This window comes from Dyella telluris (genome assembly GCF_014297575.1).
Taxonomy (GTDB): domain Bacteria; phylum Pseudomonadota; class Gammaproteobacteria; order Xanthomonadales; family Rhodanobacteraceae; genus Dyella; species Dyella telluris.
Genome location: NZ_CP060412.1, coordinates 2,914,345 through 2,971,647 on the forward strand (window position 1 = coordinate 2,914,345; position 57,303 = coordinate 2,971,647).

Annotated in this window: 50 protein-coding genes, 1 tRNA gene, 1 other RNA gene and 1 riboswitch (2 of these 53 cut by a window edge); of the genes, 36 read left to right on the plus strand and 16 right to left on the minus strand. The window is 65.7% G+C overall.

The window, feature by feature from the left end; genetic code table 11:
- Positions 1–412, minus strand: the start of a protein-coding gene (locus H8F01_RS12900; RefSeq protein ID WP_187055513.1) for a FecR family protein. Its footprint begins 1,922 nt before the window's first position; 412 of the gene's 2,334 nt are visible here — the first part of the coding sequence; its start codon is at positions 410–412; its stop codon lies off the left edge, out of view.
- Positions 413–673: 261 nt separating this feature from the next.
- Here H8F01_RS12900 and H8F01_RS12905 point away from each other — a divergent pair.
- From H8F01_RS12905 to H8F01_RS12930, 6 genes are all read left to right on the plus strand, one after another.
- Positions 674–747, plus strand: a tRNA-Gly gene (locus H8F01_RS12905).
- A 43-nt stretch (positions 748–790) separates the two neighbouring features.
- Entirely contained in the window at positions 791–1,246 is a 456-nt protein-coding gene (locus H8F01_RS12910) for an ATP-dependent zinc protease family protein (RefSeq protein WP_187055514.1), read from the plus strand.
- Positions 1,243–2,160, plus strand: coding sequence for a 30S ribosomal protein S6--L-glutamate ligase (gene rimK, locus H8F01_RS12915; protein WP_187055515.1), 918 nt, complete (start codon positions 1,243–1,245; stop codon positions 2,158–2,160). The genes H8F01_RS12910 and rimK overlap by 4 nt, the downstream gene beginning before the upstream one ends.
- A 106-nt stretch (positions 2,161–2,266) precedes the next feature.
- A complete protein-coding gene (locus H8F01_RS12920) occupies positions 2,267–2,752 on the plus strand; it encodes a hypothetical protein (protein ID WP_187055516.1) in 486 nt (161 codons plus the stop codon).
- A 292-nt stretch (positions 2,753–3,044) separates the two neighbouring features.
- On the plus strand, positions 3,045–3,731 hold the full coding sequence (locus tag H8F01_RS12925; protein ID WP_019466282.1) for a response regulator transcription factor: 687 nt from the start codon (positions 3,045–3,047) through the stop codon (positions 3,729–3,731).
- The gene (locus H8F01_RS12930; RefSeq protein ID WP_187055517.1) at positions 3,715–4,998 is read left to right on the plus strand and encodes a sensor histidine kinase; all 1,284 of its coding nucleotides are present in this window, start codon (positions 3,715–3,717) and stop codon (positions 4,996–4,998) included. Before H8F01_RS12925 ends, H8F01_RS12930 begins: the two co-directional genes overlap by 17 nt.
- 189 nt (positions 4,999–5,187) lie before the next feature.
- Here H8F01_RS12930 and H8F01_RS12935 read toward each other — a convergent pair whose 3' ends face one another.
- The 3 genes from H8F01_RS12935 to metF form a co-directional block, all read right to left on the minus strand.
- Positions 5,188–6,105, minus strand: coding sequence for a branched-chain amino acid transaminase (locus H8F01_RS12935; protein ID WP_187055518.1), 918 nt, complete (start codon positions 6,103–6,105; stop codon positions 5,188–5,190).
- A gap of 82 nt (positions 6,106–6,187) precedes the next feature.
- A complete protein-coding gene (locus H8F01_RS12940) occupies positions 6,188–6,787 on the minus strand; it encodes a DUF4124 domain-containing protein (RefSeq protein WP_187055519.1) in 600 nt (199 codons plus the stop codon).
- 28 nt (positions 6,788–6,815) lie between these two features.
- Positions 6,816–7,643: a methylenetetrahydrofolate reductase [NAD(P)H] gene (metF, locus tag H8F01_RS12945; protein ID WP_187055520.1), complete on the minus strand. Its 828-nt coding sequence runs from the start codon at positions 7,641–7,643 to the stop codon at positions 6,816–6,818.
- A gap of 215 nt (positions 7,644–7,858) precedes the next feature.
- Between metF and ccoN the strand changes: the two genes are divergently transcribed.
- The 10 genes from ccoN to H8F01_RS12995 are packed head-to-tail and all read left to right on the plus strand — an operon-like array spanning position 7,859 to position 16,687.
- Positions 7,859–9,304 (plus strand): cytochrome-c oxidase, cbb3-type subunit I, encoded by a 1,446-nt coding sequence (ccoN, locus tag H8F01_RS12950; RefSeq protein ID WP_187055521.1) that lies wholly within the window; start codon positions 7,859–7,861, stop codon positions 9,302–9,304.
- A 10-nt stretch (positions 9,305–9,314) separates the two neighbouring features.
- Positions 9,315–9,956: a cytochrome-c oxidase, cbb3-type subunit II gene (gene ccoO, locus H8F01_RS12955; protein ID WP_187055522.1), complete on the plus strand. Its 642-nt coding sequence runs from the start codon at positions 9,315–9,317 to the stop codon at positions 9,954–9,956.
- Position 9,957: 1 nt separating this feature from the next.
- Positions 9,958–10,098, plus strand: a complete 141-nt coding sequence (locus H8F01_RS12960) for a cbb3-type cytochrome c oxidase subunit 3 (RefSeq protein ID WP_187055523.1) — start codon at positions 9,958–9,960, stop codon at positions 10,096–10,098.
- Positions 10,095–11,030 carry a cytochrome-c oxidase, cbb3-type subunit III gene (ccoP, locus tag H8F01_RS12965; RefSeq protein WP_187055524.1) on the plus strand — a complete coding sequence of 312 codons (936 nt, stop codon included), beginning with the start codon at positions 10,095–10,097 and terminating at the stop codon, positions 11,028–11,030. The genes H8F01_RS12960 and ccoP overlap by 4 nt, the downstream gene beginning before the upstream one ends.
- 38 nt (positions 11,031–11,068) lie before the next feature.
- Positions 11,069–11,335, plus strand: a complete 267-nt coding sequence (locus tag H8F01_RS12970) for a hypothetical protein (protein WP_238480973.1) — start codon at positions 11,069–11,071, stop codon at positions 11,333–11,335.
- On the plus strand, positions 11,332–12,885 hold the full coding sequence (locus tag H8F01_RS12975) for a 4Fe-4S dicluster domain-containing protein (RefSeq protein WP_187055526.1): 1,554 nt from the start codon (positions 11,332–11,334) through the stop codon (positions 12,883–12,885). The genes H8F01_RS12970 and H8F01_RS12975 overlap by 4 nt, the downstream gene beginning before the upstream one ends.
- Positions 12,882–13,367: a hypothetical protein gene (locus H8F01_RS12980; protein ID WP_187055527.1), complete on the plus strand. Its 486-nt coding sequence runs from the start codon at positions 12,882–12,884 to the stop codon at positions 13,365–13,367. The genes H8F01_RS12975 and H8F01_RS12980 overlap by 4 nt, the downstream gene beginning before the upstream one ends.
- Positions 13,368–13,369: 2 nt before the next feature.
- Positions 13,370–15,775 (plus strand): heavy metal translocating P-type ATPase, encoded by a 2,406-nt coding sequence (locus tag H8F01_RS12985; protein ID WP_238480974.1) that lies wholly within the window; start codon positions 13,370–13,372, stop codon positions 15,773–15,775.
- Positions 15,772–15,972, plus strand: coding sequence for a cbb3-type cytochrome oxidase assembly protein CcoS (gene ccoS, locus H8F01_RS12990; protein WP_187055528.1), 201 nt, complete (start codon positions 15,772–15,774; stop codon positions 15,970–15,972). The genes H8F01_RS12985 and ccoS overlap by 4 nt, the downstream gene beginning before the upstream one ends.
- The gene (locus tag H8F01_RS12995; RefSeq protein WP_238480975.1) at positions 15,956–16,687 is read left to right on the plus strand and encodes a sulfite exporter TauE/SafE family protein; all 732 of its coding nucleotides are present in this window, start codon (positions 15,956–15,958) and stop codon (positions 16,685–16,687) included. Before ccoS ends, H8F01_RS12995 begins: the two co-directional genes overlap by 17 nt.
- Before the next feature lie 131 nt (positions 16,688–16,818).
- Here the strand turns inward: H8F01_RS12995 and ahcY are convergent, their stop codons facing one another.
- Entirely contained in the window at positions 16,819–18,252 is a 1,434-nt protein-coding gene (gene ahcY, locus H8F01_RS13000; RefSeq protein ID WP_187055529.1) for an adenosylhomocysteinase, read from the minus strand.
- A 41-nt stretch (positions 18,253–18,293) separates the two neighbouring features.
- Positions 18,294–18,382, minus strand: a riboswitch (S-adenosyl-L-homocysteine riboswitch).
- Positions 18,383–18,525: 143 nt separating this feature from the next.
- Between ahcY and H8F01_RS13005 the strand changes: the two genes are divergently transcribed.
- Together H8F01_RS13005 and ppc are read left to right on the plus strand one after the other, a co-directional pair.
- Positions 18,526–21,036: a S9 family peptidase gene (locus tag H8F01_RS13005; RefSeq protein WP_187055530.1), complete on the plus strand. Its 2,511-nt coding sequence runs from the start codon at positions 18,526–18,528 to the stop codon at positions 21,034–21,036.
- Positions 21,037–21,178: 142 nt separating this feature from the next.
- Positions 21,179–23,884 (plus strand): phosphoenolpyruvate carboxylase, encoded by a 2,706-nt coding sequence (gene ppc, locus H8F01_RS13010; RefSeq protein ID WP_187055531.1) that lies wholly within the window; start codon positions 21,179–21,181, stop codon positions 23,882–23,884.
- 93 nt (positions 23,885–23,977) lie between these two features.
- Here ppc and H8F01_RS13015 read toward each other — a convergent pair whose 3' ends face one another.
- Positions 23,978–25,846 carry an ATP-binding cassette domain-containing protein gene (locus H8F01_RS13015; RefSeq protein ID WP_187055532.1) on the minus strand — a complete coding sequence of 623 codons (1,869 nt, stop codon included), beginning with the start codon at positions 25,844–25,846 and terminating at the stop codon, positions 23,978–23,980.
- A gap of 403 nt (positions 25,847–26,249) precedes the next feature.
- On the opposite strand from H8F01_RS13015, the gene H8F01_RS13020 reads away from it, so the two are divergent.
- Positions 26,250–27,356 carry a D-alanyl-D-alanine carboxypeptidase family protein gene (locus H8F01_RS13020; protein WP_187055533.1) on the plus strand — a complete coding sequence of 369 codons (1,107 nt, stop codon included), beginning with the start codon at positions 26,250–26,252 and terminating at the stop codon, positions 27,354–27,356.
- 247 nt (positions 27,357–27,603) lie between these two features.
- On the opposite strand, the gene metK is transcribed toward H8F01_RS13020, so the two are convergent.
- Positions 27,604–28,803, minus strand: a complete 1,200-nt coding sequence (gene metK, locus H8F01_RS13025; protein WP_187055534.1) for a methionine adenosyltransferase — start codon at positions 28,801–28,803, stop codon at positions 27,604–27,606.
- A gap of 279 nt (positions 28,804–29,082) precedes the next feature.
- A complete protein-coding gene (locus tag H8F01_RS13030) occupies positions 29,083–30,903 on the minus strand; it encodes an FAD-binding oxidoreductase (protein ID WP_187055535.1) in 1,821 nt (606 codons plus the stop codon).
- 174 nt (positions 30,904–31,077) lie between these two features.
- Here H8F01_RS13030 and H8F01_RS13035 point away from each other — a divergent pair, with 174 nt between their 5' ends.
- Complete coding sequence (locus H8F01_RS13035; RefSeq protein WP_187055536.1) at positions 31,078–31,773, plus strand: SGNH/GDSL hydrolase family protein; 696 nt, start codon at positions 31,078–31,080, stop codon at positions 31,771–31,773.
- On the opposite strand, the gene H8F01_RS13040 is transcribed toward H8F01_RS13035, so the two are convergent.
- The 4 genes from H8F01_RS13040 to H8F01_RS13055 all read right to left on the minus strand — a co-directional run bounded on the left by H8F01_RS13040 (position 31,767) and on the right by H8F01_RS13055 (position 36,037).
- The gene (locus tag H8F01_RS13040) at positions 31,767–32,588 is read right to left on the minus strand and encodes a class I SAM-dependent methyltransferase (RefSeq protein WP_187059283.1); all 822 of its coding nucleotides are present in this window, start codon (positions 32,586–32,588) and stop codon (positions 31,767–31,769) included. The two genes, H8F01_RS13035 and H8F01_RS13040, sit on opposite strands and share 7 nt — an antisense overlap.
- Before the next feature lie 83 nt (positions 32,589–32,671).
- Positions 32,672–33,595, minus strand: a complete 924-nt coding sequence (locus H8F01_RS13045) for an alpha/beta hydrolase (RefSeq protein ID WP_187055537.1) — start codon at positions 33,593–33,595, stop codon at positions 32,672–32,674.
- Positions 33,596–33,661: 66 nt separating this feature from the next.
- Positions 33,662–34,648 carry a tRNA dihydrouridine synthase DusB gene (gene dusB, locus H8F01_RS13050; RefSeq protein WP_187055538.1) on the minus strand — a complete coding sequence of 329 codons (987 nt, stop codon included), beginning with the start codon at positions 34,646–34,648 and terminating at the stop codon, positions 33,662–33,664.
- Positions 34,649–34,768: 120 nt separating this feature from the next.
- Positions 34,769–36,037, minus strand: coding sequence for a nucleoside permease (locus H8F01_RS13055; protein WP_187055539.1), 1,269 nt, complete (start codon positions 36,035–36,037; stop codon positions 34,769–34,771).
- A gap of 227 nt (positions 36,038–36,264) precedes the next feature.
- Here H8F01_RS13055 and rhtC point away from each other — a divergent pair, with 227 nt between their 5' ends.
- Entirely contained in the window at positions 36,265–36,891 is a 627-nt protein-coding gene (gene rhtC / locus H8F01_RS13060; RefSeq protein ID WP_187055540.1) for a threonine export protein RhtC, read from the plus strand.
- Between the two features lie 18 nt (positions 36,892–36,909).
- Here rhtC and H8F01_RS13065 read toward each other — a convergent pair whose 3' ends face one another.
- From H8F01_RS13065 to H8F01_RS13080, 4 genes are all read right to left on the minus strand, one after another.
- On the minus strand, positions 36,910–38,280 hold the full coding sequence (locus tag H8F01_RS13065; RefSeq protein WP_187055541.1) for an FAD-binding oxidoreductase: 1,371 nt from the start codon (positions 38,278–38,280) through the stop codon (positions 36,910–36,912).
- 31 nt (positions 38,281–38,311) lie between these two features.
- Positions 38,312–39,811: an alpha/beta hydrolase gene (locus H8F01_RS13070; RefSeq protein ID WP_187055542.1), complete on the minus strand. Its 1,500-nt coding sequence runs from the start codon at positions 39,809–39,811 to the stop codon at positions 38,312–38,314.
- A gap of 166 nt (positions 39,812–39,977) precedes the next feature.
- Entirely contained in the window at positions 39,978–40,334 is a 357-nt protein-coding gene (locus H8F01_RS13075; protein WP_187055543.1) for a YraN family protein, read from the minus strand.
- Entirely contained in the window at positions 40,334–42,190 is a 1,857-nt protein-coding gene (locus tag H8F01_RS13080; RefSeq protein WP_187055544.1) for a penicillin-binding protein activator, read from the minus strand. Before H8F01_RS13080 ends, H8F01_RS13075 begins: the two co-directional genes overlap by 1 nt.
- Before the next feature lie 93 nt (positions 42,191–42,283).
- Here H8F01_RS13080 and rsmI point away from each other — a divergent pair, with 93 nt between their 5' ends.
- The 15 genes from rsmI to ftsA all read left to right on the plus strand — a co-directional run.
- Positions 42,284–43,111, plus strand: a complete 828-nt coding sequence (gene rsmI / locus H8F01_RS13085) for a 16S rRNA (cytidine(1402)-2'-O)-methyltransferase (protein WP_187055545.1) — start codon at positions 42,284–42,286, stop codon at positions 43,109–43,111.
- A gap of 62 nt (positions 43,112–43,173) precedes the next feature.
- An RNA gene (rnpB, locus tag H8F01_RS13090) (RNase P RNA component class A) lies at positions 43,174–43,540 on the plus strand.
- Positions 43,541–43,851: 311 nt separating this feature from the next.
- On the plus strand, positions 43,852–44,298 hold the full coding sequence (gene mraZ / locus H8F01_RS13095; RefSeq protein ID WP_102302930.1) for a division/cell wall cluster transcriptional repressor MraZ: 447 nt from the start codon (positions 43,852–43,854) through the stop codon (positions 44,296–44,298).
- A 56-nt stretch (positions 44,299–44,354) separates the two neighbouring features.
- Positions 44,355–45,278 (plus strand): 16S rRNA (cytosine(1402)-N(4))-methyltransferase RsmH, encoded by a 924-nt coding sequence (gene rsmH, locus H8F01_RS13100; RefSeq protein WP_187055546.1) that lies wholly within the window; start codon positions 44,355–44,357, stop codon positions 45,276–45,278.
- Entirely contained in the window at positions 45,275–45,547 is a 273-nt protein-coding gene (ftsL, locus tag H8F01_RS13105; protein WP_187055547.1) for a cell division protein FtsL, read from the plus strand. The genes rsmH and ftsL overlap by 4 nt, the downstream gene beginning before the upstream one ends.
- Positions 45,544–47,355 carry a peptidoglycan D,D-transpeptidase FtsI family protein gene (locus H8F01_RS13110; protein ID WP_187055548.1) on the plus strand — a complete coding sequence of 604 codons (1,812 nt, stop codon included), beginning with the start codon at positions 45,544–45,546 and terminating at the stop codon, positions 47,353–47,355. Before ftsL ends, H8F01_RS13110 begins: the two co-directional genes overlap by 4 nt.
- A complete protein-coding gene (locus tag H8F01_RS13115) occupies positions 47,352–48,824 on the plus strand; it encodes a UDP-N-acetylmuramoyl-L-alanyl-D-glutamate--2,6-diaminopimelate ligase (RefSeq protein WP_187055549.1) in 1,473 nt (490 codons plus the stop codon). Before H8F01_RS13110 ends, H8F01_RS13115 begins: the two co-directional genes overlap by 4 nt.
- Positions 48,821–50,191 carry a UDP-N-acetylmuramoyl-tripeptide--D-alanyl-D-alanine ligase gene (locus tag H8F01_RS13120; RefSeq protein WP_187055550.1) on the plus strand — a complete coding sequence of 457 codons (1,371 nt, stop codon included), beginning with the start codon at positions 48,821–48,823 and terminating at the stop codon, positions 50,189–50,191. Before H8F01_RS13115 ends, H8F01_RS13120 begins: the two co-directional genes overlap by 4 nt.
- Positions 50,181–51,281, plus strand: a complete 1,101-nt coding sequence (gene mraY, locus H8F01_RS13125; RefSeq protein ID WP_187055551.1) for a phospho-N-acetylmuramoyl-pentapeptide-transferase — start codon at positions 50,181–50,183, stop codon at positions 51,279–51,281. Before H8F01_RS13120 ends, mraY begins: the two co-directional genes overlap by 11 nt.
- Position 51,282: 1 nt before the next feature.
- The gene (gene ftsW / locus H8F01_RS13130; RefSeq protein ID WP_187055552.1) at positions 51,283–52,518 is read left to right on the plus strand and encodes a putative lipid II flippase FtsW; all 1,236 of its coding nucleotides are present in this window, start codon (positions 51,283–51,285) and stop codon (positions 52,516–52,518) included.
- Positions 52,515–53,588 (plus strand): undecaprenyldiphospho-muramoylpentapeptide beta-N-acetylglucosaminyltransferase, encoded by a 1,074-nt coding sequence (gene murG, locus H8F01_RS13135; protein WP_187055553.1) that lies wholly within the window; start codon positions 52,515–52,517, stop codon positions 53,586–53,588. The genes ftsW and murG overlap by 4 nt, the downstream gene beginning before the upstream one ends.
- Positions 53,585–55,027 (plus strand): UDP-N-acetylmuramate--L-alanine ligase, encoded by a 1,443-nt coding sequence (gene murC, locus H8F01_RS13140; protein ID WP_187055554.1) that lies wholly within the window; start codon positions 53,585–53,587, stop codon positions 55,025–55,027. The genes murG and murC overlap by 4 nt, the downstream gene beginning before the upstream one ends.
- Positions 55,024–55,959 (plus strand): D-alanine--D-alanine ligase, encoded by a 936-nt coding sequence (locus tag H8F01_RS13145; protein ID WP_187055555.1) that lies wholly within the window; start codon positions 55,024–55,026, stop codon positions 55,957–55,959. The genes murC and H8F01_RS13145 overlap by 4 nt, the downstream gene beginning before the upstream one ends.
- Positions 55,956–56,693, plus strand: a complete 738-nt coding sequence (locus H8F01_RS13150; RefSeq protein ID WP_187055556.1) for a cell division protein FtsQ/DivIB — start codon at positions 55,956–55,958, stop codon at positions 56,691–56,693. Before H8F01_RS13145 ends, H8F01_RS13150 begins: the two co-directional genes overlap by 4 nt.
- Positions 56,690–57,303 carry the 5' portion of a cell division protein FtsA gene (ftsA, locus tag H8F01_RS13155; RefSeq protein ID WP_187055557.1) on the plus strand. 619 nt of this gene lie beyond the right edge of the window, so the window shows 614 of its 1,233 coding nt (coding positions 1–614); it begins with the start codon at positions 56,690–56,692; the stop codon falls past the right edge of the window. Before H8F01_RS13150 ends, ftsA begins: the two co-directional genes overlap by 4 nt.

The window sequence follows — 57,303 nt, forward strand, 5'->3', positions numbered from 1 at the left end:
TGTCGGTGCCGCGCACGGTGAGGTTGACCGTGCCCTGGGTAAGCTCGACCTGGGTGAGCTGGTCATTGAGGGTGAGAAAGCCGAAGTTGGAATCGTCGGCGATGCGCAGCGTGCCGTTGTCCAGTTCCAGCTCGGCGCGCCCGTTCTGACCGGTGGACAGGCGGTCCCCCGTGGTCAGCGGGCGGTTGAGGCTGGCGTCGCCCCAGTCTTTCTCGCCGGCCGGCAGCAGGCCCACATCGCCTTCGCGATAGGACAGGCGTGCAATGCGCGAGGGAGGGTCGCCAGCGCCGCTGCCGTCGTCAGGCGGCGCCTGGTCCTGCGCCTGCAGAAGTCCACTGGCGCAGATCAGCAGGACCGCCGCCGTCCATCGCCAGCAGCGCGGCGACATCAGGAAAGCAGGAAGCACACGCATCGGGTTCTCCGGAACTGGGCGCGAAGTCATCGCGGAATGTGGCTGGCGTTATCCGCAAAAACACGCAAGAGCGCAGCGGCCGCCGTCGAGTGCATTATGCGGATGGGCGCTCCGTTCGCTGCAAGGACCGGCAGCGTCGGGACCGGAAATGGTTCAGCCGCGCGCCATCTCCGGTTCACGCCGTGTTTCGGCTACAGGCAAGCGACAGGCGCTCGGGTTGTTCCCAAGCCCCGCGGAGGCGGGTTACCATCGCCCCGCGTTGCGGGTGTAGCTCAATGGTAGAGCTGTAGCTTCCCAAGCTACTGACGAGGGTTCGATTCCCTTCACCCGCTCCACTTTGCTCCCGACCCCACCGAGCCCCCTACACGTAATCCTGCTATGGCGGATGTGACTACCCTCGGCTGGCGGGAGCGCCTGGCATTGCCGATGCTCGGCATTCCCTTGCTCAAGGCCAAGCTCGATACCGGTGCGCGCAGCAGTTCGCTGCATGTCGACGCGCTGGAAAGCTTTGAGCGGGCGGGCGATACCTGGCTGCGCTTTTCAGTCACCGTGGGCGGGCGCCATCAGGTGGCGGTGACCTGCGAAACCCTTGCACTCGATCGTCGTGTCGTGACGGACACCGGCGGGCGACGCACCATGCGCTGGTTTATCCGCACGGACGTGGTGCTGGCCGGCGAACGCTTTGCGGTGGACATCAATCTGACCGACAGGCGTCATATGCTGTTTCCCATGCTGCTCGGCCGCAGTGCGCTGCACGGGCGGTTCGTGGTGGATCCTGCGCTTTCCTATTCCAAGTCCCGCCTCATCCGGACGGGCTCGACGGGTGTTTCATGAAGATCGCCATTCTCTCGCGCAACACCCGGCTCTATTCGACCCAGCGGCTGGTCGACGTCGCGCGTGAGCGCGGCCATGTGGTGCGCGTGCTTGACCCGTTGCGCTGCTATGTGCGCATCGCGCCGGGCAACATGTCCATCCGCTACAAGGGCAAGGCGATCAAGGGCATCGATGCGGTCATCCCGCGCATCGGCGTCACCAGCACGTTCTACGGCACCGCCGTGCTGCGCCAGCTGGAAATGATGGGGGTGTACACGCCCAACCCGTCCGACGCCGTGCTCAGTGCCCGCGACAAGCTGCGTTCGCTGCAGATCCTTGCCGCCAAGGGGCTGGCCATGCCGGCTACCGTGTTCGGCGACAACCCGGACGACACCGCCGATGTGCTGGCCATGCTGGGCGAGCCGCCGCATGTCATCAAACTCAACGAGGGCAGCCAGGGCACGGGCGTGGTGCTGGCGGAAAAGCGCAGCGCTTCGCAGAGCGTCATCGAGGCCTTCCGCGGCCTGTATGCCAACTTCCTCGTGCAGGAGTTCATCGCCGAGGCCAAGGGCACCGACCTGCGTTGTTTCGTGGTGGGCAAGAAGGTGGTCGCCGCCATGCAGCGCGAGGCCAGCCCCGGCGAGTTCCGCGCCAATATCCATCGGGGCGCCACGGCCCGGGCCGCCACGCTAAGCGCCGAGGAGCGCCGCATCGCGGTCCGTGCCGCCTCGGCCCTGGGACTGGGCGTAGCCGGCGTGGACATGCTTCGCTCCAAGCGGGGGCCGTTGATCCTCGAAGTGAACGCCTCGCCGGGCCTGGAAGGCATTGAATCGGCGTCGGGCGTGGACGTGGCTGGGGCCATCATCCACTACCTGGAAACCGAGGCCGGCGCATCCCTCCAGACCCCCGCCAGGCGCCGCTCGCAGCGCGCATAGACCCTACGCCAATCGGCATTTTGACCGGCTGGCCGGCCCGGCCCTACCATCCGGGGTTCCTGCAAGGCGCATCCCGAGGGGGGAGGCGGCAGGATGGAGGAGTTCAATGAAGCGCAAGTACTGGCTGCCGGTCATGGCGGCGATGATGCTCGTGTTGCAGGTGGCGTCGGTTCACGCAAAGGAAACCAAGCCTGACGTCAAGGCCAATACCAAGGACGAATTCGCCGCGGTGGCCGATCATGTTCGTCAGCAGATGGCTCCCGGTGGTCGGTTCGCCTCCGTGGCCAAGCCCGACCAGGAAAAGGTCAACCGCGATCTCGGCAACATGGAGTCGCTGTACGACAAGTTTGGTTCGGTCGACGCCATGGACCAGTCTTCGAAGGTCGCGCTGTACAACAACCAGTCCGAAGTGAACGCCATCCTGACGAGTCACGATGCGGACCGTGAAATCTGTGAACAAATCAAGCCGATGGGTTCGAACATTCCCAAGACGGTGTGCAAGACCCAGCGCCAGATCGACGAAGAAAACGATCAGTCGCAGCGCATGAAGCAGGACATGATGAAGGTCCAGAATCCGCGCGGCGGCGGCTGAACGGTTAACGGCGATGTGAGTACCGGTTAACCCTCGTGTAACCGCGCCGCTCCTATAAAGATCCCACTGCGATTTGTTGGCACTTCCGCAAGGTCTGGTGACAGCAGGTTTCGGTATCGGGGCAGTAGCTTGGGCCCAGGCGAGCGACCACGAGTCGACCAGCCTGGGCTTTTTTCTTGCCTGCTCTTCTCTTTCGTTCAGCTTCTTGCCTGCCCGGGCCCCTTTCCCCCGCGCAAGCTTGTTAAGCTTGTGCCCTCGGCCGGCCCTGATGCTGGCTGCGTATGGAGGACGCATGCGCGTACTGGTGATCGAAGACAACAGCGATATCGCCACCAACATCGGCGATTATCTGGAAGACCGCGGCCATGTGGTCGATTTCGCCGGCGATGGCGTAACCGGCCTGCACTTGGCCGTGGTGCATGATTTCGACGTGATCGTGCTCGATCTCACGCTGCCCGGCATGGACGGCCTGGATGTTGCCCGCAAGCTGCGCCATGAAGCGCACAAGCAGACACCCATCCTCATGTTGACCGCCCGCGACGCCCTGGAGCAGAAGCTCACCGGGTTCGAGTCGGGTGCCGACGACTACATGACCAAGCCGTTCGCCCTGCAGGAACTGGCGGCGCGCCTGGAAGTGCTGGCCCGTCGCGGCAAGGGCCCACAGAGCCGCGTGTTGAAGGTGGGCGACCTCACCTACAACCTCGACACGCTCACCGTGACCCGCGAAGGCAAGTCGATCCAGCTCAACCCGATCGGCCTGAAGCTTCTGCAGGCGCTGATGGAGGCCAGCCCCTCGGTGGTGACCCGCCAGGATCTGGAGCAGCGCGTGTGGGGCGAAGAGCTGCCCGACAGCGATTCGCTGCGCGTGCACATCCATGGCCTGCGCGCAGCCATCGACAAGCCTTTCGAAAAGCCGCTGATCCATACGCGGCATGGCATCGGATACCGGATGGTCGAACCGGATGCAGTCCAGGCGTAAGCTCAGGTTTCGCCTGATTGTCTCCTTCGCGCTGTTCGGCTTCGGCCTCAGCGCGTTGTTCGCTTTTGCCGCGCTCAACATCCGCACCCGGGTGGAGGACCAGCTGGTCAACTCCAGCCTGCTGGACGACGCCCGCTGGGCCAACCAGCAGGCCCAGCAGCACCCGGGGACGCCCGCGGGGTCGCGCCTGCTGACCGGCAGCATGTACAGCGATCGCACCATTTATCGGGCGCCGCTGTCGTGGCAGAACCTGGACAACGGCGTCCACGACATCTACGAGAACGACCAGGACGGCCAGCGTCGTCACTACAAACTGGCCGTTTATCGGGAAAACGGCATCATCAGCTTTCTGCGCTACGACGTGTCGCGCGAAGAGCTGGGCAAGCAGCAGCTGATCATCAGCGTGATCGGCGCCGTGTTCCTGTTCGGCCTGTTGTCGCTGGTGCTTGGTTTCTGGCTTTCGCGCAAGGTGCTCAAGCCGGTGAGCGAGCTGGCGCGCCGGCTGCGGGATTTCCGCAAGACCGGCAAGGCCGAACCGCTGGCGCCGGATTTTGCCGACGACGAAGTGGGCGAGCTGGCACTGGCGCTGGACGAGTACTCGCAGCGACTCACCGCCATGGTCGAGCGCGACCGCGAATTCAATTCCGACGTGAGCCACGAGCTGCGTACGCCACTGGCCGTCATTTCCAGCACCACCGAGCTGCTGCAGGGCTCGCCCGACCTGACCGACAAACTGCGCGAGCGCCTCAAGCGCATCGAGCGTTCCTCGCGCCAGGCTACCGAGCTGATCGAGGCCTTGCTGCTGCTCTCCCGTGCGGAGCGACGTGGCCCGACCCGTGGCGAAACCACGGAAGTGGCGAAAGTGGCCTCGGACGTCATCGAAAGCCAGCGTCCGCAGATGCGCGACAAGCCGCTGGAAGTGGAGTTGATCGTCAGGCAGCCGGTAAGCATCAATGCGCCGGCATCGGTGCTGGCGGTGGCGCTGACCAACCTGATCGGCAACGCCATCAAGTACACGCTCGAAGGGCGCGTCACCGTGGAGGTGAGCGGCGACCGCATCGAGGTGATCGACACCGGTCCGGGCATCAAGCCCGAGGATGCGGAGCGCCTGTTCCAGCGCGGCGTGCGTGGCGAAGGCGCGGGCGGCAGCGGTGCGGGCCTGGGCCTGGCGATCGTGCGTCGCCTGTGCGATCTCTACGGTTGGGATGTCTCGATGCGTCCGCGCACCGGTACGAACGGCGCCGTCGCGAGCATTGTATTCAAGTAGGCAACACGGCTCGGCCTGCCGCTTTGCGCTCGCCCGTCATTCCTCCCGCGCAGGCCGGAATCCAGTGACGTCAGTGCCAGGTTGTTGCCTTTAAACGACGTTCCGGCTACTGGATTCCAGCCAGCGCCGGAACGACAAGCAAAAAAAAAGCGCCCGCCGCGTGACGTCGGGCGCTTTTTTTGTAGCGGCTTACAGCGGCTCCAGCCAACCCCACTGGTCGTTGGTCTTGCCGGTGAACAGGCCGAAGAACAGCTCCTGCAGGCGTCGCGTGACGCGGCCGGCCTTGCCGTTGCCGATCTGCTTGCCGTCCACCGAGCGGATCGGGGTGATTTCCGCCGCCGTGCCGCACATCAGCAGTTCGTCGCACAGGTAGAGGTATTCGCGCGGGATGTCGCGCTCGACCACTTCAATGCCGTCCTCGTGGGCCAGCGTCTTGAGCGTGTCGCGCGTGATGCCGGTGAGGATGGAGGCGCTGGCCGGCGTGGTGTGCAGCACGCCATCGAACACCAGGAACAGGTTCTCGCCGGCGCCTTCGCTGAGCAGGCCGGTGGACGCCATGGCGATGCCCTCGCCAAAGCCCAGGCGGCGCGCTTCGCGCGCGATCAGCTGGCCAGAGAGGTAATTGCCGCCGGCCTTGGCGCCGGCCGGAATGGTGTTCGGTGCAAAGCGCTGCCAGCTCGACACGCAGGCCTCGATACCGGTTTCCAGAGCTTCGGGGCCGAGGTAGGGGCCCATGGCCCAGGCGGCGACGGCCACGTCGATCGGCGTCTCGGCCGACAGGCCAAAGCCGCCCAGGCCGCGATACGCGACCGGACGCAGGTATGCGGCGGACAGGCCGTTCTTGCGCACCACCTCGCGGCAGGCCGCGGCCAGCTCGTCCTGCGAATAGGGCAGGACCATGTCGTAGATCTTGGCCGACTGGTACAGGCGCTTGAGGTGATCGGTCAGGCGGAAGATGGCCGCGCCATCCGGCGTTGCGTAGCTGCGGATGCCCTCGAATACCGAGGAGCCGTAGTGCAGGGCGTGCGCCATCACGTGGACGGTGGCGTCCTGCCAGGGCTTGATGGTGCCGTTCTGCCAGATCCAGTCGGGGTACTGCTGCGCCATGGGGGGATCTCCGGGGGAAAAAATCGCGCCATGATACCGCGCGCGTCCTTTCCGCGATTTTGCGTAGCACCAAAGTCGGGGGTCAGCCGGCGGCGCGCAACCAGAGGCAACCCGAGCGACGCACGATGGTGAAGCGGCTTTCATGCGGCGCGCCGCTGCCGTCGTTGCCGGCGGTATGCACGATCAGCTGGTCGGCCTCGCCCGGGCGTGGTTTTGCGGCCGCATGATCATCCGGCGCGTCAGTGCCTATGCTGGTCGCCGGCGGGGGCGGATCGTCCTCGTCCGACGTCTTGATATCCAGCAGGGGGCGCTGCATCAGCGATCCCAGTGAGCGGATGTCGGCCACCACGGCATCGCGTCCGTAGCCGTTCCAGATCATCAGGCCCGCCAGTCGATTCGGATCACGCGTGGCGAACGCATCGACCATGCTCTGCCGCAGGTCGCTGACCGATCCGGCGCAGGTGATCGCAGGCGGTGCGGTGGCTGTGGTGGGAGTGCCTTGCGTCACCGGCGCGGTGGCCGTTGGCGATGGCGTGTTCACCGGCGTCGCCTGCAAGGCAGCGCAAGGCTGGTCGGTGAACAACGGATTGCCATCGGGGCCGATGCAGCGGTGAATGCCGTCCTGCGCCATGGCGCAAAGGGGCAGCAGGAACAGCAACAGCGCCAGCCAGACTCGTTTCATCCGCCAAGCTTACGCCCGGCCGCGGCAGTTATCCGTGCAACCGGTCGAGGATCGCGCGCGTCGCTCGGGCGCGATTCAAGGTGTAGAAGTGCAGGCCCGGGGCACCGCCGTCGAGCAGGCGGCGACACAGCTGCGCCACCACATCGGCGCCCAGTTCGCGTACCGACGCCGCATCGTCTCCGTGTGCCTGCATGCGCTTGGCGATCCAGCGCGGGATTTCCGCGCCGCACATGTCGGAGAAGCGCTTGAGTTGCGAGAAATTCGCGATGGGCATGATGCCCGGCACGATGGGCACGTTCACACCCAGACGCTGCACGTCGTCGACGAAACGGAAGTACGCATCGGGGTTGAAGAAGTACTGCGTGATGGCGCCATTGGCGCCGGCGTCCACCTTGGTCTTGAAGTGGCGCAGGTCGGCCAGCGCGTCGTCGGCTTGCGGGTGCGTTTCCGGATAGGCCGCCACCTCGATGTGGAAGTGGTCGCCCGAGTGCTCGCGGATGAAACGCACCAGCTCCGAGGCATAACGGAAGTCGCCCGGCGTGGCCATGCCCGAGGGCAGGTCGCCGCGCAGCGCCACGATGCGGCGGTAGCCGGCGGCGCGATAGTCATCAAGCAAGGCCGCCAGCTCGGCGCGGGTGCCACCCACGCAGGAAAGATGCGGCGCCACCGCCAGCCCGTGCGTGGCATGCAGGCGATGCACCGTTTCCCCCGTATAGCTCAGCGTGGACCCGCCCGCGCCGAACGTCACCGATACGTATTCAGGCACGTGCGCCTTGAGCAGATTCGCAGCCTGGTCGAGTTGGGCGCGCTGTTCGTCGGTCTTGGGCGGGAAGAACTCAAAGCTGATGGGTGGCATCGAGGCGATCCGGAGGGAGGCAGTGTCCGGAGTATATATCTCTTTTTCGCGATGGAGAGATATTTGAGCGAACTGGGGTGGTAAAGCCTGAGATTTGTCTGCCTGCGACAAACCGCGACAGGGCCTCTCCGGCATGTCGTTGATCCAGATCAAATGGCGGTCCAGAGCCGCCCCCCAGACTTCCCGCCGTTCAGTTATGTCCAGGAGTGGGCTTCATGGCGGGCGTCGAGGGGAGTTATAACGACAAGGTCATACGACAGTTCTCTGTCATGACCGTGGTCTGGGGTGTGGTCGGCATGCTGGTGGGCGTGGTCATCGCCGCCCAGCTGTACTGGCCCGCCCTCAATTTCGACGTGCCCTGGCTGAGCTACGGCCGGCTGCGTCCGCTGCACACCAATGCGGTGATCTTCGCCTTCGGTGGCAGCGCCCTGTTCGCCACCAGCCTGTACACGGTGCAGCGCACCTGCCATGTACGGCTGATCTCCGACAAGCTCGCCTCGTTCGTGTTCTGGGGCTGGCAACTGGTCATCGTGGCTGCCGCCATTACCCTGCCGCTGGGCTACACGCAGGGCAAGGAATACGCGGAACTCGAGTGGCCCATCGACCTGCTGATCACCATCGTATGGGTGGCCTACGCGGTGCTGTTCTTCGGCACCATCGCCAGGCGCAAGGTGAAGCACATCTACGTCGCCAACTGGTTCTACGGCGCGTACATCATCACCATCGCGCTGCTCCACGTGGTCAACAACGTCGCTATCCCGGCCGGCTGGTTCAAGTCGTACTCGGTGTACTCGGGTGCGGTCGATGCGATGGTGCAGTGGTGGTACGGCCATAACGCCGTGGGTTTCTTCCTGACCACGGCCTTCCTCGGCATGATGTATTACTTCGTGCCCAAGCAGGCCGAGCGACCGATCTACTCGTATCGGTTGTCGATCGTGCACTTCTGGGCACTGATCGCCATCTACATGTGGGCTGGCCCGCACCATCTGCAGTACACGGCCCTGCCGGACTGGGCGCAGAACCTGGGCATGGTGTTCTCGCTGGTGCTGCTGGCGCCGTCGTGGGGTGGTGCCATCAACGGCATCCTTACCCTGTCCGGTGTCTGGTACAAGCTGCGCACCGATCCCATTCTCAAGTTCCTCGTCGTCTCGCTCTCGTTCTACATGATGAGCACGTTCGAGGGGCCGATGATGTCGATCAAGACGGTCAACTCACTCAGCCACTACACCGACTGGACCATCGGTCACGTGCACGCCGGTGCGCTGGGCTGGGTCGCCATGATTTCGATCGGTTCGATCTACGCCATGCTGCCGCGCCTGTTGCGGCTGCCGAAGATGTACTCGATCAAGCTGATCGACCTGCACTTCTGGCTGCACACCATTGGCGTGGTCGTGTACATCGCCGCCATGTGGATCGCCGGTGTCACGCAGGGCCTGATGTGGCGCGCCACCGATCCGGATACCGGCACGCTGGTCTACTCGTTCGTCGAAGCGCTCAACGCCACCAGGCCTTACTACCTGTTCCGTCTGGGTGGTGGCCTGATCGTGTTGTCCGGCATGTTCGTGATGGGCTGGAACGTGTTCAAGACCTTCCGCATGGCTGCCGCGAGCACCGAGCCGCAACCGCTGCTGGCGCCCGATGCCGCCGACGCCCGTGCCTGAGGGAACAGACATGAGTCAGACACACGCGAAACTCGAAAAGAACATCGGCCTCATGGCCATCCTGGTGGCCGTGGCCGTCTCCTTTGGCGGCCTCGCCGAGATCGTGCCGCTGATGTTCCAGGCCGAAACCATCAAGCCTTTGCCCGGCATCAAGCCGTATCCCGCGCTGGAGTTGGCGGGCCGCGACGTGTACGTGCGCGAGGGCTGCTACAACTGCCACTCGCAGATGGTGCGCACGCTGCGCTTTGAAACGGAGCGTTACGGCCATTATTCGCTGGCGGGCGAATCGGTCTATGACCATCCGTTCCAATGGGGCAGCAAGCGCACTGGCCCGGATCTGGCCCGCGTCGGCCTGCGCGGCTATTCCGACGACTGGCATCGCGCGCATCTCCACAACCCGCGCGATGTCGTGCCCGAATCCAATATGCCGGCCTACCCATGGCTCGCGCAAAACAAGCTGGATGGCACCGAAGTCGCGCAGCACATGCGTGCGCTCAAGCGTATCGGCGACCCCTACAGCGACGAGGACATTGCTGGCGCAGCCAAGGCGGTCGAAGGCAAGACCGAACTCGATGCCGTGATCGCCTACCTGCAGGCGCTGGGCACGCACGTGTCGCAGGCCGACATGCAGGCTGCCGAAGGAGTGGAGTGAGATGGTGCCTGGACTGATTACCGCCGTCCTGCTGGTGCTCTTCGTGGGAGGCAGCATCTGGCTGTGGCGGCCGAGCGTGAAGCCGGCGATGGACGCAGCGGCCCAGATGCCGCTGGACGATGACAAGGAGGAGACCGCATGACTTCCGGATGGACCTGGTACGTCATCGCCATCGTGGTGCTCAACCTGGTTGGTTGCGTGTGGCTCTTGCGCGGCAACACCAGGCGCAGCCCATCCGATCCCAGGCCCGACGAAACGGGCCACGTATGGGACGGCGACATCACCGAATACAACAAGCCGCTGCCGCGCTGGTGGATCAACCTGTTCTACATCACCATCGTGTTCGCGGTGGGCTACCTGCTGTGGTTTGGCGTGGGTACCTTCCACGGCTACGGCAACTGGAGTTCGAAGAAGGAGCTGGCGCTGGACGAAGCCGCGGAGAACGCACGCCTCGACGACGCGCTGAAGCTCTATGCGGGCAAACCCATCGACGTGCTGGCCCAGGATCCGGGCGCCGTCGCGATGGGTCGAACCATCTTCATCAACCGCTGCGCGGCGTGTCATGGTTCGAGCGGCCATGGCGCCACCGGCTTTCCCGATCTTACCGATGACATCTGGCATTGGGGCGGTACGCCTCATCGCATCCTGGAGACCATCCAGGAAGGCCGTCAGGCCGTGATGCCTGCCTGGGGCACCACGCTGACCGCACAAGGTGGTCCCACCGCGGTCGACGACACCATTGCGTACGTGCTTTCGCTGTCCAGACCCGACCAGCCGAAGGACGCAGCAACCGAACGCGGCGAGAAACTGTTTGCCACCATCTGCGTGGCCTGCCATGGCCCGCAGGGCAAGGGCAACCAGGTCGTCGGCGCGCCGGATCTCACCGACAACTACTGGCTTTACGGCAGCAGCAAGGCCTCGTTGCGCAAGACCCTTAACGAAGGTCGCCAGGGCGCGATGCCGGCGTGGAAGCCGATCCTTGGCGATACGCGCACGCGCCTCGTGGGTGCTTACGTGTGGACGCTGTCACCACACAAGGATGCGCCCCCGGCTGGTGCCGTCGTGGCGGAATGATCCACCGGGATACCACCGTCATGCCTCGCGATACTTCCATGCCGATACAGCAATGCCTGGGCGCCTTGCTGTGGCCAAGCTTCTTCGTCGCGGGCGTGGTGACGGTGGTGTTCTTCAGCATCATCGACCCCATCGCATTGCGGGACATCACCTTTCCCTCGCTGCAGATCGGCCGGGAGCTTGGCTACACGCTGGGCTTCTTCCTGTTCTGGCTGTCGACGCTGTCGTCGAGCCTGTTCACCTGGATCCTGCTGCGACCCGGCCATCCGGGCAGCGGGTCCGGGCGTTTCGGTAGGAACCCATGAGTCGCCGCATTCCGCTTCAGGTCATCGATGATGCCAGCGATTCGTACTACGTCAGCGAACGCAAGGTCTACCCGCGTGACGTGTCGGGACGTTTCAATCGTCTTCGCGTGGCGGCTGTCGCGTGGCTGCTCGGCATGTTCTATCTGTTCCCCTGGCTGACCTGGCATGGACGGCAAGCGGTTCTGCTGGATCTTCCTGCGCGCAAGTTCCACATTTTCGGCCTGCTGTTCCTGCCGCAGGACTTTCTCTTTCTGGCAGTTCTGCTGATCATCGCGGCACTGGCCCTGTTCTTCTTTACCGCGCTGGCAGGGCGGTTGTTCTGTGGTTACGCCTGTCCCCAGACCGCGTGGACGGAAGTGTCGCTGTGGATCGAGCGCTGGTTCGAGGGTGACCGCAACAAGCGCATGAAGCTCGACGCGGGTCCGTGGACGCGCGAAAAGGTTCTTCGCAAAAGCAGCCGTCACGCCACCTGGGCGTTGTTCTCCCTGTGGACGGGCTTCACCTTCGTGGGCTACTTCAGTCCGATTGGCGACCTCGCCCGTCGCATGCCGTCTGGCTGGGGCGGGTGGGAGGCGTTCTGGATCCTGTTCTACGCCTTTGCGACCTGGGGCAACGCAGGCTTCCTGCGGCAACAGGTGTGCAAGTACATGTGTCCGTACGCGCGTTTCCAGAGTGCGATGTTCGATCGCAATACGCTGATCATTGCTTACGATCCCATGCGCGGCGAGCCGCGCGGTGCGCGCAAGCGAGGCCTGCAGAGTGTGCTCGAGCGGGCGCGGGGTCTGCTCGAAAAAGTCACGGCATACGACTATGTGTTCCGCGCCAGCCTGCATCCGTCAGCGGCCGATCATCGCGCGCAGGCAGGTGGCACCATTGCCCTCGCGGGCCGGGGTGATACGGCGGAGCCCTTGCCGAAGTTTACGATCGAGGAGCTGGGTGACTGCGTGGATTGCACTATCTGCGTGCAGGTATGCCCCACCGGCATCGACATTCGCAACGGGCTGCAATACGAATGCATTGCCTGCGGCGCCTGCATCGACGCCTGTGACGAGGTGATGGGGAAGGTGGGCTATCCCCGTGGCCTGATCCGTTACAGCACGCAGAACCAGATCGACGGCAAGCCGGGAAGGGTGCTTCGACCACGCGTCTTCGTGTATGGCGCGCTTCTGCTGGCACTGATGGGCGGCTGGTTCTATGGCGTCACCCATCGCAGCTCGTTGATGGCCGAGGTGTTGCGCGACCGCAACGCGATGTATAGCGAGACGGTGAGCGGCGGCATCCAGAATGCCTACACGCTCAAGCTGGTGAACAAGGCACAGCAGCCTCATCGCTTCCAGATCGACGTGGCCCCTGCCGACGTGAACGGGCTGGGCCTTATCGGCGGCGCGAAAACCATCATGGCAGGCAGCGGCGAAGTCCTGTCGGTGCCGATCACCGTGGCGACGACATCGGAGGTGAGCGGACGGCACGACGTGACCTTCCTCGTGCGTGACCTCGACAGCGATGCGTCGGTTTCCGTCAAAAGCAGTTTCTTTGGACCACTCCCATGACTCAGACACGCAGTACCTGGCGCGAACCCATGGTGTGGCTGCTGGTGGGGCTGCCGTTGGCGTCGGTCGCCATCGGCTTTGCCCTGCTGTTCGCCGCCGTGCATCCGGGGCAGGAAGACATGGAAACCGTGGGCCGCGTGACCAGGGTCGGCAAGTTGCTGGTGGCAGCGGAAGATCGCGAGTTACCCGCGCAAGTCGCCACCAAGGGGCTCGTGTTGCGCATCAAGGGCGACATGATCGAGGCCGTGCCCATGGATGGTGACTTTCCCCGCGGCGGCAAGCTCAGGTTGACCATCACCTCCAGCGAGCCGGCAAACCATGGCCAGGTCATCCAGCTCTCGCCCAGTGAACTGGGCTGGCGTGGCGTGGGTTCGCTGGATGGCGGTCACGACTGGCTGGTAGAACTGCGGCCGGAAAACGCGGCGTGGTTGCTGCGCGGGCATTGGGCGGCACAGGCGCGATTCGCCCGCCTGACGCCCTGATCGTGGACACCGCTGTCGATATCGGCGCGGCGGGTCAGGTTGTGGCCTGCTTCCACTGCGGTGAAAGCCTGCCGCGATTGCCGGTATGGCTTGATGTCGATGACCGACCGCAGGCCTTCTGTTGCCATGGTTGCGCGGCCGCCGCCGACTGGATCCGGCAAGCGGCGCTGAACGATTACTACCGCTTGCGCAGTGTGGCCGGTGCGCGGGTCGACGAGCTGCCCGATCTGTCCAGCTGGGATCGCGACGACCTGCTCGGCGAGCATGCCGTGCCGGTGGCCGGCGGCCTGGAAATCACCCTGCTTACCGACGGCATGCGTTGTGCCGCGTGTGCCTGGCTGATCGACCGGGCGCTGCATGGCGAACCCGGGGTACTCGACGTGGGCGCCAATGCGGTCACGGGACGCATCCGCATCGTTTGGGATCCGGCCGCGACCCGGCTCTCGTCGTTGCTCGCCCGGCTGGCGATGCTCGGTTATCGCCCCTATCTGGCGACCGGTGCCGCGCGTGAACGCGAACGCGTGGCCGAGCAGCGCCGGTGGTTGATGCGGCTTGGTGTGGCAGGCCTGGGCGCCATGCAGACCATGATGTTTTCCGAAGCCCTGTATCTGGATTTCGGACACCACATGGCGGGGGCGACGCGCGACTTCTTCCGTTGGGTGGCGCTGCTGGTCGCCACGCCGGTGGTGTTCTACGCCGGGTGGCCGTTTCTGCAAGGTTGCTGGCGCGAACTGCGGCAGCGCCACCCCGGCATGGATACGTTGATTGCGGTCTCGACCCTTCTGGCGTACCTGGCGAGCGTGGTGGAAACGCTGCGCGGCGGCGCGCAGGTCTGGTATGACGCCGCGACGATGTTCGTGTTCCTGCTGCTCACCGCGCGCTTGCTGGAGCAGCGCGCGCGCCGCATTGCCAGTGCACAGGTGGACGCGCTGGCGCGTGCGCGCCCCATGCTTGCCGTGAAGGAGCAGGCCGATGGTCATCGCGTCACCGTACCGGTGGCGTCGTTGGTGGCGGGGGATATCGCCTGCGTAGCAGTGGGTGACGTGGTGCCTGTGGACGGCACCCTGCTCGATGCCCATGCATCGTTTGAGGAGGCCTTGCTCACTGGCGAGGCGCGACCGGTGAGCCGGGCACAAGGTGCGGCCATCTACGCGGGCACCACCTGCAGGGAGACCCCGGCGCGCATCCTCGCCACGCAGGTGGGCAGCGCAACGCGTCTGTCGCACCTGACCAGGCTGGTCGAGCAGGCGCAGTCGCAGCGGCCGCCGCTGGCGCGTGTCGCAGACCGTATTGGCCAGGTGTTCGTAGCCGTGCTGATTGTGCTGGCCGTGGTGGTCTACGTGTTGTGGCGACTGCACGACCCGACGCGTGCCTTCGAGGTGACCCTGTCCCTGCTCGTGGTGAGTTGCCCGTGTGCGCTTTCGCTGGCCGTTCCCGCGGCGCTGGCGGCGAGCCACGGCGCGCTGGCGCGCATGGGCGTGCTGTCGGTGCGCTCGGGCAGTCTGGAGCATCTTGCGCGTACGACCGATGTGGTATTCGACAAGACGGGGACGTTGACCAGCGTGCAGCTGGCGGTGGATGAGGTCCGCGCGTTCGACGGGTTTGACCCGGCGCTGGCGATGCAGATCGCCGCGGCGCTTGAGCAGGACAGCCGCCATCCCATGGCCGAGGCATTCGCCAATCAGGCGACCTCGCTGCAGGTGGAAGGCATGCGGGAGGTCACCGGGCAGGGTGTCATGGGCTGTGTCGATGGTCGCGACTGGCGGCTGGGTCGAGCATCGTTTGCCGGCGCCCGCGACGACGACGGCCAGCTCTGGCTGGGCGATGGCGAACGTGTGGTCGCGCGTTTCTGCATTCAGGAAAGCCTGCGCCCGCACGCGGCGGAAACCATCACGGCCTTGCGCAAGCTCGGACTGCGCATTCATCTCGCCAGCGGTGACGGGGCAGGCGCGGTAGTGCGACTGAAGCGTCTGTTTTCGCTGGAGGATGCTCGTGCGAGGCAGTCATCCGAAGACAAGCTGGCGCTGGTGCGCGCGCTGCAGGCGCAGGGCCGCGTGGTGGCGATGATTGGCGATGGCCTCAATGATGCGCCCGTGCTTGCCGGCGCGGATGTCTCCGTGGCCATGGGCGACGGCGCGTCGCTCGCGCAACGCGCGGCGGACATGGTGCTGACCTCGCCGTCGCTGCTGCGCATTCCCGCGGCCATCCGGCTTGCCGGTCGCACCCGGCACGTCATCCGGCAGAACTTCGCCTGGGCGGTGGGGTACAACCTGCTCGCCCTGCCTTTGGCGATAAGCGGGCACGTGACGCCGGCGCTCGCGGCGCTTGGCATGGCGCTGTCGTCGCTTACCGTCACCGCCAATGCGTTGCGCCTGATGCGGCATTCGAAGGCCGGGCCCGCGTCGTGATCATCCTGCTCATGCTTGTTCCGTTGAGTCTGATGTTGCTTGCGCTGGCGATAGGTGCCTTCGTCTGGGCGGTCCGTCGCGGGCAGTTCGACGACATGGACACGCCGGCGCTGGACATTCTTCACGACGACGAGCGGCCTGGTGTCCCGTCTGCGGCGAAGACGCCGAAAAGCGGTAGCGATGTCCATGCTGATTGACGTGTTGGCGTTGTCGACGGCGTTGCTGAGCGGGTTGCTGGGCGGCGTGCATTGCGCGGCGATGTGCGGCGGCATCGCCACGGGTTTCTCCATGTGGTCACCGCGCCACGGTCTTGCCGCATCGCTGCAACTCAATGCCGGTCGCGTGCTGGGCTATCTGCTGGCAGGTGCGCTAGTGGGAGGGCTGGGCGACGGCGTGTTGCGCCTGTTCGAGTGGCATGGGCTGGTGATCGCGGCGCGGGTGGCGATGGGGATGGTGCTGATCGTCGTGGCACTGCGTCTGCTGGACCAGAAGGGGCGGCTCCGATTCCTTGGGCGCCCCGGCGTTCACCTGTGGCGTTGGCTGCAGCCATGGCAGCGGCGCCTGTTGCCGGCGGATACCGCATGGCGACGCCTGCTTGCCGGCATGCTGTGGGGCTGGATGCCCTGCGGACTCAGCGCCACCATGCTGGCAGCGGCGTGGCTGCAGGCGAGCGCACTCAAAGGCGCCATGACCATGGCGGTGTTCGGCATCGGCACGTGGCTGGTGATGGTGCCGCTGACGTGGTCGGGCGCGCGTGTCGGGCGGTGGTTGCAGCAGGCGGGGGCGCGGCGAAGCGCAGCGGCCTTCGTGCTGATGGCTGGCGTGTTGACCATGAGTGCGCCGTGGCTTATGCAGGTGCCGGCGTTTCACGGGGTGATGGGGTGGTTGGGCTGCGGGCCGGCGATGCGGTGAGGGGGTCGCGCACAAGTGCGCTCCTACAAGGACGTTCTTCTGTAGGAGCGCACTTGTGCGCGACCCTGTCGGCGAGATGCACGAAAAAAGGCCGCCTTGCGGCGGCCTTTTCGATTCACCCGAAAGTGCGATCAGTAGCGGTAGTGATCCGGCTTGTACGGACCTTCCACCGGCACGCCGATGTAGTCGGCCTGTTCCTGGGTGAGCTTGGTCAGCTTCACGCCGATCTGCTCCAGGTGCAGGCGAGCCACTTCTTCGTCCAGCTTCTTCGGCAGGCGGTACACCGTATTCTCGTAGGTGTCCTTGTTCGCCCACAGGTCGAGCTGGGCCAGCGTCTGGTTGGAGAAGCTGTTGGACATCACGAAGCTCGGGTGGCCATGGGCGCAGCCCAGGTTCACCAGGCGGCCTTCGGCCAGCATGTAGATGCTGTGGTTGGTCTTTTCAAAGGTGTAGCGATCCACCTGCGGCTTGATGGTCTCGCGCGACACGCCCTTGGCGGTGTTCAGGCGATCCATCTGGATCTCGTTGTCGAAGTGGCCGATGTTGCACACCAGCGCGTTGTTCTTCATCGCCGCCATGTGCTCCAGCGTGATGATGTCCTTGTTGCCGGTGGTGGTGACGTAGATGTCGCCGATGCCCAGCGTGTCTTCGATGGTGGTGACCTGGAAGCCTTCCATCGCGGCCTGCAGGGCGTTGATCGGGTCGATCTCGGTCACGATCACGCGGGCGCCGAAACCCTTCAGCGAGTGTGCGCAACCCTTGCCCACGTCACCGTAGCCGCACACCACGGCCACCTTGCCGGCAACCATCAGGTCGGTCGCGCGCTTGATGCCGTCGGCCAGCGACTCGCGGCAGCCGTACAGGTTGTCGAACTTCGACTTGGTCACCGAGTCGTTGACGTTGATGGCCGGTACCAGCAGCTTGCCGGCTTCGGCGAGCTGGTACAGGCGGTGCACGCCGGTGGTGGTTTCTTCGGACACGCCCTTCCACTCGGCGGCGATCTTCTTGAACCAGCCCGGACGCTCCGCTTCGGTGCGCTTCACCAGGTCCTTGATGACCTGCTCTTCGTGGTTGCCGCTGGGCGTGTTGACCCAGTCGCTGCCTTCTTCCAGCTCCACGCCCTTGTGGATGAACAGGGTGGCGTCGCCACCGTCGTCCACGATCAGCTGCGGGCCGAGCTCACCCGGGTGGGTCAGCATGTCCAGCGTGCACTGCCAGTACTCTTCCAGCGTCTCGCCCTTCCAGGCGAACACCGGCAGGCCACCAGCCGCGAGCGCGGCAGCGACGTCGTCCTGCGTCGAGAAGATGTTGCACGAGGCCCAGCGCACCGAGGCACCCAGCTCACGCAGGGTTTCGGCGAGCACGGCGGTTTCCTTCGTGCAGTGCAGGGAGCCGGACAGGCGCACGCCCTTCAGCGGCTTGTCCTTGGCGTAGCGGGCGCGGATCTGCATCAGGCCCGGCATTTCTTCTTCCGCCATGCGGATGCGGCGGCGGCCGAGGTCGGCGAGGGACATATCGCGGACCTTGAAATCCTGCGCGGCGGAGTTCTTGGTAACTGCGTTCATGTGGCTTAGCTCCGGTTGTTGCGACCTGGGAGGGTCGCATCGTTGGCCGGGCGCCGTTACAAATGAAATCCGTCGAGCCTGGCCGGGTTTCGTGATGCACGAAGCCGCGGTCGCAGCGCCCCTCGACGGGATTGACGAGTATAGCGTTCCCCGATGATGGTTTCGTCGGGACCTGCGATGGGGGTTCAGTTGGACCCGTGACTCATGGCCTGGTTCTTCGACACATCAAGGCGTTAATGTCGCAAGGGTTTACGACACAGGGGATTGCCTCAGATGGAATTGCCACCGAAGGCGAATGCGCTTCGCCGCTTCATTCTTGTTGGCCTGTTGCTGGCCGTTTCGCCGCAGGTGCCGGCCGACCAGGCGCCCCGGGCGCCGGCCAGCGCGGTTGCCGGGGGCTATCTCACGCCGCCTGCGCCGCTGCAGGCACTGGTGGATGCGCCGCGACCGCCGCAGCTCTCGATCAGCCCGCACCGTGACCTGCTGGCACTGACCCAGACGCCGGCGTTGCCAGGCATCGATGTGGTGGCGCAGCCCGAACTGAAGCTGGCCGGCCTGCGCATCAACCCGCGCACCTACGCGCAGAGCCGGTTCGTGTTCGGCACCGACCTGTGGCTGATGGACGTGGGCACGGGCAAGGAGATCCGCCTGACCGGTCTGCCAAAGCCCTTGTCCATTGCCACCTCGGCGTGGTCGCCGGACCAGCGTTACCTGGCTTTCAACCAGGTCGATGCGCGTGCAGGCACCAACGAGTTGTGGATCGTGGACGTGGCCGCGCGCTCGGCCCGCCGCCTGATCTCGCTGCCGCTCAATACGGTGGCCGGCCGCGGCTATCGCTGGATGCCTGACGGCAAGCAGCTGCTGGTACAGCTGCAGCCACAGGGGCAGGGCGCCGCGCCCGTGGCCAGCATCATCCCCACCGGTCCGGACACACAGCAGACGCAGGCCGGCGCTGGCGTCAAGGCGATCCGCACCTATCAGGACATGCTGCGCAACGAAGACGACGCGAAGCTGTTCGAGTACTACCTGCGCTCGCAATCGGCGCTGGTGGATCTGGATGGCAAGGTCACGCCGCTCGGCGAACCCGCGCTGACCACATCGATCGAGCCCTCGCCGGATGGCCGTTATCTGCTGCGCCAGCGCGTGGAGCGTCCGTTCTCTTACCTGGTGCCGGTGGACAGCTTCCCGCAGCGCATCGAAGTGCTTGACCGCGACGGCAAGCTGGTCAGGGAAATCGCGCACCTGCCGCTGGTAGAAGGCCTGCCCACGGGCAATGACGCCGTGCCCACCGGTGTGCGCGATATCGACTGGCGCGCCGATGCGCCGGCCACGCTGGTGTGGGCCGAGGCGCAGGATGGCGGCGACCCCGCGCGCAAGGCGGACATCCGTGACATCGTGCAAATGCAGGCCGCACCGTTCGACCAGGCGCCCGTGACGCTGGCCAGGCTGGGCAGCCGCTATGCCGGCGCCTATTGGGCCAACGGCAGCCTGGCGCTGGTGGACGAATTCTGGTGGAAGACCCGTCACGTGAAGGAGTGGCGCGTGTCGCCCGACCAGCCTGCGCAGGCACCGGTGCTGGTGCGCGAAGGCTCGTCCGAAGATCGCTACCGCGATCCCGGCAAGCCGGCGACCATGCCGGACGAACACGGTGAATCGCGCCTCGTCGTCACCGCTGACGGCCAGAGCATTTACCGCCTCGGCCAGGGTGCATCGCCCGAAGGCGACCGTCCGTTCATCGATCGCGTGAACCTGGTTTCCGGGCAGAGCACGCGCTTGTTCCAGTCGAAAGCACCGTACTTCGAAGATCCGCACGTGCTGCTGGACGCGGAAGGCAAGCGCGCGCTGATCTCGCGTGAATCGCCCAACGAGCCGACCAACTACTACGTGCGCGACCTGGCTGCCGACGGCAAGCTGCGCGAACTCACGCACTTTCCGAATCCGCTGCCCCAGCTGAAGGGCGTGACCAAGGAGCAGATCCGCTACAAGCGCAAGGATGGCGTGGAACTCACGGCCACGCTGTACCTGCCGCCCAACTACAACCCGAAGAAGGATGGCCCGCGCCCGATGCTGATGTGGGCGTACCCGGCCGAGTTCAAATCCGCCGATGCGGCAGGGCAGGTGCGGGATTCTCCATATCGCTTCAACCGCATCAGCTACTGGGGCCCGCAGGCCTTCCTCACCATGGGTTACACGGTGCTGGACAACTTCGCCGTGCCCATCGTGGGCGAGGGCAACAAGGAGCCCAACGACACGTATATCCCGCAGCTGGTCGCCAGTGCGGAAGCGGCGGTGGATGAAGTGGTGCGCCGTGGCGTCGCCGACCGCAACCGCATCGCGGTGGGCGGGCATTCCTACGGCGCCTTCATGACTGCCAACCTGCTCGCGCACACGCGCCTGTTCAAGGCCGGCATTGCGCGTAGCGGCGCCTACAACCGCACGCTGACCCCGTTCGGCTTCCAGTCGGAAGAGCGCAATTACTGGCAGGCTACCGACGTGTACAACGCCATGTCCCCGTTCAACTACGCCGGGGACATCAAGGACGCGTTGCTGATGATCCACGGTGAGCAGGACAACAACTCCGGCACGTTCCCGATCCAGAGCGAACGCATGTACGCGGCCATCAAGGGCCTGGGTGGCACCGCGCGCCTGGTGCTGCTGCCGAACGAAGCGCACGCGTATCGCGCACGCGAGTCGATCATGCAGATGCTCGCGGAGATGAATAGCTGGCTGGAGACTTACGTGAAGCAGGCCAAGCCAGCCGACAAGGCGGCAGTGACGCACTGATCGTCCGAAATAGTTGCAAAGGAAACGGGGCGCATAGGCGCCCCGTTTCTTTCCGGGCTGACCGGATTGTTTTTGTGGCGGTGCACAAATCCGTGTCGCTTGGGGTAGTCTTGGACGTCCAGACATCCGCAACGTGGCATCGATGAACCAGCACCGCAGTCCTGAGTTCGCCCCGCACGACGCGCCCCTGCGCGAAGACGTCCGCCGCCTCGGCACCCTGGTCGGCACCATGCTGGCCGAGCAGATTTCCCCCGCCTTCCTCGACGAAGTGGAGCGCATCCGTACCGCCGCCATCGAACGTCGCGTGGACGAGGCGCCGCTGAACACGCTGTCCGGCTTGCTTACCGGGCTGGAAACCGACAAGGCGGAGTCGCTGGCCCGCGCCTTTGCCACGTACTTCCAGGCGGTGAACATCGCCGAACGCATCCATCGCATCCGTCGTCGCCGCGACTACCAGCGCGAAGGCGGGGCGCCGCAGCCCGAATCCCTGCTCGATGTGCTCACGCGCCTGAAGGCGCAGGGCGTGGAAGCGGGCGAACTGATCGAGTGGCTGGAACGGTTGCAGGTGGAACCGGTTTTCACTGCGCATCCCACCGAAGCCGTGCGTCGTTCTCTGCTGGAGAAGGAACAGTCCATCGTACGGGCGCTGGTCGATAACTTCGATCCCACACGCACACCGCAGGAGCGCAAGGAAGACGACGATCGCATCTTCATGGCGCTCAGCTCGGGCTGGCAGACGGCCGAAGCCTCGGCGGTGAGCCCCACCGTGCAGGACGAGCATCATCATGTCGGCTTCTATCTCGCCAACCCCATCTATCGCATCGTTCCTGCAGTCTACGAGTCGTTGGCCGATGCTCTGCAGACGGTCTATGGCGTGGCCGTGCCCATTCCGCGCCTGCTGAGCTTCGCCACCTGGGTGGGGGGCGACATGGATGGCAACCCCAACGTCGGTGCCGCCACCATCGCAGCGAGCCTGTCCACGCAGCGCGCGCATGTGCTGGAACATTACATGGAGGACATCGCCGGTCTCGCGCGCCTGCTGAGCCAGACGGAAGATCGCGTGCCGGTCGGCAGCGACCTGGCCAACCGCCTGTTCGACTATCGCGTGCGATTCCCGGAGGCCGCGGCCAAGGTGCGGCCGCGCCACGCCGACATGCCGTACCGCAGCCTGCTCACCATCATCCGCGCGCGGCTGGAGGCAACGCATGACGACGACCATCCGGAAGGCTACGCGTCGGTCGACGCGTTGCTGGATGACTTGCACCTGATCGCCGCCAGCCTGATCGATCATCGTGGACTGCACGCCGGCGCGTACGCGGTACGGCGCCTGATCTGGCGCGTGCGCACATTCGGATTCCACCTGGCGCGCCTGGACGTGCGGCAGGATTCGCGCGTGCATGACGACGCTTTGTCCCAGTTGCTCGACGATGCGGAGTGGTCCACGCGCGACTCCCCGGAACGCGCCGAGCGCCTGCGCGCCTTCGCGGGCGGCCAGCAGACGCTGCCGGAAAGCGACGGTGAGGCGGCCGTTTCCCTGCATGACGTGTTCGCCACCTTGCGGGATGCACGCACTCGCTACGGTGCCGAAGCGCTGGGGTTGTACATCATCAGCATGGCGCGTTCCGCCGCGGACGTGCTCGCCGTGCTGGCGCTCGCGCGCCACGGCGGGTTGGTGGACGAGGGGCGCGTTCCGCTGGACGTGGCGCCGCTGTTCGAAACCGTGGACGACCTGGCCAATGCGCCCGCCACGCTCCGGGCGTTGCTGGACGACCCGGTGTACCGCGAGCATCTTGCCTCGCGCGGCAACCGTCAGTGGGTCATGCTGGGCTATTCCGACAGCGGCAAGGACGGTGGCACGCTGGCGTCGCGCTGGGGGCTGCAGCGCGCCCAGGTGGAACTGCTGGAAGTGGCGGACCAGGCGGGTATCCGGTTGTCGTTCTTCCATGGTCGTGGTGGCTCGGCCAGTCGCGGCGGCTCGCGCATCACGCCCGCACTCATGTCATCACCGCGCGGTTCGGTGGCTGGCGTACTGCGCGTGACCGAGCAGGGTGAGGTGATCCACCGCAAGTACGGCATCCGCGCACTCGCCTTGCGGAACCTGGAGCAGACCATCGGCGCCGTGTTGCGCGCGTCGCTGCGTCCGCGCACGCATGAGCCGCGCGAGGACGAGTGGCGCGATCGCATGAGCCGCCTGGCGGCGCGCAGTCGCGAGCACTACCGGGCCTTCGTCGATCGCGAGGGCTTCGTCGATTACTTCCGCTCGGCCACGCCCATCGACGTGATCGAGCGCATGACGCTGGGCTCACGGCCGTCGCGCCGGCGCAGCATGCGCGGCGTGCAGGATCTGCGCGCCATCCCCTGGGTGTTTGCCTGGACGCAGTGCCGTTCGATCCTGCCGGGCTGGTACGGGTTGGGCAGCGCGCTCGAGTACGGTGTAAGCGAGTACGGCGAAGCGGCGATGTCGGAGATGGCTTATGACTGGCCGTTCTTCGCCAACATGCTGGACGACGTGTCGATGGTGTTGGCCAAGTGTGATCTAGGCATCGCCGAGGCGTTCTCCACCTTGGCCGGACCGCTGCACGAACCCTTCTTCGGCCTGATCCGCGAGGAATTCGCCCGCACGCGCCATTGGCTGATGCGCCTGAAGCAAAACGACACGCTGTTGCAGAACGCGCCGCGGCTGGCGACGTCCATTGACCTGCGCAACCCCTACGTCGACCCGATGAGCCTGTTGCAGGTGGATCTGCTCAAGCGCTGGCGCGGGGGCGGGGAGAGCGACGATGCGCTGCTCACGGCGCTGGTGGCGTGCGTGAATGGTGTGTCTCAGGGGCTGCAGAATACGGGTTGAGGTGAGGCCAGTCGCGCACAGGGTGCGCTCCCACAGTGAATGTTGCCTCATTGTAGGAGCGCACCCTGTGCGCGACTGGACCCGCCTCAGAACTCAGGCATCCAGCTCCGACCACCGGGCATAGGCCGTATCCAGCTCGGCCTGCAGCTTTGCCACGGCGTCGTTTGCCTTCATCACCGCCGCGTTGTCCTGCTTGTAGAAATCAGGATCATTCATTGCTTCGGTACGCGCGGCGATGTCCGCTTCCAGTGCTTCGATGCGGCCGGGCAGCTGCTCCAGTTCGCGGGCGTCCTTGTAGCTGAGCTTGCGCTTCGGCTCGGCGGCGGCTGCAGGCGTCGCCGCCGGAGCCGACGTGCCCTTGGTTTCAGCTGGCCTGGACGCGGACGGCGCGGGACGCTGGCGCAGCCAGTCGCTGTAACCGCCCACGTACTCGCCGATGCTGCCGTGGCCTTCCAGCACCAGCGTGCTCGACACCACGTTGTCGAGGAACTCGCGGTCGTGCGACACCAGCAGCAAGGTGCCCTGATATTCGGTGAGCAGCTCTTCCAGCAGCTCCAGTGTTTCGACGTCCAGATCGTTGGTCGGTTCGTCCATCACCAGCAGGTTGGATGGCTGCGCGAACAGCTTGGCCAGCAGCAGGCGATTGCGTTCGCCGCCGGACAGTCGCGTGATCGGTGCGCGCGCACGCTCGGGTGAGAACAGGAAGTCCTGCAGGTAGCCGATGATGTGTTTGCGCGTGCCGTTGAGCTCGATGTACTCGCGGCCTTCGGCCACGTTGTCCAGCGCGTTGAGTGCGTTGTTGAGCTGCACGCGATGCTGGTCGAAGTAGGCGATCTGGATGCCGGTGCCCAGGGTGGCGTGCCCGCGTTCGGGCTTGAGCTCACCCAGCATGATCTTCAACAGCGTGCTCTTGCCGGCGCCGTTCGGTCCGATGATGCCGACGCGGTCACCGCGCATGATGGTGGTGCTCAGGTTGTCGATCAGCACGCGTCCGCCGTAGCCCTGGTGGACGTGCTCCAGGTCGATCACCTTCTTGCCCGAGGCCTGTGCATTGGCCAGCGTCATCTTCACGTTGCCGGAAAGATTGCGGCGCTCGCTGCGTTCCACGCGCAGCGCCTTGAGCGCGCGCACGCGGCCCTCGTTGCGCGTGCGGCGGGCCTTGATGCCCTGGCGGATCCACACTTCTTCCTGCGCCAGCTTCTTGTCGAACAGTGCGTTGGCTTGCGCTTCGGCATGCAGGCGTTCTTCGCGACGACGCAGGTAGTTGTCGTAGTCGCCCGGCCAGTCGGTGAGCTGGCCGCGATCGATTTCCACGATGCGCGTGGCGAGCGCGCGCAGGAAGCTTCGGTCATGCGTGATGAAGATGATGCTGCCTTCGAACTGGCGCAGGAAGTTTTCCAGCCAGCCGATGGCTTCGATGTCGAGGTGGTTGGTGGGTTCGTCGAGCAGCAGCACGTCGGGCTTGCGCACCAGTGCCTGCGCCAGCAGTACGCGACGCTTCATGCCGCCGGAAAGCGCGGAAAAATCGGTGTCGCCCGGCAACTCGAGGCGGGTCAGCACGTCGGTGACGCGACGATCGAGATCCCAGCCGTGTTGCGCTTCGATCTGCGTCTGCACGTCGCCGAGTGCATCCATGTCGCCTTCGGCAAGCAGGTGGTGATAGCGCGCGAGCAACTGGCCAAGATCACCCAGGCCTTGCGCGACGACGTCGAACACGCTGCCGGCGGTGTCCTGCGGAACCTCCTGCGCCATGCGCGCGACGACGATGCCGCTCTGTACGCGCACTTCGCCGTCGTCGGCGTGTAGCTCGCCGGCGATGAGCTTCATCAGGGTGGATTTGCCTTCGCCATTTCGACCGACGATGCACACGCGCTCGTTCGCCTCGATGGAGAGGTCGACGTGTTCGAGCAGGAGAGGGCCGCCGATGCTGAAGTCGACGCGCTGTAGTTGGATAAGAGACATCCGCCCATTTTAGGCGATGTGTCGCCCGCGCCTATCCGGCTGGCGTTCGATTCAAAGAATCGGTGGCACCGCCGATAGGCTGGTGTGGGGCTGTGCGCCAGTCGGCAAGATGTGGAAGGGATGAGGCAAGGTCGTTGCTTTTTCAGACAAAAAAGCGGCGACTTTCAGAAAAAATGTCTTTTCCCCTACGTCGTTTGAGGGCACACTCGCTTGAAACGTAGACAAAGCTTTCACAGTGAAATTTACGTTACGACGACGCCTCAGGCGTCGTTTTCGTTTTATCGTCCATGGAAACATGGACTTATGCGATCTAATTCAAGTATTGTCTGGGCCTGTGGCGGTGGCGTTGCAGTTCAGGGTTTGTAACGCCGGATAAAGCGGCAGCGGAAGCGAGGAAACTGGGGTGGCCATCAAGTCCAACACGCCGGCCAGGGCAGCAACCTGGCGCCAGGGCCTGCTCGCCTTGCTGGTGAGCGTCGCGGGCGGTTTCGCCAGCCTCGCGCACGCCGGCGACGCTGCCATCGTCATCAACGAAACCGATGGCCAGGTCATCACGGCGGTCAACGCGGATGAGCCCAATCACCCGGCCTCCCTGGCCAAGATGATGACGCTGTACCTCGCCTTCCAGGCGGTGCAGAACGGCACGCTGAAGATGGACCAGGAACTGCCCGTGTCTTCGTGGGCCGCATCCAAGGCACCGACCAAGCTCGATCTGCGCAACGGCCAGACCATTTCGGTGGAAGACTGCGTGCTCGGCATGATCACCAAGTCGGCCAACGATGCCGCCACCGTGATGGCCGAAGGTCTCGGCGGCAACGAGAGCCACTTCGTCGAGATGATGAATGCCCAGGCTCAGCTGCTGGGCATGAGCAACACCCGCTTCGCCAACGCGTCGGGCCTGCCCGACCCGTCGGACACCACCACGGCCCGCGACATGAGCAAGCTGGCCATGGCGCTGTACCACGACTTCCCGCAGTACTCGCACTACTTCGCCACCAAGGACTTCACGTTCCGCGGTCGCCTGGTGCGCGGTCACAACAACCTGATGGACAAGTATCCCGGCATGGACGGCCTGAAGACCGGCTTCACCAATGCCGCGGGCTTCAATCTGGCCTCCACCGCCGTGAAGGATGGCCGCCGCCTGTTCTCCGTGGTGATGGGCGGTCGTACCGCCGCCACGCGCGACCGGCTGATGGCTCGCCTGCTCGACGACGGTTTCGAGAATCAGGAAACCCCGGCCGAGCTGGTCGCCCAGGCTGGCGAAGCTCCGGCATCCACCGCCAAGGGCCGCCGTTCGGCCAAGGCCGCGACCGCCGTGGCCGATGCCTCGACCGGTTCGCGTCGCCACCATCGTCGCTCGTCGAAGACGGAAGCCGTTGCCAGCGCCACGGCGTCGTGCTCGAAGAAGAAGAAGGGCAGCACCTGCCCGGCCACCGCCACGCGCAGCAGCAAGACGGCGTCGGCCGCGGGTCAGAAGGTAGCCTCGGCGGCGAAGTCGCCGGACAAGTGAGCTCGCCTCGCGAATGAACGACAGGACGGGCCGCGCAAGCGGCCCGTTTTTGTTGGTGCCTGTAGGAGCGCACCCTGTGCGCGACCGCGGCGCGGCGGTGTACCGCCATCCTGATCGCCGCCCGGGTGGGCATGGCCCTGCATGTGTCGCGCACAGGGTGCGCTCATCCATGAGATGGATAGCCTGCCGCGACCCATAAAAAAGGGCCGCTTTCGCGGCCCTTTTTCATCACTGCAGCAAGCGGGGCTTACTTCAGCTTGGCATCGGCGCGCAGCGCCTCGGCCTTGTCCGTCTTTTCCCACGAGAACGCGGTGTAGGTCTTGCCGTCCGGACCCTTCACTTCGTACGGGGTGCGGCCGAAGTGACCGTAGCTGGCGGTCTGCTGGTACATCGGGTGCACCAGGTCGAGCATCTTGATGATGCCGTACGGGCGCAGGTCGAAGTGCTTGCGGATCAGCTTCTCGATCTTCTCGTCGGCGATCTTGCCGGTGCCGAAGGTGGTGACCGAGATGGAGGTCGGCTCGGCCACGCCGATGGCGTAGCTCACCTGCACTTCGCAACGGTCGGCGATGCCGGCGGCCACGATGTTCTTGGCCACGTAGCGGGCGGCGTAGGCGGCCGAACGGTCAACCTTCGACGGATCCTTGCCCGAGAACGCGCCACCACCGTGACGGGCCCAGCCGCCGTAGGTATCGACGATGATCTTGCGGCCGGTCAGGCCGCAGTCGCCCACCGGGCCGCCGATCACGAACTTGCCGGTCGGGTTGATGTGGAACTTGGTGCCCTTGTGCAGCAGCTTGGCCGGCAGGACCGGCTTGAGGATGTACTCGCGCACGGCCTCGATCAGGTCCTTCTGCTTCACGCTCGGGTCGTGCTGGGTGGACAGCACCACGGCGTCGATGGCAACGGCCACGTCGTTTTCATAGCGCAGGGTGACCTGGCTCTTGGCGTCCGGGCGCAGCCACGGCAGCGGCGAGTTCTTCTTCTTGCGGACCTTGGCCTGCTGCTCCACCAGACGGTGCGAGTAGTAGATCGCAGCCGGCATGTAGTCCTTGGTTTCGTTGGTGGCGTAGCCGAACATCAGGCCCTGGTCGCCAGCGCCCTGTTCTTCCGGCTTCTTGCGGTCCACGCCCTGGTTGATGTCCGGCGACTGCTTGCCGATCAGGTTCAGCACGCCGCAGGTCTCGCCGTCGAAGCCGACGTCGGAGGAGTCATAACCGATGTCGGTGATGACCTTGCGGGTCAGCGCTTCCAGGTCGATCCAGGCGCTGGTGGTGATTTCGCCGGCCACGATGGCCACGCCCGTCTTCACCAGCGTTTCGCAGGCCACGCGCGCGCGCGGATCCTGCGCGATGATCGCATCGAGGACGGCATCGGAGATCTGGTCGGCGACTTTGTCCGGATGGCCTTCGGAGACCGACTCGGAGGTGAAGAGGAAGTTGCTCATCGCGGGTTATATCCTTCCTTACGGATAAAGAGATAAATGGGGGTGGCGCATGATACACGGCCTACCCTCGGTTTGCAGCCTCAGCATGGGGTCGACATATGACGATTTCATGCCGATTCAGCCATTTGGACGGCTTTGCGGCTGGTTTCCCGGGGCCGTTCCGGGAACGCCGAAACCGCCCAAAAGGCGGTCTGGCAAGCCATCAGGATACCCCAAGGGTGTCGCACGGGCTCGCGCGGGACACCCGACGGGCCCGCTGACGAGGCCCGCACCGGCGCCTCAGGCAGGTTGTCGCAGGCGGGTAAAGCCGTCGTCGCTCCAGTCCTCGCTGCCCACCCCGTGGTGCACGAAGAACAGGCCGTCGGGGTCGTAGCGCCGCTTGGCGGCGGCCAGGCGCGGGTAGTTGCTGCCCCAGAACGAGGCCTGCCAGTTCGGCTCGAAGTAATTGCTTTCGGATACGTAGGAGCCCGCGCCGGGGGCGACCACCAGCAGCGCGTCCATGCATTGGTCGATGCGGGTCCTGTCCTGGCGGGCCTTGGCCAGGTCCGGCGAGGCGCCGGGCATGCCAGGGAAGGCTGGATCGCTCTCGCTGCCGGTAATGGCCAGCGCGAAGGCATCCATGGCGCCCGGGTTCATGGCGGTGTCGCGCGATCGGGCAATGGCGTCTTCCGGCGCACCGGCGAGGCCCTTGTTGAAATGCAGCGAGAAGCCCCACTGGCGTGTGGCCTGGAACATCGCCCCGGCCAATGCATCGATGCGGTGCTCATCGAGCAGCGACTGCGGCAGCCAGCCGGAGCGGTAGCCATGGATGAACTGGCCCACCTGTCCCTCGTCACCGGCCCATAGCACGTGGTTGCGCGGCGCATCGGGGCGGCTGTCGGCCACGATCAGTTGCGGTGCATGCTGGCGGAAGAAATCCGCGTCCCAGAAGCGCCGCGCGGGCAGGGCGATCACCCGCGGCTCCTCTTTGAACTGATAGGCGCTGCGCGCCTTCACCCATGCAAAGAACGGCGCCCAGACCTGTTCCGCTTCCTGCTGGCTCAGGCCCTGGAACACCATGGAGAGGTGCAGCATGTTCTGGTGAAACTTCATCTGTTCGCCCCAGTGCGGGTTGAACAGGGCGTTGCGATAAAAGCGCATGGCCTGCGCGATCAGCTCGCGATAGGACGCCTCGGAGTCGGCTTGGATGGCGCCGAACACGGCGCCAAAGGTGTCGGGCAAGTCATGCGTCAGCAGGGTCAGCTTCGTCACCACCCCGATGCTTCCGCCACCACCACCCTTGATGGCCCAGAACAGCTCGGGCTCGTGGCAGGCGTTGACTACGTGCACCTTGCCGTCCGCCGTCACCACTTCGGCCTCCAGCAGATTGCCGCTGGCGCTGCCGAAGCGCTTGGAGAAACTGCCGAAGCCGCCGCTCTGCACCAGGCCTGCCACGCCCACCGTCATGCAGCCGCCACCCTGCACGTAACGCCCGCCTTCCGTGGTGACGGCGGTGTATGCGTCCACCCACATTGCTCCCGCTTCCACCGTGACGGCGGTGCGCGGCGCCTGTTTGCCTTCGCAGCCTTGCGGCACGAAGGCCTCATGTAGTGACACGCGATTCATGTGGCGCGTCCACACCAGCAGCGAGTCGGGTGCGTCCGAGGTGCCCTGGTAGCTGTGGCCGCCACCTTTCACCACCAGCCGCAGGCGATGCTTGCGGGCGAAGTTCACTGCCGCCACCACATCGCCGGTGTTCTCCGCTGCCACGGCGTACGCGCTGGGACGGGAAGTCCATGCATCGACCCAGCCGCTGGTCTGGGTGAGCGAGGGCGTGTCGCCCAGGTAATAGGGGTTGCGGATCTGCTTCAGCGCTTCCTCGCTGGCGGCATTGCCCACCGTCTCGAATGGCGAATGGAGCTGCTGCAGCCGACCGCCCACCGACTGGCCGAGCTGGTCCCACTGGGCCTGCGACGGCCAGCCCGGATCGCCCGGCCGCACCCGTGTGAAGGGGCCGGTGAATCCTTTCGCGGCGGTGCGTGCCGAGACCGTGACCGGCGAGAGCGCCAGCGGAAGTAGCGGAAGGGCGATAGCGGCCTTGAGCAGATCGCGGCGGTGCATGGCGGACTCCGGTGCGTTGGGTGCCGGCCACTCTGCGCCCATCCGGCGCGGGAGCAAGCACGAGGTGATGAATGGTGCCCCGGCCGGGACGAACGGAGGGCTGGCGGTGACCGGCGTTGGACATACCTGTCCAGACATACATAATCGAAAGCTCCCCGACAGTAGAGCGAACGCATGAAGCGACTGACCTGGCTGGCTTTCCTCCTGCTCTCCCTGGTGGCCCCGGCCATGGCCCAGGCAGACAGCGCGCCGTCCTCCCACTGGGCGCCCGACATCGAGGCCTTCGTGGCCGCCGACCATGAGCGTCCGCCGATGCACAACGGCGTGCTGTTCATCGGCAGCTCGTCCATCCAGTACTGGAAGTCGCTGGCCGAGGATTTCCCTGGTGTCCCGGTGATCAACCGTGGCTTCGGCGGCTCGGCGCTGCCCGACTCCACTTATTACGCCGATCGCATCGTGTGGCCGTACAAGCCCAACCTGATCGTGATGTATGCCGGCGACAACGACATCAACGACGGCGCCACCGCCGACCAGGTGCTCGCCTCGTTCCAGAAGTTCGTGGCGCGTGCGCGCGAAGGCGTACCCGGCGTGCCCATCGTCTACGTCTCGATCAAGCCGAGCGTGGCCCGCATCGCGTTGTGGCCGACCATGAAGGCGGCCAACGACAAGATCCGCGACTGGGCCGCCACGCAGAAAGACGTCCGTTTCGTGGACATCGCGCCCGCGATGTTCAATGCGCAGGGCAAGCCTCGCCCGGAACTGTTCCGTCCCGACGGCCTGCACATGCTGCCGAACGGTTATGCGCTGTGGATCGCCGCGCTGAAGCCGGTGCTGGCCGACTATGGCTTCGTGACCCGGCGTATTCAGTAAACCAGCGCCCGCGCCTGCACGAAGGCGAAAAAGAACACCGCGTTCGGATCATTGCGCACCGCCTGCAGTTCGTGCCGCATGCCTTCGACCGTCGCGGTGTCCACTTTGCCGGTGGCCACCAGCTGGTCGGCCGCCGACAGCAGCAGCTCTTCCCAGAACTCGATCATCTGCTTGCGCTTGCCGGGCTGGCGGTTGTCGAGGTGGAAGCTTTTCACCTCGGTCTGCACGTCGCGGTAGCCGCCGGCCAGCAGCAGGTTGCCGAGTTTTGCGCCGATGAAGGGGTCGCCACCGCTGTCGTACTGCAGGTCGTTGAAGGCCATCCAGTAGCGCAGCAGGTTCGGCGAGTAAGGGTCCAGGAAGAACGAGGCGTTGAGCACCTCGGTCACATAGATCACGGCGCCGGGGCTGAGCACGCGGCGCAGTTCGCTCAGCACGCGGGCGGGGCTGGGCATGTGTTCAAGCACCCAGCACAGGTAGGCCGCATCGAAGCTGCGGTCGGCGAAGGGCAGGTCGGTGGCATCGGCTTGCTGCAGGGTATAGCGCGCGCTGCACCAGGCGGTGGTGGCCAGGTTCTGCTCCGCTGCCGCCAGCTGCGCGGCGGAGAGGTCCACACCCGTCACATGCAGGTTCGGGAACCGGCGCAGCAGGATTTCCGTCTGTGCCCCGACGCCGCTGCCAATCTCCAGCAGCCTCGTCGCCTCGCTGTAATCGATGCGATTGAACAGGGTGGTCTCGAACATGCGTGCCTGGCGCACCAGTCGTGACTGCTCTTCGGGCGAAAAGCCATGGATGTAGGGAAACTCACCGGTGACAATGCTGTTCACGGCGGCAACCTCTGCGTGGCGACATGACGGGGAACGCTACGCCGCCCGCTGTCGACGTGAAGTCGCCGGGACGCTCAGGACGCCTTCGTCGATGGTTTCGCGTGTGGATGGGAAAGGATGAACGCCATGACGTCGCCCAGCGTTGGCGCCGCGCCGTCCATGGGGCGCGACAGCGCGAACAGCAGGGCTTCGTGGCCCACGCCCGGGTAAGTGCGCAGGCGGCTGTCCTCGCCCTCGGCCTGGGTAGCGCGATACAGCGAAATCGCGTTCGACGGTTCCACCTCGTCGTCATCCGTGCCCTGCAGCAACAGCATCGGCGGCTCGGCGCCGTGCACGTAGGACACGGGCTGGCCGCGCCGCTGCTGCGCTGGCGTGGCACCAAACACGCCGAGCATGATGGCGTCGTCCTGCGGCACGGGGACAAAGTCGTAGCAGCCGGCCAGACCGATCAGGCCGGCGAGATCCGCGGGTTGCATCCCGTGTGCGCCCAGCCATTCGGGGTCGGTGGCCAGCAGCGCCGCGATCTGGCCGCCTGCGGAATGCCCCATGACGAACACGTCGTCGGGCGCGCCGCCCAGTTCTGTCGCGTGCGCGTGAGTCCAGGCCACGGCGCTTGCCGCATCCTGCATGAAGCCATCCAGCCGCACCTGCGGGTACTTGCGGTAATCGGGGATCACCGCCACCACGCCGTGCGCTGCCAGCGCGGTGCCGACGAAGCGGTACCACGCGCGTTCGCCCTGCACCCAGGTACCGCCGTAGAAGAACACCACCACGGGCGCGTGGGAGGCGTGCGCCGGTGCATAGACGTCCAGCGCCAGGCCGTGCGCTTCATCGAACACGATGTCCGCGTGCTGCGTGATGTCGCGATGCTGGTCTGTCGCATTCAGGCCGGCGAACAGCGTGGCCTCGCAACCGCCAAGCCACAGCGGCGCCATGAGTAGCAGCACCCGGATGAACGGGGGAAAGGACAGCAGCTTGCGCGTTGGCTCGAAGGGCATGGCGGCGGGAGTCACTGGGACATGCCCATGATGCCGTGTCGCCACGCGCAAGGGTTTGCGGCGGACTCAGGCGGCGAGGCGCACGCCGTCCTGCAGGCTGGCGAAATACTCGCGCGTCAGGCGCAACTGGTCCTGCGCGGTCTCGGCCCGGTTCACCACGTCGCGGAACGCGGTGTTCTCCGCACGATCCTTCGCGTACCAGCCCAGATGCTTGCGCGCGATACGCACGCCCTGCAGCTCGCCATAGAACGCGTAGAGATGCTCCAGGTGATGCACGAGGATGTCGCACACCTCCCTCGGTGTCGGCTCCGGTAGCGTTTCACCGGTGGCCAGGTAATGGGAGATCTCGCGGAAAATCCACGGCCGGCCCTGTGCGCCGCGGCCCACCATCACCGCGTCCGCGCCGGTGACGTCCAGTACGTGCTTCGCCTGCTGCGGCGTGACCACGTCGCCGTTGGCGAAGATGGGAATGCCCACGCTGGCCTTCACCGCGGCGATGGTGTCGTACTCCGCATCGCCTTCGTACTTGTCGGCGCGCGTGCGGCCATGCACGGCCAGTGCGGCGATGCCGGCATCCTCGGCGATCTTCGCGATGGTCAGCGCGTTCTTGTTCTGGCGATCCCAGCCGGTGCGGATTTTCAGCGTCACCGGGATGTCCACGGCATCCACCACGGCCTTCACGATGCGCGCCACCAGCGGTTCGTCCTGCAGCAGCGCCGAGCCGGACCACACATTGCAGACCTTCTTGGCCGGGCAACCCATGTTGATGTCGATGATCTGCGCGCCGTGGCCGGCGTTGTAACGCGCCGCCTCGGCCAGCATCGCCGGGTCGTAGCCGGCGATCTGCACGCTCACCGGTTCGGGCTCGCCTTCATGATCCATGCGCTGGCGCGACTTGCGCGTCTGCCACAGGCGCGGATCGGCGTTGGTCATTTCCGACACGGCCAGGCCCGCACCCAGCCGTTTGCACAGCAGGCGGAAAGGCTTGTCGGTGACCCCGGCCATGGGCGCGAGCACCACGGGCGGGTCGATGCGGTAGGGGCCGATCTGCATCCGGCCATTGTACCCGGGTGAAGGACCCCTTGTAGGAGCGCACTTGTGCGCGACCGTTGAGCTGCGGTCTCACCGCTCCGTAGGCTTGTCGCGCACCAGTGCGCTCCTACAGGAGACGCGTCAGTGCGCCGCCCGGGCCGCCAATGCCTGCGCCTGGGCCGGCTCGTGCTTGTGCCTGAACAGCAGCATGAACAGCACGGCCACGACCAGCGAATACGTGGCAAAGGTGATCCAGATGCCGGTCCAGTCCTTGCTCTCGTCCGGATGGGTGAAGAACGCTTCGATCACCAGGCCGCTGATGGAGCTGCCCAGCACCGCGCCGATGCCGTTGGTCATCAGCATGAACAGGCCCTGCGCGCTGGCGCGGATCGATGGATCGCTCTGGCCTTCCACGAACAGCGAGCCGGAGATGTTGAAGAAGTCGAAAGCCATGCCGTACACGATGCACGACAGCACGATCATCCACAGGCCCGGGCCCGGGTTGCCATAGGCGAACAGGCCAAAGCGCAGCGTCCAGGCCAGCATGCTGATCAGCATCACCGTCTTGATGCCAAAGCGGCGCAGGAAGAACGGAATCGCCAGGATGAACAGCGTTTCGGAGATCTGCGAGATGGACATGATGATGGCCGGGTAACGCACGGCCACCAGGTCCTTGTACTCATCCATCTTCGCGAAGTCGTGCAGGAACGTGTCGCCGTAGGCGTTGGTCAGCTGCAGCGCCGCGCCCAGCAGCATCGCGAAGATGAAGAAGACGGCCATGCGCGCGTCGCGGAACAGCTTGAACGAGGTCAGGCCGAACGTATCAAGCCACGACTGCTGCGCGCTGCGCTGGAAGCGCGGCGGGCACAGCGGCAGCGTGAAGGCATACAGGCCCAGCAGCAGTGCTGCGCCCGACGCCACGTAGAACTGGCCCGACGAGGTCTCCAGGCGCAGCAGGCTCACCGTCCACAGCGCGGCGATGAAGCCCACCGTGCCCCACACGCGGATCGGCGGGTAATCCTTGATGATGTCCTTGCCCTCGCCCTTGAGCGCGTTGTAGGCCACCGCGATGGAAAGCGAGATGGTGGGCATGTAGAACATCATGTTCAGCAGCATCACCCAGAACAGCAGGCTGGGCGACTGCACCAGCGGCACCGCGAACAGGATGCACGCGCCGCAGAGGTGGAAGATGCCGTAGAGCTTTTCCGCGTTGATGTATTTGTCTGCGATCACGCCGGCAATGGACGGCATGAACAGCGACGCGATGCCCATGGTGGAGAAGATCGCGCCGAACTGCGCGCCGGACCAGTGCTTGGTCTGGAACCAGTACGCGCCAATGGTGAGCAGCCACGACCCCCATACAAAAAATTGCAGGAAGTTCATGGCAATCAGGCGCAGTCGCAGGTTCATCAGCTGGATTCGTGTATTTCGGGCGGTGGCGAAGGGCGGGGATGGCACGCTCTGGCCATCAGGCCGGGCGTTGGCCGGGCCTGTCTGGACGAGCCGGGAATCCCCTTGCGGACGTCCCGGAACCAGCCGGGGCCGTGCCAAAATAGTGGCAGCCTAGAGGACCGCTGCGGTGGCGACAAGTTGCGCCGCCACGAAGTCCCGCCGTTCCCCGCCCCCTGGAGAAAGACGTGAGCCTGTTCCTGACCATCGCCCTGGTCCAGCTGGTCGCTCTCATGAGCCCCGGTCCGGACTTCTTCTTCGTGTCGCAGACTGCAGTGAGTCGCACGCGTCGCCAGGCCATGTTCGGCGTCATCGGCATCACGCTGGGCGTCATGATCTGGTCGGCGCTGGCACTGGCCGGGCTTCAGCTGGTGCTGCAGCGGCTGGCTTGGCTGGAGCGCCTGATCTCCGTTGCCGGTGGCCTGTATCTGGCCTGGATGGGCCTGAAGATGCTGCGCGGTGCGATGAAGGCGCCGGCGGTGGCGGGCGAGCCCAGGCAGGTGCTGCAGCAGAGCGACGGGGCGACGCTGCGCGCCGGCCTGCTGACCAATCTGTCCAATCCCAAGGTGGTGATCTACTTCGGCAGCGTGTTTTCCGCCTTTCTTGGCGACCGCGTGGATGCCTCCACGCGTTGGGGCCTGTGGGCGCTGGTGAATGTGGAAACGCTGCTGTGGTTCACCCTGGTGGCCGGCGTGTTCGCCTTGCCGGCGATGCGTCGCGGATATCTCAGACTGTCGCGCTGGATCGACGGCCTGGCTGGCGCCGTGTTCGTGGCGTTCGGCTTGCACCTGATCTTCGCGAAACGCGGCATCTGACGCACCGGGAAAACGCGCTCAGGGCAGCAATTTGCCCGGGTTGAGGATGCCTTCCGGGTCGAATGCCGCCTTCACGTTGCGCATCAGATGCAGCGTGGATGCCTGCAGCGCAAGCGGCATGAATTCCTTTTTCACCAGCCCGATGCCGTGCTCGCCGGAAAGCGTGCCTTCCAGCGAAATCACCAGCGCGAATATCTCGGCGAGGCAGGCATGCGAGCGTTCGCGTTCTGCCTCGTCGCGCGGCAGCAGGTTCACGTGCAGGTTGCCGTTGCCGGCGTGACCGAAGCTCACGATCAGCACATCGTGCTTCTTCGCCAGCTGTTTGATGCCATCCACCAGCTCCGGCAGATGGCTGACGGGCACCACCACGTCCTCGTTGATCTTGTTCGGCGAGATGGTGCGCTGGGCGGGTGACAGCGCCTTGCGTGCGGACCACAGGGCTTCGGTTTCCTTCGCGGTTTCTGCCACGCGCAGGTCTTCGAGGCCGTCGCCGCGTGCGGCACGCGATACGGCATCCACGGCGCTGGGCAGGGTTTCCGGCTCGCCATCCACTTCGATCATCAGCATGGCGCCGGCCAGCGGCACGCCATCGCCACCGTAGTCGCGGGCCAGCTTCAGCGCGACGTCGTCGATGAACTCCAGCGCGCAGGGCGTGACCGGCTGCGCCATGATGCGCGCCACCGCGCGGGCGGCCGCGGATACATCGCGATACGTCGCACGAAGGGTACGCAGGGCCGAGGGCTTGGGCGTGAGTTTGAGGGTGGCCTCGGTGATCAGGGCCAGCGTGCCTTCCGAGCCGATCAGCAGGCGCGTGAGGTCATAACCGGTGGCGCCCTTGCTGGTGTAGGTGCCGCAGCGGAAACCTTCGCCCGTACCGGCGACGGCGCGCAGGCCCAGCGTGTTTTCGCGGGGACTGCCGTACTTCACCGTGCGCGGGCCGGCCGAGTTGCAGGCCAGGTTGCCACCAATGCTGCACCAGGGCGACGACGACGGGTCCGGTGGCCAGAAAAAGCCATGGTGTTTGAGTGCCTGCTGCAGATCGCCATTGAGCACGCCGGGCTCGACCACGGCGAGGCGATTGTCCGGATCGATGCGCAGGATGCGGTTCATGCGCTCGAAGCTCACCACCACGCCGCCGTCCACCGGCACCGTGGCGCCGGTGGTGTTGGTGCCGCGGCCGCGGCCGATCACCGGCACGCGATGCGCGCGACACGCCTGCACCAGTGCCTCGGTCTGCTCATGCGTGGTGGGAAACACCACGGCATCCGGCAGCGCGTTGCGGCGTGAGTTGTCGTAGGCATAGGCAAGGCGTTCGGCCATGCCCGTGGCCATCGCGTCGCCGGGGAACTGTTGGCTCAGGGTGTCGAGCAGGGCAGCGGGAAGATTCATGCGGCCAGTATCCCACTCTGTCGCCCCATGGCTAGTTCGCGATATGCGCGATCGGCGCGTCGACCCGTGAAGGCGGCGGCGCGGCGGGAAGCAGGGCCTCGATGCGCTGGCGCTCATAGGGATAGAACGGGTTGGAACTGATCCGAAGCACCGCATCCAGGTTCAGGACGAGCGCGCCGCGTTCACCACGTGGTGCCGCCGTGCCCAGATGGATGCCGAAGTTCTCCGAGCTGTCCGGCTCCGTGCCATACAGCGGGTCGTTGGGTGGAAACGGCAGGGCGATATGCGACAGCGAAAAGATGTTGTCCGGATAAAGGATAGGCAGTGGCGCAGCAGTGCTCGTCGTCTGGCCGGCATCCGTGCTGCGGGCGACGGTGTGGTCGTCGTTCACCGCGACGTTGCCGATCACCGTGGTGCGATAGGCCTGCGGGCCAGGGGGAAGCATCCGGCTGAGTGCCGTCAGCGAGGCCGGCTTCAGCAGGCTGTCAAAGCGATGGTTGCGGTTGACGTCGAACAGCACCACTTCGCTGTTGTTGGCCGGCAGATTGGCGTAGAGCGTGCGCATCACGGCGGATGCGCTCACCGTATCGTCCACCACGGACTGGAAGGTGAGGATGGGCGGCAGGCGCCCCAGTTGCTTGTCGCGTGCCATGCGCAGGATCTGGCTGTGAATCGCGTCGGTCAGCAGGTAAGACTGCCGCGCCGCGTTCACCGGGAACGAGTTGTACTTGTACGGGTTGTACTCGGGCAGCAGATCCAGCCATGCGGCCTTGGCAAAGCGCGGCAGCATGGCCGGCAGGCCGGCCAGCCCGGCGAAACGTGCAAAGGTGGTGACGCCGATCATCGGCGACAGCAGCACGAGCCGGGTCGGCATGGTCAGCTCGTTGTGCTCGCAGGCATCCAGCGTGTACTTCACCGACAGCGCACCGCCATTGGAATACCCGACCATGTGGATGGGCGCATCCGGCCCCACGCGACGGCGTGCCTCGCGCATGGCCAGGCGGGTTGCGGCAAGCCAGTCGGGCCAGCCGACCTGGGTGAGTGAGCCGGGCACCGTGCCATGCCCGGGCACGCGCAGGCCAATGGCCACGAAGCCGTGTTCGCGATACAGCTCGGCGATGTCACGCAAGCTGTACGGCGAGTCGGTGAGGCCGTGGATAAGCACCACGGCGCCCACCGGCTTGCCAGCGGGTTCCAGCACATACGAGCGATTCCAGTCGTGCTTGAAATGCCCGGGATACATCGATGCTTCGGCGAAGTACCGGTTGCTGGGCACGCGCTGCGAAGGCTCCAGCTTGTCGGTGACCTCGGTCTTCACCTCGTCGAACGCGCGTTGCTCCGCAGCGAGGTAGCCCGCCCAGTCAGTGGCGTCGAGTTGAGAGGGTGTGAGTTCATCGGGAACGAAGGTCTGCCAGGGCGCCAGTGGATCGCCTTGTTGCGAATCCCAGGCGCGGATGCCCAGCAGGGACACCAGGAACACCAGCACGATGATGGACGTCCATTTGCCGATCTTGATCAGTGCGCGAAGCATACGATCCCCAGGGCGGGGCCACCGGTGGCGGCCAGCGGTCGCAGTCTGCCTGAGAGAACATGGGGAAACCGTAGAGGCTTTCCCGGATCGCGGTCGGCCAGGACGGAATCGCAAGGTGCCCTGGGGCGTGGCCGCTGCGCGGTCAGATGAGGACGGGCCAGTGCCTTCAGCAGGCCTCGAAGGCGCCGCGCCAGTGATGCATGAGTGCGCTGTCGCCGGGACCGTCGTAACTGACCACATCAAAACGGCAGGGCAGGCGTGCGTGCTTCGGATGGGCTGCAAGCCACAGCTCCGCGGCGGCAACCAGGCGTGCCTGCTTGCTGGCCGTGACGGAAACGGCGGCGCCGCCGTGGCTGGCGTACCGGCGATGTCGCACTTCCACGAACACCACGGTGCCGGCTTCCAGCATGACCAGGTCGAGTTCGCCGTAACGCGTGGTGTAGTTGCGATCCAGCAATGCAAAGCCTGCGCGCTGGAGTTCCGCGCAGGCGCGTTGCTCGAAGGCGGCGCCAGCGGCGCGCATCAGTGGGTCGTGGGCTGTTCGGTCTGCAGCTGCGGCGAGCCGTTGCCATCCGCCGGCGGCGCCAGGGCCGGGGCGGTATCCATCTGCAGGCTGCCGTTGATCGGGCGTGCGAGACCATCCTGGAACTTTGCCCACACCAGCACGCGGCGGATGCGGCCGAACTGGTCGGAGGTCAGCTGGCCGCTGGCGCCCGGCAGGTAACTGCCCGGATGGGCGCGCAGCCAGTCGAGGTATGGTGCGAGATTCCATGCGTCCATGCCGAAGGCAAAGAGACGCGCCGAGGTGCCACGTGCCGCCGGCAGCTGCGAGGCGATATCGGCGTGGTTGGGCAGGCCCGGCTGCACGTCGAACAGCCACGGCGAGTCGCAGAACTCCACGCCTTCCAGATCGCGGTTGGCGCTGGCGTCGTCGGTGCCTGCATAAATATGAGAGGTGCCGTACACCGGCAGGTTGACGCGCGCGAGCTTCAGTTGCGGCAGCAACAGGCGAGCCTGCTGCGGACGCATGCTGATGAACAGGCCGGTGGTGTTGGGCGTACCCGGCGGTGTGCTGCTGTCCGTCGGCATGCCGAGGCTGGTGATGGTGGTGGCGAAGTTGACGCCGCTGCCGCTGAGGTTGCCCGTGCCGGACACCTTGCCGCCACGCGCTTCCAGTTCCGCCTTGAACGACTTGGCTGCACGTTGCGCGAAGTCGTCGCTGCTCACGATGACGAACGCGCTGGTGATGCCGGCTTCCGCCATGTGGTCGGCCGCCTGCGCGCCTTCGGTTTCGGGCAGCAGGCCGAATTCGCTGACGCCGTTGGCGGGCAGGCTCTTGTCGTCCGGGTGATTGAGCGCGAGCAGCGGTACGGGCAGATCCGACAGGCTGAACAGCGCGGAGACTTCGCCGCGCGTCAGCGGCCCAATGATGAGCTGGGCGCCGTCGGTCACGGCCTGCTGGTAGGCCTTCACGGCGCCCGCGCTGGTGCCGTTGCTGTCATACACGCGCACGGGCGGGCGCGGGGTGTGGTTGCGTGCGGAATCGGCATACGCGGCGAAGAAGCCTTCGCGAATGGCCGTGCCGGCGGCGGCCAGGTTGCCGCTGGTCGGCAGCAGCAGGGCGATGTGCGCAGGCATCTTGAAGCCTTCGCGGACATTGGCACCCTCGCCGGGAATCATGGTGCCCACTTCCTGCTCCAGCGCAGGCGCGGGGCGGGCCACGGCAACGCCGAGCTGGCTCAGCGCCTCGTTGACCCAGGGCAGCATGCGATCGCCCGGCTGCATGGCGGCGGCGCGCTGCTTCAGCGGATCGACGCCCAGCTTGCTCAGCAGGGTGACCACTTGCTTGCGGTTCTGCGCCTGGTCCAGTCCGGTGAGCTGACCATCCATCTCCACGCGCGAACGTGCGGCGCCCCACAGGTCGCCGGTCTGCTCCATCGACTGCGAACGGAGCTCCAGCAGGCGCACCTGAAGCGCGGCAGGCACGCTGATGCTGGGCTGGGTGGTGAGCTGTAGCGCGCGTTGCGGATTGTGCTGCTTGAGGGCCCATTCGGCCTGCAGCAGATCCAGTCGCGAGGGTTCGTCGCCAGTGAGGCGCTGCCGGCGAATGCCGTCGAGCAGCGGCGCTGCGCGATCGAGCTGGCCTTCCTGACGATAGGCCTCGGCGGCCAGCAGCTGGTAATGGTCGCGATTGCTGCCTGTCTGGGCCAGCGCGAGATAGGCCTGCGCCGCGTCGTCGAACTTGCCCTGCTGGGCCAGGGTATCGGCCTGCTGGCTCGCCGCCATTTCGGCGGGCGACTTTTGCGCTTCCGGCGGTACGCAGCCGGCGAGTGCAAGCGAAATCAGCAGGGCAACGCCTGCGGCGCGACTAAAGCGCATGGCCAAATCCCTTCGAGCTTTTTGACGACGTGGTACGCGAATGGGCGATGATAGCCCATTGAGTTGCCACCTCATTGTCCAGGAAACAGCAAGATGTCACAGATTCAGCCCGGCCTGCTATGGGTGGTTGCTACGCCGATCGGTCATCGGGATGACTTTTCCGCGCGCGCCATCGAGACCTTGCGCTCGGTGGCGGTGATTGCCGCGGAGGACACCCGGCACAGTCGCCCGTTGCTGATGCACTACAACGTCGGCACGCCGCTGGTGGCCTTGCATGAACACAATGAGCGCGAGGTGGTGGATGCCATTGTCAGGCGTTTGCTGGGTGGTGAGTCGGTGGCATTGATTTCCGATGCGGGCACGCCGCTGATCAGTGATCCGGGCTTTCGGCTGGTGCGTGCCGCGCGCGCGGCAGGCATCCGTTGCGCGCCAGTGCCGGGCGCCTGCGCGGCGATTGCCGCGCTCTCGGTCGCGGGCCTGCCGAGCGATCGTTTCGTGTTCGAGGGCTTTCTGCCGCCCAAGGCGGCCGCGCGGCGCACGCGCTTGCAGGAACTTGCGGGCGATGCGCGCACCTTGATCTTCTACGAATCGTCGCATCGCGTGGCCGAGAGCCTGGCCGACATGCGCGATGTCTTTGGCGCCGCGCGCGAGGGCGTGCTCGCGCGCGAGCTGACCAAGCTGTTCGAAACCGTCATCGGCGAGCCGCTGGACGTGCTGGCGACACGCGTGGCGAACGATCCCGACCAGCAGCGTGGCGAATGCGTGATCCTGGTGGCCGGACGTGGTGAAGAGACGGACGCACGCGAAGCGGAAGGTCGGCGGGTGTTCGCCATCCTGCGCGAGGAGTTGCCGCCCGCGAAGGCCGCCAAGCTGGCGGCGGCGATCACGGGCGCGCCGCGCAAGCTGCTCTATGAAGGCTGATTGCCCCTGAAAAGCCCGAATCCCAGAGGTTTTGAGCGCCGCATTCCATTAGAATGCGTTGCGGAGTCGGCCGGACAGTCGCGTCGCGCGCAAGCGCATCGAGGAAAGTCCGGGCTCCATAGGGCAAGGTGCCAGGTAACGCCTGGGCAGCGCGAGCTGACGGCCAGTGCAACAGAGAGCAGACCGCCGAACGGCATCCTCGGATGCGCGTGGTAAGGGTGAAAGGGTGCGGTAAGAGCGCACCGCGTGCGGGGCTAACGCCGCATGGCACGGTAAACCCCACCTGGAGCAAGACCGAATAGGGGAACGATAACGCGGCCCGCGTTGTTCCCGGGTTGGTTGCTGGAGCCTGGCGGTGACGCCAGGCCGAGAGGAATGACTGTCACGCCGCAAGGCGTACAGAACCCGGCTTACAGGCCGACTCCGCCTCTTTCACGACCCGACCGTCACCGCCATGCCCCTCGGCATGGCGGTGACGGTCGCGTATGGCGAGCCATGAATGGCGATTCATGTCCGGGCGCTTTTCGGGCGGCCGAAAGCGTGACGGATGGCACGGTCGTGAAGCAAAAAATCCTAGCCATTCAAACACCTTGAGGGCTTTCCTCAGAAACGGCTGGAAATACTGCCAGATCACCGCCTTTCTCATTGATTCACAAGAAAAATTTCCTTGACAGTCTCAGGGGGCGAGACTATCGTGGGTTCCTGTGTGAAATCGTGGGAATTCGTGGAGCCATACGGTCGTGTTCCAGGGCGAAACTGCCATCACCGTTGACGACAAAGGCCGGCTGGCCATACCGACCGCATACCGCGAGTTGGTGGCCGACGCCTGCGCCAATCGTCTGGTGATCACCTACAACCCCTTTGAGTCGGGCTGCCTGTGGCTGTTCCCGTACGCGGAGTGGGAAAAGGTGCGCGACCAGGTCAACGCGCTTCCCAAGGTCAAGGCGGCCCATCGCGACATGCAAATGAAGCTGGTGGGTGCGGCGGCCGTCGTCGAGCCTGATTCCGCCGTGCGCATCCTGCTGCCGGCGAGCCAGCGCGCGACCACCGGCATCGAGAAGAAAGCGGTTCTGCTGGGCATGGGCAACAAGTTCGAGCTTTGGAGCGAACTGGCCCACCTGGCCAAGATCCGCCAGACCATCGGCGAAGACGAGATCACCAACGAGATGGCGGAGCTGCAGCTGTAACCGGCAACGGTGGCGGCGCAGTGGAGTAACGAGACGGGAGCGGGAGTGCGAGCGGCATGGCCGAGCGTTTAGTGCACATCCCGGTGATGCTGGGTGAAGCAGTGGAGGGTCTCGCCGTGCAGGCTGGCGGGCGTTATCTCGATGGCACCTTCGGTCGCGGCGGTCACGCCCGCGCCGTGCTGTCGCGCCTCGGGCCAGACGGCCGCCTGCTGCTGATGGATCGAGACCCCACCGCCATCGCCACCGCGCAGGCCGGGTTCGCCGGCGATTCGCGCGTGTCCATCCGGCATGCGAATTTCTCCAGCATGGCCGAGTGGGCCGAAACCGCCGGTGGCCTCGACGGCATCCTGCTCGACCTTGGCGTGTCCTCGCCCCAGCTCGACGAAGCCGCCCGCGGCTTCAGTTTCATGGCGGATGCGCCGCTGGACATGCGCATGGACACCACGCAGGGCGAGAGCGCGGCCGAGTTCCTTGCGCACGCTTCGGAGAAAGAGATCGCCGACGTGCTGTGGAACTACGGCGAAGAGCGCTTCAGCCGCAAGATCGCCCGCGCCATCGTCGAAGACCGCACCGAGAATCCCATCACGCGCACCGGCCAGCTGGCTGCGCTGATCGAGCGGCTGATCGGTCGCCGCGAGCCGGGCAAGCATCCGGCCACCCGTAGCTTCCAGGCCCTGCGCATCCGCGTGAACGGTGAGCTGGACGCGCTCGACCAGGGCCTCAACGCCGCGCTCGACCTGCTCAAGGTGGGTGGCCGTCTTTCCATCATCAGCTTCCACTCGCTGGAAGATCGTGCCGTGAAGCTGTTCATCCGCGACCACTCCGGTCGCGTACAGGGCAGTCGCCGTGGCCCGCCGGTGGCTGCCGCGCCCGCCCGTCTTGCCGCCGTAGGCAAGGCGCAATTTCCGTCGGAAGAAGAGCTGTCCGTCAATCCGCGTTCCCGCTCGGCGGTGCTGCGCGTGGCGGAGAAGCTCGCATGAAGGTACTCGGCGGACTCTTCATGTTCATCCTGATCGCGGCAGTGCTTTCCAGCGCCATTGCCGTGGTGTGGACGCGCCATGAGAGCCGCGTGCTGTTCGTTGAGCTGACCCGCCTGCAGAACCAGCGCGACGACCTCAACATCGAATACGGCAAGCTGGAACTGGAGCAGGCCACCTGGGCCGAGCCGCGTCGCGTGGACGACGAGGCACGCCAGGCACTGGGCATGGTCAATCCCAAGCCGCAAGACATCCAGCTGGTGCGTCGATGAAGCCGCACCCGCGCAGCACCTCGTCGTCCCGCCGCCACGCCGCGGCCCCGAGTGCCCGTCGCCGCATGCTGGTGATGGGCTCCGTACTGGCCCTCGCCTCGATGGGGCTGGTGGCGCGCGCGTTCGACATGCAGGTGGTGCGCAAGGATTTCTACCAGAACCAGGCGGACGCCCGCATCCTGCGCGAAGTGCCCATCGCGGTATCGCGCGGCACCATCTTCGATCGCAACGGCGAGCCGCTGGCCGTGTCCACGCCGGTGGTGTCGATCTGGGCCAACCCGGCCGAAGTGCTGGACAACGACGACAAGCTGCCGGCACTGGCCAAGGCCATCGGCATGGATACGGGCGCGCTGAAGCAATACCTGCAGCAGCGTTCGGAGCGCGAGTTCGTTTACCTCAAGCGCCAGATGTCGCCGGACGCGGCCCAGGTCGTGCTCGACCTGAACGTGCCGGGCGTGAACGGGCAGCGTGAATTTCGCCGCTTCTACCCGTCCGGCCCGGTGATGGCGCACGTGCTGGGCTTCACCAATATCGACGACCATGGCCAGGAAGGCCTGGAGCTGGCGTTCGACGACTGGCTGGCCGGCAAGGAAGGCCGCAAGCGCGTGATCCGCGATCGCCAGGGTCATGTCGTGGAAGATCTCGATCTGGTGCGCGCGCCGCAGCCGGGTCGCGACATCACGCTCAGCATCGACCGTCGTATCCAGTTTCTCGCCTACAACGAGCTGAAGAACACCATCCAGCAGTCGGACGCCGACTCCGGCACGGTGGTGATCATCGACGTGCCCACCGGCGAAGTGCTGGCCATGGTGAGCTGGCCGACCTACAACCCCAATGCCCTGCGCAGCAGCAATCCGTCCAGCCGCCGCAACCGCGCGATGACGGACGTGGTGGAGCCGGGCTCCACCATCAAGCCGATCCTGATGGCGGCGGCGCTGTCCAGCGGCAAGTACACGCCGACGGGGCCGATGGTGGATACCGGCAACGGCCACTTCTTCTATATCCGCAAGGACATCCGCGATACGCATTCGAACGGCATGCTGTCGCCCACGGGCATCATTGCCAAATCCAGCAACATCGGCGCCGCCAAGGTGGCGCTGACGCTGGATACGGGCCTGATGTACGACACCTACCGTGCGTTTGGCTTCGGCGCTAGCACCAACAGCGGTTTTCCTGGCGAAGCGTCGGGCTATCTCCGGCCCGGCAAGAGCTGGGGCATGCTGGAAAAAGCCATTCTGGCCTACGGCTACGGCCTCAACGTGACGCCGCTTCAGCTGGCCAATAGCTACGCCACCATCGCCGACAACGGCGTGATGCACATGCCCACCTTCGTGAAGGGTTCGGACAACGAAGCCAAGCAGATCATCGACCCCAAGATCGCCAAGGAACTGGTGCAGATGATGGTGGCGGTGACGCAGCCGGGCGGCACCGGTGCGCCCTGGGCGTGGATCGCCAACTATGGCGTGGCCGGCAAATCGGGCACGGCGCACAAGGCAGCGGCGGGCGGCTATTCCGACAAAAACTACAGCTCCGCGTTTGCCGGCATCGTGCCGGCATCCAACCCGCGGCTGGCGGCGGTGGTGATCGTCGACAACCCGAAGAAGGGCAGCTACTACGGTGCGCTGGTGTCCGGTCCCGTGTTCTCCAAAGTCCTGGATGGCGCGCTGCGTCTTTTGGATGTGCCACCGGACAATATCGGCCGCTGGTATGTCGGCGGGCCGTTGCAGGGACAGAACGGCCTGACGGGAAACAAGCCGCCCGCGGTGGAAACCGTGGATGACGCGCCGGTCGACGAGGCACCTCAATGACCGCGCGCCTCGACCAACTGTTGCATGGCATCGCCGAGACCCCGGGTGTCGGCGATATCGTCGTTTCAGGGCTTACGCTCGATTCGCGCCAGGTGCGCCCGGGCGACGCCTTCTTTGCCCTGCGCGGTACGCGCGAGCACGGCATTGCCTTTGCGCACGGCGCGGTGGAGCGCGGTGCGCGCGTGGTGCTGGCCGAAGCGCCGGCGGCACCGGTTGATGGCATCGGCGTGCCCGTGCTGTGGGTCGACGGACTGCATGGCAAGGTGAGCGAGATCGCCTCGCGCTTCTTCGGGCGTCCTTCGGAATCGCTGCGGGTGATCGGCGTGACCGGCACCAACGGCAAGACCTCGACAGTGCAACTGCTGGCGCAGGCGCTGGAGCAGCTCGGCCATCGCGCGGCGACCATCGGCACGCTGGGTGCGGGCCTGCACGGTCACCTCAAGGAAGGCGAGCGCACCACGCCGGATGCGATTCATGTGCAGGGCCTGCTGGCTTCGTTCCGCGCCGATGGCGCGACGCACGTGGCCATGGAAGTGTCCTCGCACGCACTGGAGCAGGGGCGTGTGGCGGCGGTGGCCTTTGATGTCGCCGCGTTCACCAATCTCACCCGTGACCATCTCGACTACCACGGCAGCATGGAAGCCTATGGCGAAGCCAAGGCCAAGCTGTTTGCCTGGCCGACGCTGGATGCCGCAGCGATCAATGTGGACGACGCCTTCGGTCGCACGCTCGCGCAGCGCATGCCGCAGGGCGTGCGTGCGCTGCGCCTGAGCACCGAGAACCATGCGGATGCCGAGGTTCGTGCGAGCAACATCGTCACGTCCTCCGAAGGGCTTGCCTTCGACCTGCAGACCCCTTGGGGCGCGCATGCCGTTCGCAGCCGCTTGCTGGGCCGTTTCAACGTGGCCAACCTGTTGGCCGTGATCGCCTGCCTTGGCGCGCTGGGTGCGCCGTTCGCCCGCATCGTCGACGTGGTCGAGTCGCTCGAGCCGATCAATGGCCGCATGAACCGCCTTGGCGGCGTGGATGGCCTGCCGCTGGTGGTGGTCGATTACGCGCACACGCCCGATGCACTGGAACAGGCGCTCGCCGCCCTGCGGGCACACTGCGAAGGCAAGCTGATCTGCGTGTTCGGCTGCGGCGGTGAACGCGATGCGGGCAAGCGCCCGCAGATGGGTGCCATCGCCGAACGCCTGGCGGACAACATCATCGTCACCGACGACAACCCGCGTGGCGAGGACGGCGACGTCATCGTGGCGCAGATCGTGGCCGGGCTCCGCCAGCCCGACATGGCCACCGTGGAACGTGACCGTGCCACAGCGATTGGTCTTGCACTTTCCTCGGCGCAGCCGGGTGACGTGGTGCTGATCGCCGGCAAGGGTCACGAAACGTATCAGGAAGGCGCGCACGGCAAGCGCCCGTTTGATGACCTGGCCGTTGCACGCCAGGCCCTGGAGGTACGCGCATGATGCGCTTGAGCACCATCGCGCTTTGGACCCGCGGTCGCCTGATCGGCGACGACGTGGACGTGCAGAATGTGGTCATCGATACCCGCAAGATCCAGTCCGGCGACCTGTTCGTCGCCATCAAGGGCGAGCGGGTCGACGGCCATGATTTCCTGGCGGACGCGCAGGCACGCGGCGCCGTGGCGGCCCTGGTCACGCGCAGGATCGACTCCCCGCTGCCGCAGGTGGTGGTGGAGGACACGGCCTTGGCGCTTGGCGACCTGGCCAGTGCCGTACGCGCGCAGAGCAACGTGCGCGTCATCGGCATTACCGGCTCCAACGGCAAGACCACGGTGAAGACGCTGACCGCGTCCATCCTGTCGCGCCACGGCCGTACCCACGTCAACGCCGGCAACTACAACAACGAACTCGGCCTGCCGCTGACCCTGCTGGCGATGCCGCAGGACACCGAGTACGCCGTGCTCGAGATGGGCGCAGGCAAGCCGGGCGACATCGCCTATCTGGCTGCCATCGCGCGGCCCGATATCGGCCTCGTCAACACCATCGCGCCGGCGCATCTTGAGCGCATGGGCAGCGTGGAAGGCGTGGCCGAGACCAAGGGTGCCCTGTATCAGGCGTTGCCGGTGGATGGCGTGGCGATCATCAATGCGGACGACGCGTTCGCCAGCTTCTTCGCCGGGCTGGCCGGCTCGCGTCGCCAGCTGCGCTTCGCGCTGAACCACAAGGCTGATGTCGGTGCAGACATCGTCGACCAGCGCGTGGATGGCTCGCACTTCGTGCTGAGCACGCCGGTGGGTGACGCTGACGTGCACCTGCCGCTGGCGGGTCGACACAACATCGCCAACGCCATGGCCGCCGCGTCGATCGCGCTGGCGCTGGAGGTGCCGCTCGACACCATCGTCGACGGTCTGGAGCAGGTGCCGGGCGTGGCCGGGCGCCTGCAGTTCGAGCAGATGCCGGGTGGCTGGACGCTGATCGATGACAGCTACAACGCCAACCCCGGTTCAGTCGGTGCGGCCATCGACACGCTGGCCCTGGCCGACGGTGAACGCTGGCTGGTGCTGGGCGACATGGCGGAACTGGGCGACAACGCCGCCGCGCTGCACGCCGGCATGGGCGAGCGCGCACGCAAGCACGGCATCGATGCCCTGTTCGCGGTGGGGCCGCTGACCGCATCGGCGGTCAAGGCATTTGGCGAGCATGGCCAGCACTTTGCCGACAAGGCAGCACTTATCGACGCACTCAAGCAGCAACTGCACGGTGGCGTTACGTGCCTGATCAAGGGCTCGCGTTCCGCCGGCATGGATCAGGTAGTCGTCGCGCTTCGCGACAGCAAGGGTAAAGGGGAGGGCGCATCCGATGCTGCTTGAACTCGCAGACTGGATGGCGCGGCACTTCACCGCCCTGCATCTGTTCCAATACATCACGTTCCGCACCATCATGGCCGCGCTCACCGCGCTGGCGATGTCGCTGCTGTTCGGGCCGGCGCTGATCCAGAAGCTGGCTGATCTCAAGGCAGGCCAGGTCGTGCGCAAGGACGGTCCGCAGACACATCTGTCCAAGGCCGGCACGCCGACCATGGGCGGGGTGATGATCCTGCTCGCTGTGACCGTCTCCACCATCTTGTGGACCGATCTGCACAACCGTTACGTGTGGCTGGTACTGGCCGTGCTGTTGGCGTTCGGCGTGATCGGCTTCTACGACGACTACAAGAAGCTCGTGCTCAAGGACAGCCGCGGCCTCGCCTCGCGCTGGAAGTATTTCTGGCAGTCGGTGTTCGGCCTCGCGGCCGCGTTGTTCCTCTATTACACGGCGCCGCAGGCCGTCGGCGCCACGCCCGTGGCGGAGACGGCGCTGTACCTGCCGCTGTTCAAGCAGGTGGCGATTCCGCTGGGCGTCCTGTTCGTGGTCATTGCCTACTTCATGATCGTGGGCTTCTCCAATGCGGTGAACCTCACCGACGGCCTGGATGGCCTGGCCATCATGCCGACGGTGCTGGTATCCGGCGCGCTGGGCGTGTTCGCCTACCTCGCGGGCAACCGCCTGTTCTCCGAATACCTGGGCATCCCCTCGATTCCCGGTGCCGGCGAGCTGGCGATTTTCTGTGGCGCATTGTCGGGCGCAGGCCTGGGTTTCCTCTGGTTCAACACGTACCCGGCACAGGTGTTCATGGGCGACGTCGGCGCGCTGGCCATCGGTGCCGCGCTCGCTGCCATCGCCGTGATCGTGCGCCAGGAAATCGTGCTGCTGGTGATGGGCGGTGTGTTCGTCATGGAAACCGCCTCGGTGATGATCCAGGTGGCCAGTTTCAAGATGACGGGCAAACGCGTATTCCGCATGGCGCCCATCCATCACCACTTCGAGCTCAAGGGCTGGCCGGAGCCGCGCGTGATCGTGCGCTTCTGGATCATCAGCGTCGTGCTGGTGCTGGTCGGCCTCGCCACGTTGAAGGTGCGCTGACATGCTCTTTGACACCACGCAGGCAAAACGACGACAGGGTCCCCGCGGCAGCTTCGACATGCTGCTGGTGATCGCGCTCGTCGGTCTGGCTTGCGTCGGTGTCGTGATGGTGGCCTCCAGCTCCATCGCGGTGGCGGAAAGCCAGCACATGGGCGCCTTCTACTTCCTCAAGCGTCACCTGCTGTTCCTGGCGTTGGGCGTGGTGCTGGCCAGCTTCGCCATGCGCACCGAACTGAAGCTGTTGGAAAAGCACGCCTACCTGCTGTTCGCCGGCGCCGTGGCGCTGCTGCTGCTGGTGTTCGTGCCGGGCATCGGCATGAAGCTCAACGGCGCACACCGCTGGCTCAACTTCCGCATCACCAGCTTCCAGCCGGTGGAAGCGGTGAAGCTGATCCTGGTTGTGTACACGGCGAGCTATCTGGTGCGCCATCGCGAAAGCGTGGAAACCAGCTTCTGGGGCCTGTTCAAGCCGATCATGGTGGCGGGCATGTTCGTGGTGCTGCTGCTGGCGCAGCCGGACTTCGGTTCGGCCACGCTGATGATCGCGGTGACCATCGGCATGATCTGGATGGGTGGTGCCAAGCCGGTCTACCTCGGCGGCATGGGCCTGCCAGTGGTGGCGCTGCTGTGGTTCGTGGCGAAGTTCGAGCCCTACCGCATGCGTCGCCTGACTTCGTTCGTGGATCCCTGGGCCGATCCGTTCAACGATGGTTTCCAGCTGACCCAGTCGCTGATGGCCATCGGTCGCGGCGAATGGACGGGCGTGGGCCTGGGTTCGAGTGTGCTCAAGTTGTCGTACCTGCCCGAGGCGCACACCGACTTCATCTTCGCCGTGATCTCGGAAGAATTCGGCCTGGCCGGCATCCTTGCCGTGATGAGCCTGTTCGCGCTGACAGTAGGCCGCGGCCTTTACCTGGGTGTGAAGGGCATGGAGATCGGCCAGCGTTTCGCTGGTTACGTGGCCTGTGGCATCTCGCTGATGATTGGCCTGCAGGCGATGGTGTCCATTGGCGTGAATCTCGGCGCGCTGCCCACCAAGGGCCTCACCCTTCCGTTGATCAGCTACGGTGGTTCGTCCATCGTGCTGACCTGTGCGATGGCCGGCGTGCTGCTGCGTACCACGTACGAAATCAATCGCGCCCTGGATGCGCGCCAGATGGCCGCGCGCATGCCGGCCAACGCGGTGCCCGATGCGAACACGGCAGCCGCGCCCGCGCGCGAGGCGGTGACCGCATGAGTGCGCAGCAGCCCGTGCTGATCATGGCCGGCGGAACCGGCGGCCACATCTTCCCCGGCCTCGCCGTGGCCGAAGCGCTGCGTTCGCAGGGCGTGCCGGTGGTGTGGCTGGGCGCCGAGGGCGGCATGGAAACCAAGGTGGTGCCCGCTCACGGCATCGAATTGGTGACGGTGCCGGTCGGCGGGCTGCGCGGCAAGGGCTGGAAGACGCGCCTGCTGGCGCCGCTGATGCTCGCACGCGCGTTGTTCTCGTCGTTGTCCGCACTGCGCCGGATCAATCCGCGCAGCGTGCTGTCGATGGGCGGCTACGTGGCCGGCCCCGGTGGTGTGGCGGCGCGCATGACGCATCGTCCGCTGCTGGTGCACGAGCAGAACCGCGTGGCTGGCTTCACGAATCGCAAGCTCGCCTCCTACGCACAGCGCGTGCTGGAAGGCTTCAGCGACACCCTGCCGAACGCCGAATGGGTGGGTAATCCTGTGCGTGGCGCCATTGCATCGCTACCGTCGCCGCGCGATCGCATGGCCGGTCGCGACGGCCGGCCGCGCTTGCTGGTGTTGGGAGGCAGCCTGGGGGCGCGTGCGCTCAATATCGCCCTGCCGCAGGCGCTTGCGCTGATGTCGCCGACGCAGCGACCTGACGTGCTGCACCAGTGCGGCAACCGTGGCATTGACGAAGCGCGGGCCGCTTATGCGAAGGCCGGTGTCGAAGCGCAGATCGTGCCCTTCATCGAGGACATGGCCGGCACCTATGCGTGGGCTGACCTTGCTGTCTGCCGGGCCGGTGCGCTGACCCTGGCCGAACTTACTGCCGCCGGACTCGGCGCGGTGCTCGTGCCGTTCCCTTATGCGGTGGATGACCACCAGACCCGCAATGCGGAGGCGCTGGTCGCCGCGCATGCGGCCGAATTGATTCAGGAGAAGGATCTGGACGTACAGCAGTTGGCGCAGCGCCTGGAAGCGTTGCTGGATGATCGCGAACGCATGATCGCCATGGGTGAGGCCGCGCGCACGCTGGCCAAGCCCGACGCCGCGGACGTGATTGCCCGCGCCTGCCTGGAGGTAGCCGCATGACGCCGCGTCGCCTGCTCGCGCACGAAGACCTGATGACCACCTTCCGCCGCGTGCATTTCATCGGCATCGGCGGCGTGGGCATGAGCGGCATCGCCGAAGTGCTGCACAACCTTGGTTACGCGGTGTCGGGTTCGGACCGTTCCAATTCGCCGACGTCGCAGCGACTGGCCAGCCTGGGCATCGTGGTGCACGTGGGGCATGCCGCCGAGAACATCGGCGATGCCGACGTCATCGTTACTTCCAGTGCCATCAGCGCAGAAAACCCCGAGTTGCAGGCGGCCCGGGCCGCGCGCATCCCGGTGGTGCCCCGCGCCGAAATGCTGGGCGAGTTGATGCGCTTCCGCCGTGGCATCGCCATCGCCGGCACGCACGGCAAGACCACCACCACCAGCCTGGCCGCCAGCGTGCTGGCCGAGGCCAACTACGACCCGACCTTCGTGATCGGTGGCCAGCTCAATGCCGCCGGCGCCAACGCGCGCCTGGGCACGGGCCAGTACATCGTGGCCGAGGCGGACGAGTCCGACGGTTCGTTCCTGATGCTGTCGCCGGTGATCGCCGCCGTCACCAACATCGACGCCGATCACCTGGAGAACTACCAGGGCGACTTCGCGCTGGTGAAGAAGGCCTTCAGCGACTTCCTGCATCGCCTGCCGTTCTACGGCCTGGCCGTGCTGTGCGTGGACGACCCGGAAGTGGCGGAGCTCGCCAAGTCCACTACGCGTCGCGTGATGACCTACGGCATCGACACCAAGGACGCCGACGTGCGCGCGAGCAACCTGTCGCAGCACGGCTTCGAGATGCATTTCGACCTGTGGCTGCCGGGCCGCAACGAGGCACTGCACGTCAAGCTCAACCTGCCGGGCCGCCACAACGTGCTCAACGCGCTCGCCGCCGCCACCATCGGCTGGCAGCTGGGCGTGGAAGCGCAGGCGATTGCGCACGCGCTGGAGAACTTCCAGGGTGTGGGTCGCCGTTTCCATCGCCGTGGCGAGATTGCCCTGGACAAGGGTGCTGCGCTGCTGGTCGACGACTACGGCCATCATCCGCGTGAACTCGCCGCGGTGTTCGCCGCCGCGCGTGGCGGCTGGCCGGATCGTCGCCTGGTGGTGGGTTTCCAGCCGCATCGCTACAGCCGTACGCGTGACCTGCTGGACGATTTCGCCAACGTGCTGGCGGAGGCCGATGTGCTGGTGCTGACCGAGGTCTATCCCGCGGGTGAAGCGCCGATTGCCGGCGCCGATGGCCGCGCGCTGGCGCGCGCCGTGCGCTCGCGAGGCAAGGTCGATCCGGTGCTGGTCGATCACCCGCGCGACCTGAAGGACACGCTGCCCGCGCTGTTGCGCGACGGCGACCTGTTGCTGCTGCTTGGTGCCGGTGACATCGGCGCGGCGGCGGTGGAAATGGCTAACGCCGGACAATTGAAGACGAGCAAAGCATGAGCAAGACCATTACCGATCCCGCACAGTTTGGCCGCGTCGCCGTCGTCATGGGCGGTAGCTCGGCCGAACGCGAAGTGTCGCTGGATTCCGGCCGCAACGTGCTGGCTGCGCTCAAGTCGCGCGGCGTGGATGCGCATGCCATCGACGGTATCCCGGCGCTGCTCGATGCCGTGCGCGCGGGCCACTTCGCACGCGTGTTCAATATCCTGCACGGTGGCGGCGGCGAGAACGGCGAGCTGCAAGGCGCGCTGCAGTCGCTGGGCATCCCGTTCACGGGTTCGGGTGTGCTGGGTTCCGCGCTGTCGCTGGACAAGATCCGCGCCAAGATGGTGTGGCAGGCCCTCGGCCTGCCCACGCCGAAGTTCAAGGCGCTGCCGCGCGGTGCCGACGTGCACGCCGCCGCACGTGAGATCGGCTTCCCGCTGATCGTGAAGCCGGCCTGGGAAGGCTCCAGCGTGGGCGTCTCCCGCGTGTTCAAGGAAGAAGATCTCGACGACGCCGTGGCGCTGGCACAGCGCTATCCCGGCGACATGCTGATGGAAACCCTGATCGAGGGTGGCGAATACACCGTTGGCGTGCTCAACCGTCAGGTGCTGGCCACGATCAACATCGTGCCCAAGGGCGAGTACTACGACTACAACGCCAAGTACATCGCCGAAGACACCCAGTACATCTGCCCGGGCCTGCATGGCGATGACGAGCGCGAGATGCAGGAACTGGCCCTGCGCGCGTTCGACGCGCTGGCCTGTTCGGGCTGGGGCCGCGTGGACGTGATGCGCGACAAGCAGGGCCGCAACTGGCTGCTGGAAGTGAACACCGCGCCCGGCATGACCTCGCACTCGCTGGTGCCCAAGGCGGCCGCTGTCGCCGGCATCGACTACCAGACGCTGTGCTGGCGCGTGCTGGAAACGAGCTTCCGGGAGGGCGTGTGAGGGGAACCGTCCGCCTCGTTGCCTGGGTTCTGGCCATCGCGCTCGTGGCACTGCCGATTGTCGGCGTGCTGCGCGGATGGTTTGCGGCCAATCGTTGGCCGGTGACCCAGTTGACGGTGCAAGCCGAGTTCAAGCATGTCACCGAGGATGAGCTCCGTTCGGTCGTGATGCCGCGCCTTGGCAAGGGGTTCTTCGCGCTCGACCTGGATGGTGTGCAGAAGGCCGTGTCCGGCCTGCCGTGGGTGGAGTCGGTGGAGGCGCGCAAGCGCTGGCCCGACACGCTGATCCTGCGCATCTACGAGCGCCAGCCGTTTGCGCGCTGGAACGAAAAGCAGCTGATCAGCCGGCAGGGACTGGTGTTCGACGTGCCGGACGTTTCCGCCAATACCGAATTGCCGGATCTGCGTGGCCCTGATGCGCGCCTGGCCGAAGTGGTGAGCTTTTACGCGGAAACGCAGAAGGCCTTCGCCAACACCAAACTGAAAATCACCGGCGTTGCGCTGACCGAGCGCGGCAGCTGGAGCCTTACCACGAGCAACGGTGCGCAGATCATCATCGGTGATCGCGACCAGGCCGGTCGTCGCCTGCGCCGTTTCCTCGATGTCTATCCCCAATTGATGGCGGGCCACTCCGAGGGCTTCGCCTATGCCGATCTTCGTTACACCAATGGATTTGCCGTTCGATGGCCGCCGCAGGCGAGCACCGTGAACGCTGGAGGCTCTCCCCGCACATGAAGACCAAGAACGACAAGCAGCTAGTGGTCGGCCTCGACATCGGCACCTCGAAAGTGGTGGCGATCGTCGGTGAGTACGAACCCGGCGAACCGATCGAAGTGATCGGCATCGGCACGCACGTGTCGCGCGGCATGAAGCGCGGTTCGGTGGTGGATATCGAATCCACCGTGCACTCCATCCAGCGCGCCGTGGAAGAGGCCGAGCTGATGGCGGGCTGCGACATCCGCTCCGTCTATGCCTCGATTTCCGGCAGCCACCTGGAAACCAAGAACTCCCACGGCACCGCCGCGATCCGCGACCGCGAAGTGACGCCGGGCGATCTGGACCAGGTGCTGGAGGCGGCCAGTGCCGTGGCCATCCCGGCTGACCGCAAGGTTCTTTATAAGGAGTCGCAGGAATATCGCATCGACGGCCAGGACGGCATCCGCTCGCCGGTTGGCATGAGCGGCGTGCGCCTGGAGGCAAGCGTGCACCTCGTGACCGGCGCCGCCGCCGCGGTGCAGAACATCAGCAAGTGCATCCAGCGCTGCGGCCTCACCGTCGACGAGCTGGTCCCTTCGGCCGTGGCCAGCGCCAAGTCGGTGCTGACCGATGACGAGCGCGAGCTGGG

Coding starts and splice junctions, on each gene's coding strand:
- H8F01_RS12910 (WP_187055514.1), top strand. CDS start 791: ATGGCGGATGTGACTACCCTCGGCTGGCGGGAGCGCCTGGCATTGCCG.
- rimK (WP_187055515.1), top strand. CDS start 1,243: ATGAAGATCGCCATTCTCTCGCGCAACACCCGGCTCTATTCGACCCAG.
- H8F01_RS12920 (WP_187055516.1), top strand. CDS start 2,267: ATGAAGCGCAAGTACTGGCTGCCGGTCATGGCGGCGATGATGCTCGTG.
- H8F01_RS12925 (WP_019466282.1), top strand. CDS start 3,045: ATGCGCGTACTGGTGATCGAAGACAACAGCGATATCGCCACCAACATC.
- H8F01_RS12930 (WP_187055517.1), top strand. CDS start 3,715: ATGCAGTCCAGGCGTAAGCTCAGGTTTCGCCTGATTGTCTCCTTCGCG.
- H8F01_RS12935 (WP_187055518.1), bottom strand. CDS start 6,105: ATGGCGCAGCAGTACCCCGACTGGATCTGGCAGAACGGCACCATCAAG.
- H8F01_RS12940 (WP_187055519.1), bottom strand. CDS start 6,787: ATGAAACGAGTCTGGCTGGCGCTGTTGCTGTTCCTGCTGCCCCTTTGC.
- metF (WP_187055520.1), bottom strand. CDS start 7,643: ATGCCACCCATCAGCTTTGAGTTCTTCCCGCCCAAGACCGACGAACAG.
- ccoN (WP_187055521.1), top strand. CDS start 7,859: ATGGCGGGCGTCGAGGGGAGTTATAACGACAAGGTCATACGACAGTTC.
- ccoO (WP_187055522.1), top strand. CDS start 9,315: ATGAGTCAGACACACGCGAAACTCGAAAAGAACATCGGCCTCATGGCC.
- H8F01_RS12960 (WP_187055523.1), top strand. CDS start 9,958: ATGGTGCCTGGACTGATTACCGCCGTCCTGCTGGTGCTCTTCGTGGGA.
- ccoP (WP_187055524.1), top strand. CDS start 10,095: ATGACTTCCGGATGGACCTGGTACGTCATCGCCATCGTGGTGCTCAAC.
- H8F01_RS12970 (WP_238480973.1), top strand. CDS start 11,069: ATGCCGATACAGCAATGCCTGGGCGCCTTGCTGTGGCCAAGCTTCTTC.
- H8F01_RS12975 (WP_187055526.1), top strand. CDS start 11,332: ATGAGTCGCCGCATTCCGCTTCAGGTCATCGATGATGCCAGCGATTCG.
- H8F01_RS12980 (WP_187055527.1), top strand. CDS start 12,882: ATGACTCAGACACGCAGTACCTGGCGCGAACCCATGGTGTGGCTGCTG.
- H8F01_RS12995 (WP_238480975.1), top strand. CDS start 15,956: ATGTCCATGCTGATTGACGTGTTGGCGTTGTCGACGGCGTTGCTGAGC.
- ahcY (WP_187055529.1), bottom strand. CDS start 18,252: ATGAACGCAGTTACCAAGAACTCCGCCGCGCAGGATTTCAAGGTCCGC.
- H8F01_RS13005 (WP_187055530.1), top strand. CDS start 18,526: ATGGAATTGCCACCGAAGGCGAATGCGCTTCGCCGCTTCATTCTTGTT.
- ppc (WP_187055531.1), top strand. CDS start 21,179: ATGAACCAGCACCGCAGTCCTGAGTTCGCCCCGCACGACGCGCCCCTG.
- H8F01_RS13015 (WP_187055532.1), bottom strand. CDS start 25,846: ATGTCTCTTATCCAACTACAGCGCGTCGACTTCAGCATCGGCGGCCCT.
- metK (WP_187055534.1), bottom strand. CDS start 28,803: ATGAGCAACTTCCTCTTCACCTCCGAGTCGGTCTCCGAAGGCCATCCG.
- H8F01_RS13030 (WP_187055535.1), bottom strand. CDS start 30,903: ATGCACCGCCGCGATCTGCTCAAGGCCGCTATCGCCCTTCCGCTACTT.
- H8F01_RS13035 (WP_187055536.1), top strand. CDS start 31,078: ATGAAGCGACTGACCTGGCTGGCTTTCCTCCTGCTCTCCCTGGTGGCC.
- H8F01_RS13045 (WP_187055537.1), bottom strand. CDS start 33,595: ATGCCCTTCGAGCCAACGCGCAAGCTGCTGTCCTTTCCCCCGTTCATC.
- dusB (WP_187055538.1), bottom strand. CDS start 34,648: ATGCAGATCGGCCCCTACCGCATCGACCCGCCCGTGGTGCTCGCGCCC.
- H8F01_RS13055 (WP_187055539.1), bottom strand. CDS start 36,037: ATGAACCTGCGACTGCGCCTGATTGCCATGAACTTCCTGCAATTTTTT.
- H8F01_RS13065 (WP_187055541.1), bottom strand. CDS start 38,280: ATGAATCTTCCCGCTGCCCTGCTCGACACCCTGAGCCAACAGTTCCCC.
- H8F01_RS13070 (WP_187055542.1), bottom strand. CDS start 39,811: ATGCTTCGCGCACTGATCAAGATCGGCAAATGGACGTCCATCATCGTG.
- H8F01_RS13075 (WP_187055543.1), bottom strand. CDS start 40,334: ATGCGCGCCGCTGGCGCCGCCTTCGAGCAACGCGCCTGCGCGGAACTC.
- H8F01_RS13080 (WP_187055544.1), bottom strand. CDS start 42,190: ATGCGCTTTAGTCGCGCCGCAGGCGTTGCCCTGCTGATTTCGCTTGCA.
- rsmI (WP_187055545.1), top strand. CDS start 42,284: ATGTCACAGATTCAGCCCGGCCTGCTATGGGTGGTTGCTACGCCGATC.
- rsmH (WP_187055546.1), top strand. CDS start 44,355: ATGGCCGAGCGTTTAGTGCACATCCCGGTGATGCTGGGTGAAGCAGTG.
- ftsL (WP_187055547.1), top strand. CDS start 45,275: ATGAAGGTACTCGGCGGACTCTTCATGTTCATCCTGATCGCGGCAGTG.
- H8F01_RS13110 (WP_187055548.1), top strand. CDS start 45,544: ATGAAGCCGCACCCGCGCAGCACCTCGTCGTCCCGCCGCCACGCCGCG.
- H8F01_RS13115 (WP_187055549.1), top strand. CDS start 47,352: ATGACCGCGCGCCTCGACCAACTGTTGCATGGCATCGCCGAGACCCCG.
- H8F01_RS13120 (WP_187055550.1), top strand. CDS start 48,821: ATGATGCGCTTGAGCACCATCGCGCTTTGGACCCGCGGTCGCCTGATC.
- mraY (WP_187055551.1), top strand. CDS start 50,181: ATGCTGCTTGAACTCGCAGACTGGATGGCGCGGCACTTCACCGCCCTG.
- ftsW (WP_187055552.1), top strand. CDS start 51,283: ATGCTCTTTGACACCACGCAGGCAAAACGACGACAGGGTCCCCGCGGC.
- murG (WP_187055553.1), top strand. CDS start 52,515: ATGAGTGCGCAGCAGCCCGTGCTGATCATGGCCGGCGGAACCGGCGGC.
- murC (WP_187055554.1), top strand. CDS start 53,585: ATGACGCCGCGTCGCCTGCTCGCGCACGAAGACCTGATGACCACCTTC.
- H8F01_RS13145 (WP_187055555.1), top strand. CDS start 55,024: ATGAGCAAGACCATTACCGATCCCGCACAGTTTGGCCGCGTCGCCGTC.